A 56,129-nucleotide genomic window follows, 5' to 3' on the forward strand; every position below is an offset into this window, starting at 1 on the left:
AACACGGCTTGATCGGCGATGCCCAATGGGACAGCTTCTGCCGCAAGCGCGACGCGGTGGAGGCGGAGAAGGCGCGCCTGAAGGCCACCTGGCTGCATCCGGCGCGGCTGAGCGACGCCGCCGCGCTGCAAGCGTTGCTGGGCAAAGCGATCGAGCGCGAATACAGCCTGTACGACTTGCTGAAGCGGCCCAACGTCGCCTATGCCGATTTGATGGCGCTGCCGGAGGCCGGCGGCGCGGTGGCGGACGAGGCGGTTGCCGAGCAGGTGGAAATTCAGGTCAAATACCAAGGCTATATCAACCGCCAGAACGAAGAACTGGCGCGCCGCGACAACCTTGAGGACGTGCGCCTGCCGGCCGACATCGACTACGGTCTGGTCAAGGGCCTGTCCAAGGAAGTGCAGCAGAAACTGAACCAGCAACGCCCGGAAACCCTGGGGCAGGCTTCGCGCATCCAGGGCATTACCCCGGCGGCGGTTGCTCTTTTGATGGTCCACCTGAAACGCGGCTTTGCCGACGCAACGAAAACCGCATGACACATAACGCAGAACTACAACAAGGCCTGTCGCAGCTGAAACTGGAACTGAGCGACGCGCAAATCGATTTGCTGGACCGCTATCTGGCGCTGCTGGCCAAGTGGAACCAGACCTACAACCTGACCGCGGTGCGCGAGGAAAAGCGCATGGTCAGCTACCACCTGCTGGACAGCCTGAGCCTGGTGCCGCATCTGGACGGCGGCAGCCGCCTGCTGGACGTCGGCTCCGGCGGCGGCATGCCCGGCATCCCGGCGGCGATCGCCCGCCCGGATCTGCAAGTAGTGCTGCTGGATTCCAACCATAAGAAAACCACCTTCCTGCGTCAGGTGGCGGTGGAACTGGGTCTGCCCAATGTGCAGGTGATGACCGAGCGGGTGGAGGCTTACCAGCCGGAGCAGAAGTTCGACCGCATCACCAGCCGGGCGTTTTCCGAGCTGGCCGAGTTCGTCAAGCTGACCCGCCATCTGCTGGCGGATCACGGTCAATATGTAGCAATGAAGGGTGTCTATCCTTACGAGGAAATCGCCTTGTTGCCGCAGGGTACGGTGGTTTCCGAAGTATTGCCGGTGACAGTGCCGGGCCTGGATGCCGAACGGCACCTGGTGAGAATGCGCCTGGAAGGGGTGGGTGCGCAATGAATTCAAGGGTGATCGCGGTCGCCAACCAGAAGGGCGGGGTCGGCAAGACCACGACTGTGGTGAATCTGGCGGCGGGCCTGGCTGAACTGGGCCGCCGCGTGCTGATTGTCGATCTCGACCCGCAGGGCAATGCCACCATGGGTAGCGGCATCGCCAAGCAATCCCTGAAACTGTCCGGCTACGACGTGCTGCTGGGCGAGTCCTCGGTGGAAGAGGCGCGCCAGCCGGCGAAGGAGGGCGGTTACGATGTGCTGCCCGCCAATCGCGATCTGGGCGGCGCGGAACTGGAACTGGTCAACGAACTGGCGCGCGAGGCGCGGCTGAAGAACGCGCTGCAGGCGGTGGAGGAACAGTACGACTACGTGCTGATAGACTGCCCGCCGTCGTTGAACCTGCTGACCCTGAACGGATTGGTGGCGGCGCATAGCGTGTTGATCCCGATGGTGTGCGAGTACTACGCGCTGGAGGGCCTGTCCGATCTGGTGGCGACCTTGCGCAAGGTGCGGGTGGCGGTGAACCCCAAGATCGAGATCATGGGCCTGCTGCGCACCATGTTCGACGCGCGCAACAATCTGTCGCAGCAGGTGTCCGAACAACTGGCCCGCCATTTCGGCGCCAAGGTGTTCGACACCGTGATTCCGCGCAATGTGCGGCTGGCGGAAGCGCCCAGCCATGGCCTGCCCGGCCTGGTCTACGATCGCGCCTCGCGCGGTGCCCAAGCCTACCTCGCGCTGGCGCAAGAGCTGGCCGATCGGCTCGAGCCCGCAACCACAACCCCTTCCGTCTAAGCATTATGGCCAAATTAAAAGGATTGGGGCGCGGCCTGGACGCGCTCCTGTCCACTGCTGAGACAGTGGACGACAGACTCACTTCCCTACCCATAGACAGCATCCGCCCCGGCAAATACCAGCCGCGCAGCTTCATGGACGAGGGCGCGCTGGACGAACTGGCCGCGTCCATTCGCTCCCAGGGCGTGATTCAGCCGCTGGTGGTGCGCGAAATCGGTTTTGGCGATTACGAACTGATCGCCGGCGAACGGCGCTGGCGCGCTTCGCGCAAGGCCGGTTTGTCCGAAGTGCCGGCGGTGATCAAGAGCGTGCCGGACGAAGCGGCGCTGGCGATGGCCTTGATCGAGAACATCCAGCGCCAGGAGCTGGACCCGATCGAGGAGGCCCAGGGCCTCAAGCGTCTGATCGACGAATTCGGTCTGACCCACGAAGCCGCCGCCGACGCGGTGGGCCGTTCCCGCAGCGCGGTCAGCAATCTATTGCGTTTGCTGGCCTTGCCGGAGCCGGTGCAGAGCATGTTGCACCAAGGGCGCTTGGAGATGGGGCATGCACGCGCCTTGCTGGCTCTGCCGGTGGTGGAGCAGCTGGGTCTGGCGCAGGAGGTGGGCGACAAAGGCCTGTCCGTGCGCGAGGTGGAGCGCAGGGTACAGCAGAAAGCTGTGGAAAAAACCACAGTTGCACCGCAGCAAAAACAGACAGACCCGGACGTGAGCCGGCTGGCGGAACAGGTGTCGGAACGCATCGGCGCGCGCGTCAGCATCCGTCACGCAAACCGCGGCAACGGCAGGCTGGTCATAGAATATGCAACGCTGGACGAGCTGGAAGGCTTGTTGGAAAAGCTGCAGAAAACTTCAAGCAAATGAGACTGTTGCAATGCAGCATGCCAATGACAGGCAAGTTGACGCAAATCAAGCGTGAAGCCTATAATTCGGCGGTTTTTTTGCTGGGTAAACATGGTTAATCCAGAAGTTAAGCGTATACTGCGCCTGCAGTGCACCCTGGTGGGGGTCGCGCTGCTGATCGGAATGGTTGCAGGGGGAGGAAACCTGGCCGTTCCGGTTTCTGTCTTGCTTGGCGGATTGTCGGCCTTGGTGCCGGCTCTGGTGTACGCCAGAATCGCCTACGCCAAGCGCCATGTCGCTCCCGCGGAACTGATGAAAGCGCATTTCAGGGCAGAGGCCGTCAAATACGTCCTCACCATCCTGATATTTGGTGCGACTTTGGTATTTTTCAAGGATTTATCGATAGTCGGTCTTTTTGGCGGATTTTTTGCCGCCGTATCCGGCTACTGGTTCGGGCTTTTAATCAAAAATTGAGAAAATGAGCGATGGCAAGCAACGCAACTGACTACATCAAGCACCACCTCACCTTCTGGAATTCGGATCCTTCCGCCGGCTTCTGGAGCCTGCACCTTGATACCTTCTCCATTTCGCTGGTTCTCGCCTTCATCTTCGCCGGCGTGTTCGCCGTCGTGGCGCGCAAGGCCAAGCTGGAGAATCCGGGCCGGCTGCAGCTGTTTGTGGAAAGCATCGTGGAGATGGTGGACAAGCAGGTGCGCGACGTATTCCACGGCCAGAGCAAGGTGATCGCTCCGCTGGCGCTGACCATTTTCTGCTGGATCTTCCTGATGAATTTCATGGACCTGCTGCCGGTGGATCTGCTGCCGACGCTGGCCCAGTGGGTGGGTTACACCTTCTTCGGCGCCGAGCCGCATCATGTTTACTTCCGCGTCGTGCCGTCCGCCGACGTCAACGCCACCTTCGCGATGTCCCTGTCCGTGATGTTCTGCATCATCGGCTTCTCCATCAGCGCCAAGGGCGTGGGCGGTTACACCAAGGAATTGTTCACCGCGCCGTTCCACGCGGAAGGCACCGTGGGCAAGATCCTGCTGGCCCCGGCCAACTTCCTGCTGCAGATGGTGGAACTGCTGGCCAAGCCGATTTCGCTGTCGCTGCGTTTGTTCGGCAACATGTACGCCGGCGAAATGATCTTCATCCTGATCGCGCTGCTGCCCTGGGGCCTGCAATGGCTGCTGGGCGCGCCGTGGGCGATCTTCCACATCCTGATCATCACCCTGCAGGCCTTCGTGTTCATGATGCTGACCATCGTGTACCTGAGCCTGGCGGTGGAAGCGCACTAATACCGGTTTCTTTGTTTTACCTTTGTTTCTTTAGCTTTTTTACCAACCATCCTTGATTAAGTCTTAGGAGATACACAATGGAAGCACTCGTTTCTCAGATCCAGTCCATGACCGTACTGGCCGCTGCCCTGATCATTGGCCTGGGCGCCATCGGTACTGCTCTGGGTTTTGCCATCCTGGGTGGCAAATTCCTCGAGTCCTCCGCCCGTCAACCGGAAATGATTCCGGTTCTGCAAACCAAACTGTTCATTCTGGCCGGTCTGCTGGACGCCATCTCCATGATCGGTGTTGGTATCGCCATGCTGTACACCTTCAATAACCCGTTCCTGTCCGCCGCCCTGGCCGCTCTGAAAGCCGGCGCTTAATTTTTAAGCGGAATTGGTTGTTGCAGTAATACTACTGGAGGAAAACAAGCGTGGAATTTAACGTAACACTACTGGGCCAGGCGATCACGTTCGCCATCCTGGTATGGTTCACCATGAAGTTTGTTTGGCCTCCGCTTACCAACATGATGGATGAGCGCGCCAAGCGCATCGCAGACGGCCTGGCCGCCGGCGAGCGCGGCAAGCAAGATCTGGAAGCCGCTGAGAAGCGCGTTGCGGACGAACTCCGCAAGGCCAAACAGCAAGCGACCGAAATCGTGATGGCCGCTGAAAAGCGCGCCAGCCAGATCGTGGACGAAGCCAAGGATGTCGCTCGCGTTGAAGGCGCGCGCATTGTGGCCGACGCCAAGTCTGAGATCGATCAGGAAGTCCTGCGCGCCAAGGAAACCCTGCGCGCGCAAGTGGCCGACCTGGCGGTTGCGGGCGCGGAGAAGATCCTGCGCAAAGAGATCGACTCGGCCAAGCACGCTGATCTGCTTGCCTCCATCAAAGCGGAGTTTTAATTAACTCATGGCAGAACTCATTACCGTAGCTAGGCCCTATGCCGAAGCGGTATACAGCCTCGCCACCGAGCAGCACGCCACCCAGCAATGGTCGGAATCGCTGTCGTGGCTGGCTGCCATGGTGAAGAACCCGGATTTGGAAGCCGTCATCACCAATCCGAAACATACCGCACAAGAGCTTGAGGCGCTGATGCTGGATGTTCTGGGCGCGCGTGGCAACGAAGACGTAAAACGTTTTCTGGCCGCGCTGATCGAGAACAACCGTTTGACGCTGCTGCCGCAAATCGCCGAACAGTTTGAAGTGTTCAAGGCGCAAGCGGAAGGCGTTGTGGATGCCGTGGTGGAAACGGCGTTTGCAATGAACGATGCACAGCAAGCCGAACTGACCGACACGCTTTCCAAGAAGTACGGCAAATCCGTACGGATTGATGTGCGTGACAACCCTGACCTGATCGGCGGGGTTCGTGTGTTGGTGGGCGACGATGTCATCGACGCTTCCGTGCGCGGCAAACTGCAAGCCATGGCAGTAAGCCTCAAGAATTAGGAGAGATCATGCAGTTGAACCCCTCTGAAATCAGCGATCTGATCAAGGCGAAGATTCAGAACCTGGCCGAAGGCGCAGAAACCCGTACCAAAGGTACCGTGATTTCCGTGACCGACGGCATCGTTCGTATCCACGGCCTGGCAGACGTGATGCAGGGTGAAATGCTCGAATTCCCGGGCAACACCTTCGGCCTCGCGATGAACCTGGAGCGCGACTCTGTCGGCGCCGTGGTTCTGGGCGAGTACGAGCACATCTCGGAAGGCGACGAAGTTACTTGTACCGGTCGCATTCTGGAAGTTCCGGTGGGTCCGGAACTGATTGGCCGCGTGGTCAATGCCCTGGGTCAGCCTATCGACGGCAAGGGCCCGGTTAACGCCAAGCTGTCCAGCCCGATCGAAAAGATCGCGCCGGGCGTGATTGCGCGTCAATCGGTATCCCAGCCGATGCAAACCGGCCTGAAAGCCATCGACTCGATGGTTCCGGTTGGCCGCGGTCAGCGCGAGCTGATCATCGGCGACCGCCAGACCGGCAAGACCGCGGTGGCGCTGGATGCGATCATCAACCAAAAAGGCACCGGCGTAGTGTGCATCTACGTGGCGATTGGTCAAAAGGCCTCCTCCATCGCCAACGTGGTGCGCAAGCTGGAAGAGCACGGCGCGCTGGGTCACACCATCGTGGTGGCCGCGACCGCTTCCGAAGCCGCCGCGCTGCAGTTCATCGCCCCGTACTCCGGCTGCGCGATGGGCGAATACTTCCGCGACATCGGCGAAGACGCGCTGATCGTGTACGACGACCTGTCCAAGCAAGCCGTCGCCTACCGTCAGATTTCGCTGCTGCTGCGCCGTCCGCCGGGCCGCGAAGCCTACCCTGGCGACGTGTTCTATCTGCACTCCCGTCTGCTGGAACGCGCTTCCCGCATCAATGAAGACGAAGTGGCCAAGCTGACCAATGGCGAAGTGAAAGGCAAGACCGGTTCCCTGACCGCGCTGCCTATCATCGAAACTCAGGCCGGCGACGTTTCCGCCTTCGTGCCGACCAACGTGATCTCGATCACTGACGGTCAGATCTTCCTGGAAACCGACCTCTTCAACGCAGGCATCCGCCCGGCCATCAACGCCGGTATCTCGGTATCCCGCGTTGGCGGCGCCGCGCAGACCAAGGTGATCAAGAAGCTGGGCGGCGGTATCCGTCTGGCCCTGGCCCAGTACCGTGAACTGGCTGCGTTCTCGCAGTTCGCTTCCGACCTGGACGAGGCTACCCGCAAGCAACTGCAACACGGCGAAGTGGTTACCGAGCTGATGAAGCAGAAGCAGTTCCTGCCGCTGGCCACCGCCGAAATGGCGCTGACCCTGTGGGCGGTGAACAAGGGCAGCTACGAAGACGTTCCGGTGAAGAAGGCCCTGGCTTTCGAAGCGGCGTTCCTCGCCTATGTGCGCGCGAACCATCACGATGTGTTGGCCGCGGTGAACGCTTCCGGCGATCTGTCCGGCGACAACGAGAAAATCCTGGCCAAGGCGATGGAATCGTTCAAGGCTGGCTTCAGCTACAACTGAGTCTTTTCGGTTAACGCAAACAGTTACTAGGAAAGGTTCAGGAATGGCAGTCGGCAAAGAGATTCTCACCAAGATCCGAAGCGTGCAAAACACGCAGAAGATCACTCGCGCAATGCAGATGGTGGCGACCTCCAAGATGCGCAAAACGCAAGAGCGTATGCGCGCTGCCCGTCCTTACGCCGAGAAGGTGCGCACAGTCATGGCGCACCTTGCTCAGGCGAACACGGATCTTGAGCACCCGCTGTTGCAAAGCCGCGACGTAGTCAAACGCGCCGGCATCATCCTGATGACCTCCGACAAGGGCCTGTGCGGCGGCTTGAACGTGAATACGCTCAAGCGCTTCTTCGCCCAAGTCAAGGATCTGCAGGACCAGGGCATCGAAGTGGATGTCTGCTGCCTGGGCCAGAAAGGCCTGGCGGCATGCCAGCGCGCGCGCCTCAACGTCGTGGCCAGCGCAACCCAGCTCGGCGATGTGCCGAAGATGGAAAAACTGATTGGCCCGCTTACGGTGCTGTTCAAGCAGTACGCCGAAGGCGAACTGGACGCGCTCTACATCGTTTACTCCCGTTTCATCAACACGATGAAGCAGGAGCCGGCGACTGAACAGCTGCTGCCGCTGACCTCGGAACACATGGTGGTGGAGCACTCGCACTCGTGGGATTACCTGTACGAGCCGAGCCCGCTTGCCGTGATGGAGTTCCTGGTCAAACGCTATATCGAGTCCGTGGTGTTCGAGGCGATGGCCGAGAACATGGCCTCCGAGCAAGCTGCCCGCATGGTGGCGATGAAATCCGCCACGGATAACGCCGGTAACACGATCAAGCAACTGCGACTTGTGTACAACAAGGCTCGTCAGGCTGCGATCACTACCGAGTTGTCTGAAATCGTGGCAGGCGCCGCAGCGGTGTAAGCCGTCGCAGACTGAAAAAGTTTAATGTTTAGGAACCGATAATGAGCCAAGGTAAAATCGTACAAATCATTGGCGCGGTGATCGACGTGGAGTTTCCGCGCGACGCCATGCCAAAGGTTTATGATGCCCTGAAGCTGGTTGATGCCGACCTGACGCTCGAAGTCCAGCAGCAGCTGGGCGACGGCGTGGCGCGCACCATCGCCATGGGTAGCTCTGACGGCCTGAAGCGTGGCATGAGCGTAGTCAACACCGGCGCACCGATTTCGGTGCCGGTGGGCAGCGCCACCCTGGGCCGCATCATGGATGTATTGGGCAACCCGGTGGACGAAGCCGGCGCGGTAGCGACCGATGTTCGCCGCGCCATCCATCAGCCCGCTCCGAAGTTTGACGAACTGTCCCCCGCCACCGACTTGCTGGAAACCGGCATCAAGGTGATCGACCTGCTGTGCCCGTTCGCCAAGGGCGGCAAAGTGGGCCTGTTCGGCGGCGCCGGCGTGGGCAAGACCGTGAACATGATGGAACTGATCAACAACATCGCCAAGGCACACTCCGGTTTGTCCGTGTTTGCCGGCGTTGGTGAGCGCACTCGTGAAGGTAACGACTTCTATCACGAGATGAAGGACTCCAACGTACTGGACAAAGTGGCGATGGTGTACGGCCAGATGAACGAGCCGCCGGGCAACCGTCTGCGCGTAGCGCTGACCGGTCTGACCATGGCCGAGCATTTCCGCGACGAGAAGGACGAAAGCGGCAAGGGCCGCGACGTGCTGTTCTTCGTGGACAACATCTACCGCTACACCCTGGCCGGTACCGAAGTATCCGCGCTGCTGGGCCGTATGCCTTCCGCCGTGGGCTATCAGCCGACGCTGGCGGAAGAAATGGGCCGTCTGCAAGAGCGCATTACTTCGACCCGCGATGGTTCGATTACTTCCATCCAGGCCGTATACGTGCCTGCGGATGACTTGACCGACCCGTCCCCGGCGACCACCTTCGCCCACTTGGACGCCACCGTGGTTCTGTCGCGCGACATCGCTTCGCTGGGTATCTACCCGGCGGTGGATCCGCTCGACTCCACCTCGCGTCAGCTGGATCCGCTGGTGGTGGGCGACGAGCACTACACGGTAGCCCGTGGCGTGCAGTCCACGCTGCAGCGTTACAAGGAACTGCGCGACATCATCGCGATTCTGGGTATGGACGAATTGTCCGAGGAAGACAAACTGGTCGTGGCTCGCGCCCGTAAGATCCAGCGCTTCCTGTCCCAGCCGTTCCACGTGGCTGAAGTATTTACCGGCTCGCCGGGCAAATACGTGCCGCTGCGCGAAACCATCAAGGGTTTCAAGGCCATTCTCGCTGGCGAGTACGACCATCTGCCGGAACAAGCGTTCTACATGGTTGGCTCCATTGAAGAAGCTGCCGAGAAAGCCAAGACCCTTAACTAAGGAGAGGGCTGATGTCCAAGATGCGTGTGGAAGTGGTCAGCACCGAGCAAATGATCTTCTCCGGCGAAGCTGAATTCGTGGTTGCGCCGGCTACCGAAGGCGAGATCGGTGTGTATCCCCAACACGTGCCGCTCCTGACCCGTATCAAGCCCGGCGTGCTGCGTCTGAAAGTGCCGGGCAGCAGCGAAGAAGTTCTGGTGGCAGTGTCTGGCGGCATGATGGAAGTGCAGCCCAGCCTGATCACCGTGCTGGCGGATACGGCGATTCGCGGCGAGGATCTCGACGAGGCCCGCGCCAATGAGGCAAAACGCGCTGCCGAGGACTCCCTCAAGCGCGCCACCGACGACCTCTCCACCGCGAAGGCGCACGCTGCTCTGGCAGTGGCCATCGCGGAGTTGAAGACGCTGGATTTCCTCAAGAAGCGCGCCCACTGATAAGAGATGTAATCGTGTATAGTAGGCTGCCACGCAAGTGGCAGCCTTTTTCCGTTTTTGACTCGTGAAAAACCATGGATAGTCTCAGCATCGTCATTCTCGCTGCCGGCAAAGGCAAGCGCATGTACTCCTCCAAACCCAAGGTATTGCACCCCATAGGCGGCGAACCGATGCTGGCGCGGGTGATCCGCACCGCGCGCGCGCTGAAGCCGGCGCGCCTGATCGTGGTGTACGGCCACGGCGGCGAACAAGTGCGGGCGGCGATACCGGACGCGGACCTGATCTGGGCCGAGCAGGCCGAGCAGCTGGGCACCGGCCACGCGCTGAAGATGGCTTTGCCGCATCTGCCTGCGGACGGCAAGACCATGGTGCTGTACGGCGATGTGCCGCTGACCAAGGCGGACACGCTGCGCCGCTTGTCCGACGCCGCCGGCGCCGGCATGGCGGTGCTGACCGATGTGCTGGACGACGCCAGCGGCTACGGCCGCATGGTGCGCGGCGCGGACGGCAAGCTGCAGGCCATCGTCGAACACAAGGACTGCACGCCGGAACAACTGGCGATCCGCGAAATCAACACCGGCATGATGGCGCTGCCCAATGCGCGGCTGGCCGGCTGGCTCGCCGCGCTCAACAACGGCAACGCCCAGGGCGAATACTATCTGACCGACGTGCTGGCCCTGGCGGTGGCGGACGGCGTGAGCGTGGACAGCGCCAGCGTCGACGCCAGCTGGGAAGCCGCCGGCGTCAACAACAAGGTGCAACTGGCCGAGCTGGAGCGCATCCTGCAGCGCAACCAGGCGCAGGCCTTGCTGGAAGCCGGCGTCACGCTGGCGGATCCGGCGCGCATCGACATCCGCGGCGAACTCAGCCATGGCATGGACGTGAGCATCGACGTTGGCTGCGTGTTCGAAGGCGCGGTGGAGTTGGGCGAGCAGGTGGAAATCGGCGCGCATTGCGTGTTGAAGAACGTCAAAGTGGCCGCCGGCACCAAGATCGCGCCGTTCTCGCATCTGGAAGACGCAGTGGTGGGCGAGGCGTGCCGGATCGGGCCTTACGCCCGTTTGCGCCCCGGCGCGCAACTGGCCGGCCATGTGCACATCGGCAACTTCGTCGAAGTGAAGAAGAGCGTGATCGGCGAAGGCTCCAAGGTCAATCATCTGAGCTATGTCGGCGACGCCGAGATCGGCAGCAAGGTGAATGTGGGCGCCGGCTCGGTGACCTGCAATTACGACGGCGTCAACAAGTTCAAGACCGTGATCGGCGACCATGTCTTCGTCGGTTCCGGCACCCTGATGGTGGCGCCGGTGACGCTGGAATCCTACAGCACCATAGGCGCCGGCTCGGTGATCAGCCGAACCGCGCCGGCCGGCGAACTGACGGTGGCGCGTGCGCGCCAGGTCACGGTGCCGGGCTGGAAGCGTCCGCAGAAAAAGAGCTGAGTCGCTCCTCAGGGCCGCCGGCGCGTCGCAACAGCGTGGCGGACGGCCTTTCTCCAAACAAGCGCTTGTAGTCGGTGGCGAACTGGCTCATATGCCAGAAACCCCAGGCCGCGGCGATGTCTTGCACGGTGTGGTGGCGGGAGTCCGGACTGAGTAGTTCGCGTTGCACCGCGTTCAGGCGCATGCTCTTGAGGTAGGCCAGCGGACACAGCCCCAGCGTGTTCTGAAAGATGTTCTGCAAGGTGCGCCGGCTGAGGTTGAGGTGCCGGCACAGATCCGCCACCACCAGCGCCTCGTCCGGCTGACTCATCACGAAATCACGCGCCTTGCGCACCAAGCGCCAGTGGCTGCGCAGGCTGCGTTGCTGCGCGGGCGCCGGCAAGGCGCTGGCCAGCAGCTCGGTCAGTCCGTCCAGCAATTCGTGGCGCATGAAGCGGTAGGCGGTGATGTCGGCCGGCCCCAGCCGGCTGCGCTCGGCTTCGATCAACAGCTGGCGCTGGCGCAGGATGAAGTCGCGCTTGCGCTCCGGGTCCAGCTGCAGCAGCGGCCGGTCTTGCAGCGACAAGGGCAATCCGCCGTCCAGGGTCAGCCTGGCGTGTTCGTCCAGTTCCTCTTGCGGCACCACCAGCCCCATGATGCGGAAATTGTCCGGCGTGGTCAGTTCAAAGTCCTCGCCGCCGGTGCTGATGGCGATGGCGCCATTGCCCATCTGGCCGCCGTCGCGAGCCGCGCCGGGCTGGTCGGGGCAGGGCAGGCCGAACCAGTAGGCGTCCGGCCAGACCACGCAGGACTGGCGCAGCGAACGGCTGGTGAACTCCTCGAAGCATTGCAGCTGATCCAGCCACAACTCCTTCACATGGCCGAAGAAAAGGCCTGGTAGCAACTGATCGTAAAGTTGCTGCCAGGCCGTGATCGCGCATGCCTGTTCAAAGCTGTTGCTGGTTTCGCGGTGCTTGACGCCGACCTCGGCGCCCAGCGGCGCCAGCGGCTCCCGAGGCGGAGGGCTGGCCGCGCGCAGTTGATGCAAGGGCCCTGATCCTGGACTGGGGTCTGACATGGTGTTTCCCTTTCGTATGCGGTGGCTGGCGGCGGTCTCTCCCGTGCCGCCTACAGCAAGCTGGCCAATAGCGCGGGGGCGGGGCGGGGAATGACGGTCTGCTGCACCAGCAATCCTTTCTCGCCGGCGCTCTGCGCGGCGACGTCGATGGCGCTGCTCACCGCGGCCACATCGCCGCTGAGGACGAAATAGCATTTGCCGCCGATGCCGAAGGCCAGGTGGATGCGGATCAGCGTCACCTCCGCGGTTTTGGCGGCCAGATCCGCCGCCGCGATGCAGGCGGCGACGCTATAGCTTTCCACCACCCCAACCGCCGCCGCGTGTTCCAGCCGGGTCACGCCGCTGATGGCGGGCAGCACGTCCGGATGCAGCCTGGCGATGGAGAAGTGGTCGACCAGCAGATGACCGGCGGCTTGCCGGCCCTGCGCCGCGGCCTGTTCGACCGAGGCAGCGTCGCCGCCCACCAGCACGATGAATTTGCCGGGGCAGATGGTCTTGGCCGCCAGCAGTTCCACATGGGCGGATTTGAGCATCGCGTCGGCGGCTTCAATGCCCCTGGCGATGCTGCTCAGTTCTATCAGGGCGATGGCGTGAGGCATGTGGGCTCCGAGGTTTGGATGACGATGGTTTCCGCGTTCAGCGCGACGACGACGCCGTCCACGCTGGCATGCAAGGCCGCGCCCAGCGCGCCCTGGGGCATGGCGGCGATCAACTGGCCCTCGCGCACCCGCTCTCCCATCGCGACGCAGGGCTGCGCCGCCGCGCCGATGTGCTGGCGCAGCGGCAGCACCACCTTCTCGGGACGGTACGCCAAGGCCTGGAACGGCGCCTTGTGGTTGAGCAAATCCAGGTCGAGACGGGTGATCAGGCGGGACACCGGCACCAGGCGATGGCGCGCCATCGGATCGGCCGGCCTCAGTTCGCCCTGGTAGCGCAATCCCTGGGCGCGCAACTCGGCCTTGAGCAGAAGGTTGACGCGCAGCGGCGAGATCTCCACCGGACAGGCGTAGGCCTCGCAGACGCCGCATTCCGAGCAGGTCAGCGCCGCCAGCACGGTGTCCGGGCGCGGGCCGGCGTGGCGGTAGTTGACCGCGCGCACGATCAGGTGCGGCGGCAGTTCGTGGCCGATCAGGTGGCGCGGACACAGCTCGGTGCACAGGCAGCACTGCTCGCACACCGTGCGCGCCATCGCCAGTTGCGCCGCGTCGCCGCGTTGACGGCGGCGGATCAGCAGGTGGTCGCGCGGCAAGGCCAGCAGGCCGCCGGTGGTCTTGGTCACCGGCAGGTCCAGCGAGGGCAGCAGCTTGCCCATCATCGGCCCGCCGTCGATGAAGGCGACATCGTCGCGGCTGGGGCCGCCGGCCAGCGCCAGCGCCTCGCGCAAGGGCGTGCCCAGCGGCAGGGTCAGCGTCAGCGGCCGCTTGACCAGGCCGTTGACGGTCAGGGTGCGGCGCGTGACCGGCCGTTCCTGGTCCACCGCCGCCGCCACATTGAGCAGGGTCTGCACATTGCTGACCACCACGCCCACGTCCAGCGGCAAGCCGGCCGGCGGCACGCGACGCCCGGTGGCGAGCCAGATGGTGATCACTTCGTCGCCGGCAGGATAGATGTCTTCCAGAATGTGCAGGCGCACGTCGGCGGGCAGCAGCGGCGTCAGCGCGGCGATGGCCTCGCGGTACTTGGCCTTGAGCGCGATCACGCCCTGGGTCGCGCCGGTGGCGGTCATGCCGTGGCGCAGGCCGCGCAGCAAGGCCGCCGCCTCGCGCGCCGCCAGTTGCTGGTCCACCTTGAGCAGCGGTTCGCACTCGGCGCCGTTGACGAGATAGGTGTCGGCCCGCGCCGCCAGCTTGACCGCGGCGGGAAAGCCCGCGCCGCCGGCGCCGACGACGCCGGCGGCGGCCACCCGCTGACGGATCAGGTCGGCGGTTGTCATGGCTTGCCTCCGGCGCGGAAATAACGGCCGCGGCGGCGCTGCAGCGTGCCGGCGCGGCATTGCGCCTGCAGCCAGCCGCGATTCAGGCCGACGAAGGGGAAGACGGTTTGCAGGTCGACCAGGCTCATGCCGCCCGGCTCCGCGGCGATGCGGGCCAGCACCGCCGCCTCGTCCAGGCCGGCCGCCGGCGCGGCCGCCGTCTCCGGCGGCCGCAGCATCGCGTCCACCAGCGTTTCGGTGTCCGGATCGGGGCGGCCGATCTCGCAGCGGCTGACCACTTCGCCCAGCCGCAGCGCCGCGGCGGCGCCGGCGTCCAGCGCCGCGCGGCAGGCGGCGAGGTCGCCCTCCACCACCAGCGAAATCATGCCCGGGTCGGTGCGCCATTGCCGCAACAGGCGCACGTTCGCGGACTTGAGCATGGCGTCCGCCGCCTCGATGGCGGTGGCCAGCCCTCTGACTTCCAGCAAGCCCAAGGCATTGATCATCTGCGGCCTCCGCTCACATCAGGGTGACGGGCTGGCGGCCCACGTCCAGCACCGCCTGGGTGAAGGCCTGGCAGGCGGCGCTGCAGGCGGCCTGGCTGCCGGTGAGGAAGGCGCCGGAGTAGTTGGTTTCCGACGGCGGCGGCACATAGCTGGCCAGTTGCACGTCGGCGGCCTTGAGCGCGGCGTCGATGCCGAAGGTGGCTTCCAGCGGCGGCGCGATCAGATAAGCCAGCGGTTCGCCCAGCCGCACGCCGGTCTGCGCGGACAGATAGGAGCCGCTGCGCGAGACCACGTGGGCGAGAAAGGCGGTGTCCTCGGCGTCGTTGGCCCAGCGGAAGGCGGGGCCGTCCGCGATGGTGGCCATCATCGAGTCCAGTCCGGCGCGTACTTCGGCCGGCGAGCCGCCGCCGAGTATGATCAGCACTTCGCCGGCGGTGGGCGAGGAGCTGTGCGCCGCGCCGGCGTACAACGAGCGGCCGAACACCACCTCCACCTGCGCCTGCTTGGTGGCCTCGTCGGCGGCGATATAGGCGACATCGTCGGAATCGGCGGTCAGCAGGCCCAGGCTGTTGATGTGGGCGGGCAGCTTGAGCGCGGCCTTGAAGTCGGATTGGGCCGAGGCGATCAGGCGCACGGCCTTGACGCTGGGTTTGATCAGATCCAGAACTGCCATGACAGTCTCCTTTAACGGTTCAGCGCCATGCCGGAAGCCTTCTTCTCCAGCATGCGTTTGGCGAGGTCCACGATGACGGCGGCGGCTTCCACCGGCGGCGTGCCGCCGCGGTGGATATTGGAGAGGCAGGTGCGGTCCGCCTCCACCGTGGCGGCGTTGGGCGCGTACACCATGTAGCAGGACAGACTTTCCGACTGGCCGAGGCCAGGGCGTTCGCCCACCAGCAGGATCACCACCTGCGCGCCCAGCGTTTCGCCCACCTGGTCTTCCACCTTGACCCGGCCGTAGCGGACGAAGAAGGGCGTGCCGACGTCGAGGCCGGCGCTTTCCAGCCCCTTGAGCAGCGGCGGCAGGATTTCGTCGAAGTTGGCGGTGACGGCGTCGGTGGACAGGCCGTCGGACACCACCACCTGCACCTGCGGCCGTTGCTTGCAGCGCGTTTTCAACAGCTGCAGCGAGGCCTCGTTCAGGCGGCGACCCATGTCGGGGCGGGTCAGGTACTGGTCTTTGTTGTCGATCTCGCTTTGCAGCTCCAGCAGGCCTTTTTCCTCCACCCATGGCTGCGGCACCTCCTTGAGCACGGTGTCCTTGGAGCGCGAGTGGTCGGCCAGGAAGCGCAGCAGCGCGGTGGTGCGCGGGCGCGGGCCGGCGCGGCCGGTGCAGACGCGGGCGGCGGTGTTGGCACGGAATTCGGCCAGCACTTCGGCGCGCTGAGGCGCCGCCACGCCCATCCACAGCCGGAAGGCTTCGCCGCCCAGGTCGGGCAGGGTTTCCTCGGTGCTGGCCGGGGCCGCTTTGGCGGCGTCGGGGACGGTGGCCGGCGCGGGCTGCGCCAGCTGGGTCATCACCGCGCGTACGATTTCGTCGATTTGCTGCTTGTCCATGGTTATGGGCTCCAAGTCAGAAGAAGAAGGACGCATCGCCCGCGCGGCGCGTCAGCCTGCCGTTTTCCATCAGTCCCATGGTTTCCAGCCAGGCCTCGAATTCCGGCGCCGGGCGCAGGCCCAGCAGCTGGCGGATGGTGGCGGTGTCATGGAAGGCCGTGGTCTGGTAATTCAGCATGATGTCGTCGCCCAGCGGCATGGCGATGATGAAGTTGCAGCCCGCCGTGGCCAGCAGGATGGCCAGGTTCTCGTTGGAGTTCTGGTTGGCGTCGGCGTGGTTGGTGTAGCAGCAGTCGCAACCCATCGAGATGCCGGAGAGCTTGCCCATGAAGTGGTCTTCCAGGCCGGCGCGGATGATCTGGCGGTCGTTGTACAGGTATTCCGGGCCGATGAAGCCGACCACGGTGTTGACGATGAAGGGGTCGTAGTGGCGGGCCAGGCCATAGTTGCGCGCCTCCATCGTCACCTGGTCCGCGCCGTTGTGGGCGCCGGCGGACAGCGCCGAACCCTGGCCGGTTTCGAAGTACAGATAATTGTCGCCGGCGATGCGGTTGTGCTGGCGGCCCACCTCGCGCGCCTCGTCCAGCAGCTCCAGCGTCACGCCGAATTCCTTCAGCCCTTTCTCGCTGCCGCAGATGCTCTGGAAGATCAGCCCACCGGGCGCGCCCTGGCGGATGGCTTCGATCTGGGTGGACATGTGCGCCAATACGCAACCCTGGGTGGGAATCCGGTATTTGTCGATGGCGTCGTAGATGGTGTCCAGGATGCGGCGCACGTTTTCCACGTTGTCGGTCACCGGGTTGACGCCTATCACCGCGTCGCCCATGCCGAAGGACAGCCCTTCGAACATCTGGGCGGCGATGCTTTTCACGTCGTCGCGGGTGTCGTTGGGTTGCAGGCGCGCGCTGAAGCGGCCGGGCAGGCCTATGGTGGTGTTGGCGCGCTTGATCACCGGCATTTTCTTGGCGCCGTAGATCAGGTCGGCGTTGGAGCAGAGCTTGGCCACCGCCGCCACCATTTCCGAGGTCATGCCCTTGCGCAGGAAGTCCAGCGCCTCGGCGTCGGCGTCGTCGCCCAGCACCGCCTCGCGCAGCTCGCCCACGCTCCAGTTGCGGATGCGGGCGTAGGCGGCTTCGTTGAGGTCGTCCTGGATCACCCGGGTGACGCAGTCCTCCTCATAGGGAATGACCGGGTTTTCGCGCAGGTCGGCCAGCGTCAACTCGGACAGTACCTGCTTGGCGGCCACGCGCTCTTGCGCGCTTTGCGCGGCCACGCCGGCCAGCATGTCGCCGGAGCGCGGCTCGTTGGCCTTGGCCAGTACGTCCTTGACGTCGCGGAACTGATAGGTCTTGCCGAATAAATGCGTCTTCAGTTTCATGATCAAACCCCTTTGGATGTTGGGAAGGCCAGCGATTTGACGGTAACGGGCACGATGTCGCCGCCGAACAGCGGCGCGCCGATGTCGATGTAGTCGCCGGCGCGGGTGGCCACTTCGTCGATGACCGCCAGCTCGCGGCCGGCCAGCGCCGGCTGCAACAGCATGCCCAGCGCCTTGCCCAGATCGCTGCGGGACAAGGCCAGCAAGGGGCGCTGTTGCGGAAAACGGCGGGAGAATTCGGCCAACTCGCCGGCGCAGGCGTCTATCGCCCGGTAGGCGATGGGCAGGTCGTCCGGCAGCGCCAGCGCGTACAGGTCTTGCGCCGGGTCCAGGTCCAGCCGGCGCACCGCGCGCTCCAGGCTGTCCGTCAGGCCGCCGGGACTGAAATCGGCCCAGCCGAGATCGGGATGAGCCACCGGGATGTTGCGCAGCGGCAGGCGCAGGCCGCGCAGCCAGATGGTGCTGCCGGACAGCGACAGCGTGTACGCGCCGGCGCCTATTACCGTGGCGCGCACGGTTTGCGCCGCGGCGCGCAGCGGCTGCGCGCCGAGGCCGGGGTGGGCGGCGATGGCGCGCGCCAGCAGGGGGCCGATGTCGCCGAAGGCGTAGGGATTGGCCGGCGGGCTGCGGTAGCACTCGCCGACGCCGCCGGACAGCAGCACCGCGTCGAACGGCCGGCCGGCCTGCAGCGCGTCGGTCATCAACAATTGGCGCGCCAGCGCCGAAGGGCGGCCCAGCAGCACCTCCCACAGCAGTTCGGCCATGCGTTCGGCCACGCGCGCGTGTTCGGCCGGGCCCAGCGCGGCGGCGTCGAAGCCGGCGCCGAACAGCTCGACGCAGATGGCGCGGGCCGGCGCGTGCAGGCGGCGGGTCTGGCCGTCGGCGCCGGCCTCCAGCAAGCGGCCGCCCACGTTCAGGCAGGCGCTGTCCAGCAGCCGGCCGGCTTCGAACACCGCGTAGTTGGCGGTGCCGCCGCCGATGTCGATATTGGCGACGCGGCTGGTTTCGCGCTCGGACAGTTCGGCCGCGCCCGAGCCGTAGCCGGCGATGGCCGACTCCAGATGCGGGCCGGCGGTGGCCACCACGAAGTCGCCCAGGGATTCGGACAGGCGCAGCACCGTGTCGCGGGCGTTGCGCGCCTTGGAGGTTTCGCCGGTGACGATGATGGCCCCGGACTCCACCTCTGCCGGGGCGAGTCCAGCCGCCTGGTATTGCGCGCGGATGAAGGCCATCAGCTCGTCTTCGCGCACGCGGCCGTCGTCGTCCAGCGGCGTAAAGGCCACCGGGCTCTGGTAGACGATGTCGCGGCGCGAGAATTCATAGCGCGGCACTTGCGACACCCCGGCGCGGTTGACCAGCTCCAGCAGCGAGAAGATCACCTGGGTGGTGGTGGTGCCGATGTCTATGCCCACGCTGTGTATCTGGCGGCGGTTCATCGCGCGCCTCAGCCTTGCTGCGCCGACAGTGCGGCGCGGAGGGGGGCGTCGGCCGGCTTGGGCGCCAGTTTCATCGCCAGCAGCACCGCGCTGAAGCCGCCCACCAGCTTGCCGACTATCATCGGGAAAATCATGCTGGAGACGTTGGCGGCGGTGAAGCCGAGGTGGTCGCCGAAGGTGAAGGCGGCGGACACGGCGAAGGCCACGTTGATCACCTTGCCGCGGTCGTCCATCTTGCTCATCAGGCCGAACATCGGGATGGAGTTGGCCAGCGTGGCCACCATGCCGGCGGCGGCGCTGTTGTTCATGCCCAGCAGTCCGCCCACCTTCATCAGCGGCCGTTCAAACCAGCGCGTCAGCATGAACACCATCGGATAGGCGCCCAGCAGCACGCAGGCGATGAAGCCTATCACCTCGATGGCGCGCATCGTCGCGCCCGGCGCGTCGCCCTTGACCATGAAGATGGGGTCCATGCCCGGCACCAGGCTGAGGCCCAGCGTGGCTTGCAGCACCGCCAGCGCCAGGCCGGCGGTGATCAGCACCACCAGGCACTTGGCGAAGATCTGGAAGCCGGAAATCATCTTCTCCGGGCACAGCTTGAGGCCGATGGCCAGCAGCACCGCCACGGCGATCACCGGAATCATATTGATCAGGATCATGCTCAGGCTGAAGTCCACCGGCTGGCCGTCCACGGTGACGCTGCTGACCATGGCCACCGCGCCGCCGGCGATGCAGCCCAGCGGGATGGTGACCATGCCGGCCATCACCCCCAGCGCCAGGAAGCGGCGGTCTTCCTTGGCGATGATGCCCAGCGCCACCGGGATGTTGAACACGATGGTGGGGCCCATCATCGCGCCCAGGATCAGGCCGGCGTACAGCCAGGCGGCGGTGTCGCCGCCGGACAGCTGCTTGGCGAGGAAGAAACCGCCCATGTCGTTGGCCAGCAGGGTGGTGGCGAACATCGCCGGATTGGCGCCCACCGCCTCGTACAGCGGAATCACCACCGGCCCCAGCCAGTGGGCCAGCACCGGCGCCAGCGCGATCACGCCGACCATGGCCAGGCCCAGCGCGCCCATGGCCAGAAAGCCTTCTTCGAACTGGGCGCCGGAACCCTCGATCTGGCGGCCGACGCGGCTTAGTCCCACTTTGGCCAGCACGGCCTCCGAGCCGCCGAATTGCGCCAGCATTCTGTCCAGCGCCGCGACGACCATGAAGGTCATCATGATCCACATGATGATTTCATTGATACCCATTGCTCTTGCTCCTGTGACGGTGGGCGGTGCCCGATTGCGGATTCAGCAGGCCGGCGCCTGGCGTTGCCAGGCGTGGCGGTAAATGTCGATGATTTGCTCGCGGCTGGCGTCGCGCGGATTGCCGGCGAGGCAGGCGTCGTCGAGCGCGGCGTCGGCCAGCGCGGCGAAGTGTTCGGGTTCGACGCCCGGCAAGCGCAGGCTGCCGGGCAGGCCGATGTCGACGATCAGCCGCGCCACCGCCGCGATCAGCCCGTCGGCGTCCAGGGTTTCGCCGCAGAGCGCGTGGGCCAGTTCGCGGTAGCGGGGCGCGCACACCAGGCGGTTGAAGCGCAGCACCGAGGGCAGCAGCACCGCGTTGGCGACGCCGTGCGGAATGTGGTAGCGCGCGCCTATCTGGTGGGCCATCGCGTGCACCAGTCCCAGGCCGGCGTTGGAAAAGGCCATGCCGGCGAGGTAGGAGCCCAGCATCATGTCCTGGCGGGCGGTGAGCTGGTGTCCCTGGCCGACGGCGATGGGCAGCGCGCGGCCTATCAGGGTGATGGCGCGGTGCGCCAGCGCCTGGGTCAGCGGGTTGGCGCCGCGCGCCAGATAGGCCTCGATGGCGTGGGTCAGCGCGTCTATGCCGGTGGCCGCGGTCAACGGCGCGGGCACGGCCAGGGTCAGGCAGGCGTCCAGCACCGCCAGGTCCGGGAGCAGCGCCGCTTGCGCGATGGCCTGTTTGACGCCGCTGGCGCTGTCGGTGATCACCGTGATGTTGGTGGCTTCCGAGCCGGTGCCGGCGGTGGTGGGCGCCAGCAGCAGCGGCATCCGGCCATTGGGCAGCGCGGCGGCGGCGGCCAGATCGGCCACCCGCATGCCGGGGTGGGCGGCCAGCGCGGCGATGGCCTTGGCGGTATCCAGCACCGAACCGCCGCCGAAGGCGATGATGGCGTCGCAGGCCGCGGCGGCCAGCTGGCGCGCCGCCGCCTCCACCGTGTCGCTGTCCGGTTCGCCGCCGGGGTAGCGGTAGGTTTCGGCGGCCACGCCGTGCCGCTGCAGCGAGCGGAACAGATTGTCGGCCAGCCCCTGTTCCAGCAGGAAGCCGTCGATGGCGATGAAGACGCGGCGATAGCCGCGCTCGGCCGCGGACTGGCCCAGCCGGGCGATGGCGCCGGCACCGATGAAGGTGGCCGGCGGCACCGCGAAGGTTTGCACCTCGCGGGCGTTGAACAGATCGATGGCGTGATAGAGCGCCTGGCCCAGATCAGCGGCTGGCATGGTTGGCTCCTTGCGCGGCCAGCGCGTGGTGGGCGATGGCGAGCGGGGTCAGGTAGAGGGGATGCTCGGGCAGGTGGACGCGGTGGGCGGGAAATTCGCGCCGGAACAGCTCGCGCACCCCCGGCAGCGAGCAGGAGCCGCCGGACAGATAGAGGTCGCCGTCGGGCAGGCGCGTCAGATGGCGGCGCACGATGTCGCACATCTTCTCGAACACCGGCCGCACCACCGGCCAGACCTCCGCGCCGCGCTCGCGCTTCAGGATCTCCGCCTCGGCCAGCGGCAGGCCGCTGTGGCCCGCCAGCGCCAGCGACACGTGATGACCGCCGGTGGCCTCGTCGGCGCTATGGCTGACCCGGCCGTTCTCGACGATGGCGATGCCGGTGGTGCCGCCGCCGATGTCCACCACGGCGGCGCGGCTGAGCCCCAGCAGCCCCACCACTGCCGAGGGTTCGTCGATGACGCCGCTGACTTCCAGCCCGGCCGCTTCCAGCACATTGATCGAGATGCGCGGGTCGGTGCCCGGCGGGTAGGAGGTGGCGGCGGCGGCGAAGCGATGTCCCAGCGCCTGCTCCAGCGCGTCCAGCTGGCGGCGGACGATGTCCACCGCGCCGAAGAAATTCCACACCACGCCGTCGCGCACCACATCGGCCCAATCCAGCCGCAGCGCCAGCGGTTCGCCGTCCGGCGCCATCGCCACCGACACCACGTCGCTGGTGCCCAGGTCTATGCCCAGGCGCATGCCGGCCACGGCCGCGCGGCGGGCCTCGCCGCGATGCAAGGCGCGCGCGGCGTTGAGCCGCTGCTGCAGCTGGTCGGGGGAGAGGGAAGGGGACGGCATGGCGCGGCTCCTCACACGATGCGGAAGTGGTCGACCAGCACGCAGCGGCGCAGACGCACGAAGCTGCGGGCCGAGGTGACGCCTTCGCCGGTGGGGGTGGAGATGGTCATCGTGGTCCAGCCCTCGCCGCCGAAGCCCAGGCCGGCCAGGCAGGGGCCGTTCTTGACGAAGATGCTGGTGTTGATGGCGTTGGCCATCCGGTCCAGATTGTCCAGATTGCGCGAGTGCATGGCCGCGGTGTGGCGGCAGCCGCCTTCCAGCCGCACCGCCAGGTCTATGGCCTGGTCCGCGTTGGCGACGCGCAGCACCGGCAAGAGCGGCATCATCAGCTCGGTGACCGCGAAGGGATGATCGGCCGGCGTTTCCACGAACAGCAGGCGGGTGTCGTCCGGCACTTGCAGGCCGATGGCGGCGGCGATCTTCGCCGCGTCGCGGCCCACCCAGTCGCGGCTGACCGCGCCGCGGCCATGCTCGTCCACCTTGGTGAGCAGGATGGGCAACAGTTGGGCGGCTTCGTCGGCGGTCAGCTCCACCGCGCGGTGTTTTTCCATCTCCACCTTCAAGTCGTCGCAGATCGCGTCCACCGCGATCAGCGCCTTCTCGTCGGCGCAGATGATGTTGTTGTCGAAGGAGGCGCCCCAGACGATGTCGCGCGCGGCGCGGGCGATGTCGGCGGTCTCGTCCACCACCACCGGCGGATTGCCGGCGCCGGCGGCGATCAGCCGCTTGTCGGTGACCTTGCGCGCGGCGTCCACCACCGCTTCGCCGCCGGTGACCACCAGCAAATGGATGCCGGGGTAGCGGAACAGGCGCTGCGCGGTTTCGATGTCGGGCTTGGCCACCGTGGTCAGCAGATCGGCCGGGCCGCCGGCGGCGACGATGGCCTGGTTCAGCAGCGTGATCGCGCGTTGCGAGGTCTTTCTGGCCGCCGGATGCGGCGCGAACACCACGCTGTTGCCGGCGGCTATCATGCTGATGGCGTTGTTGATGACGGTGGCCGCCGGATTGGTGGACGGGGTCACCGAGGCGATCACGCCCCAGGCCGCGTTTTCTATCAGCGTCAGGCCCCGGTCGCCGGTCAGCACCTGCGCTTGCAGGCATTCGACGCCGGGGGTGTGCCGCGCCTGCGCCAGGTTCTTGGCGATCTTGTCGTCCACCCGGCCCATGCCGGTTTCGGCGACGGCCAGCTCGGCCAGCTCGCGGGCGTGGGCCTCGCCCGCCGCGCGGATGGCGGCGATGACGCGTTCGCGCAGCGCCACGCTGGCCAGCGCCGTCTGCGCTTGCTTCGCCGCCGCCACCGCCTGGTCCAGCTCGGCGAAAACGCCGGCCGGCAGCGCGCTTTCGGCCGCCGCGCCGTTTGCCGGCGCCGCTTGTCCGATCGACGCCAGCACCGCCTTCACCACTTGTTCGATATCGCTTGCCTTGAGTTCCACAACCCACTCCTTCTGAAACTGGAATTGCCAAGTGCTCCGGCGCGCCGGATCACTTGTGGAAAACCACCCGCTGCCGGCGCACCACCTCGTCGACGATGCCGACCACGGCCAGGTCCACCGGCGCGTCCTCGTCCTGCATCCGCCGCGCCGAGCTGCCGGCCACCAGCAGCACCCATTCGCCGTCGCCGGCGCCCAGGCTGTCGGCCGCCACCTGGGCGTCGCCGCTGGGCTGGCCGTCCGCCGTCAGCATCTCCACCAGCAGCAGGCGGTCTTTCTGCAAGCCGCCGTGTTTGACGGTGGACACCACTTGTCCCACCACGATGCCCAATTTCATGTGTCTGGCTCCCGTGTCCCGCCTGGCGGCGGGCAAAACCTCCCCCTGTCGCGCGCGGGCGACATGCGGTTTGCGGGGGGAGAAGCGGCCGGTCGGCTTGGCGTCAGCCGCCGGCCAGGATCAGCTGATGCTCAGTCCAGGTTCTTGTCGGCCGACATCTTGATCGGAAACACTTCTTCCAGATCGGCGTGCGGGCGCGGGATCACATGCACCGACACCAGTTCGCCGATGCGCTGCGCGGCGGCCGCGCCGGCGTCGGTGGCGGCCTTGCAGGCGGCCACGTCGCCGCGCACCATCGCGGTCACCAGGCCGCCGCCGATCTGCTTGACGCCGACCAGCTTGACCCGGGCCGCCTTGACCATGGCGTCCGACGCTTCGATCAGGGCCACCATGCCGCGGGTTTCAATCATGCCAAGAGCTTCCATTTGCACACTCCTTGAGGGGTTGGGGGTTCAACACGAATATCTGTTTGTCTCTAACGGGAACGCGGAGCGTTCTCGGCTTGCCTGCCCCGGCTCGCCTGTTCTAAGGCGAGGCTCCCTTGCCGGGCAAGGGCGGGGGCGTTCCATGCCGGGGCCGCGCCATGAAGCGCGCTGTCGGCGGCCGTGAGGAGCGCGGCGCGCCGGCCCCGGATCTCCTCGGCGCCGCTGACGCGGCTCATCTTCATCGCCAGCAGGCTGACGTTGACCATGTCTTCCACGCTGCAGCCGCGCGACAAATCGTGCAGCGGGCGGGCCAGGCCCTGCACCATCGGGCCCAGCGCCTGGTAGCCGGCCAGCCGCTGCGCGATCTTGTAGCCGATGTTGCCGGCCTCCAGCGACGGGAAGACCAGCACATTGGCGCGCCCGGCCAGCGGGCTGTCCGGCGCCTTGCCGGCGGCCACGTCCGGCACCATCGCCGCGTCGAATTGCAGTTCGCCGTCCAGGATCAGCTCCGGCCTGCGTCCGCGCGCCAGTGCGACGGCGGCGCGCACTTTTTCCGCGTCAGGGTGGCGGGCGCTGCCGTGGCTGGAAAAGGACAGCATGGCCACGCGCGGTTCCCGGCCGGTGACCTGGCGGTAGCTGTCCGCGCTGGCCAGCGCGATGTCGGCCAGTTGCTCGGCCGTGGGCTGCGGCACCACGCCGCAGTCGGCGAAGCCCAGCGGCTCGTCGCCGTCTGCCGGCAGCATGAAAAAGATGGACGACACCGTGCGATTGCCGGGCGCGAGGCCTATCACCTTGAGCGCGGCGCGCAGCACGTCCGAGGTGGAGGAGTGATTGCCGGCGATGCACAGGTCGGCGTCGCCGGCCGCCAGCATGGCCGCGCCAAACCACAGCGGCCGCCGCAGCGAGGCGAGCAGCGCGTCCGCGCCTTCCTTGGGCTGGCGCGCGGCCAGCGCCGCCTGGTAGGCGGGCAAGCGCGGCGAGACCGCCGGATCGTGGACGGCGAAGCCGGTGAGCGGCAGGCCGTGAAGGTGGCAAAAATGGCGCAGCTCGAAAGGATTGGCCAGCAGGATGGGCCGCGCCAGGCCGGCCAGCGCCAACTGGTGCGCGGCGCGCACGCAGCGCGGGTCCAGGCTGTCGGGGAACACGATGCGGGCCGGATGCTCGCGCGCGTCGAGGCGGCATTGATGGATCAAGGTCATCGCGTTTCTCCCAGCCCGGGCAGCGGCTGGCCACGCTTGGCCAGCAAGGCCAGCAGCATCAGCACGTACACCGCGCTGCTCAGCCGGTTGAGCCCCTGCAAAATGTCCGGCCTGCTCAGTTGGAAGTCCGCGCCCAGGTACAGGCCGGCGGCCATGGTTTCGCACTCGCGTATCGCGGCGCGCAGCAGATTGAGCCGCGCCACTTCCGCGCCGTGCTCGACGGCGGGCACGATGTGGTCGTGGCCGAGCAGGGCCAGCGGCCGGTGCGATAGCGCGTGCAGGCGCGCCTCGTCGGCCTCGCCCATGGCGATGGGCGGCATGGGCTCGCCGCTGACTTCGGCGCGCAAGGCGTTGCCCAGCGCCGAGCGGATGTCGGTCAGGCAGCGCGCCAGCGCCGCGGGCGCCTGGCGCTCTTCCCATTCGGCCTGCAGCCACACCGCCTGGGCGATGGCGCTGTCCAGCTTGCCGCGCAGGGCGATGCGCGGATGGTTCTTGGGCACCAGGGTGTTGGCGTCCAGATGGGTCAGCGCCTCGGTCTTGCGCGCCACCGGTTGGCGGCACAGCAGGCAGCGGCACTCCGGCCGTTGTTCCTTGTTGCCGGTCAGCGCGTGCACCGCATGGCGTTCGCCGTCGGCGCCGGCGTCGAAGACGCTGCCTTGCGGGTCCAGATAACGGACGACGACCGCGCGGCTTTTCAGCAGCTCCTCGGCCGATGGCGTCAGCCTGGCGTCGCGCGGCAGGTGGATCTCGGTGTGCCGGGCCAGCGAGTAGCGGGAGCGCAGCCAATCTTCGGTGATGAAATTGCCCATGGCGGCCTCAGCAGCTTTGCCAGTTGGCCGGATAGGCCACGTACAGGAAACGGACCCGGCTCGGGGTGCCGAACTCGATGCTGGAGCCCTTGGGAATGAACACCACGTCGCCGGCCTTGGCCACCGTGGTCTGCTCGCCGCGGCGGACGTGCAGCTCGCCTTCCAGCACCAGGTCCACCTCGTCGTAATTGAGCGTCCACGGGAAGAAGGCCTGTTCCCACTGCATGAAGCCGGCAGCCATCGAGCTGCCGTCCGCGGCGGTGATCACGTCGGCGATGCCCACCTGCTGGCCGGGGCCGGCGCCGTCGAATACGCCCATGCGCACATCCTGGGCGCGGACGCATTTGATGGCGGGCCCGCTGTCGGCCGCGCCCTGAAGCTCGGCGGCGGCCTTGCGCACCAGTTGCTCCACCAGCTCGGGCGCCACCGAGCCCGGCGGCAGCCGCGACAAGACCTGGGCGCGGATTTCGGCCAGCGCGTCGGCCTCGCTCGCCGGCGCTGCCGGGGTTTCGGCTACGAGCGCGGGGCTTGCGGCCGGCGCGGCGTCGCCGCCCTCGCTCAGGGCTAGGCCCAGGCGTTCCGCCACCACTCGCGCTTCCGGGGTGACGATGTGTTCGCGCGGGCTGACGCAAAGCGCGTGTTCTCCGGCGGCATGGGCCGCGCGCACGGTTTCGGCACTGATCAGCTTTTTCATCTTGCTACTCGCCTCATGCTGTTTGCCGCGACGAGGCGGCGGATTCAGGATTCAGCCCCAGCCGGGCCTTGAGTTCGGCCACGCTGTCCGGCCGCAGGCCGCACACGCGCAGGATGTCGCCGCCAAAGCCGCGTTCGCGCAGCATGGCCTCCACCGCGTCGGGCCGGGCGTCGGGCAGATCGGTCTTGCTGATCACCACCGCCACGCGCCGGTGGCCATGCACGTCCAGCAGGCCGGGCGGCAGCCGGCATTCCAGATCGTTGGCGGGGTGAACGTAGATCAGCAGTTCGCACTCGGCGGTGCTGTTGATCAGCGCGTGGAACAGCCGCGGATGGCTGAAGAATTCGCCCGGGGTGTCGATGCAGCCTTGCGCGTCGTATTCCAGCGCCTGGGTTTTGCGCACCGCGCCGCCGCCGCCCAGGGCGTGGAACAGCGTGGATTTGCCGGCCTCGACCGGTCCCAGCAGCGCGTATCGGATGGGGGGATGCATGGCGGACCTCAGGAACGCGTCAGTTGGCACACGGCATAGCCCAGCAGCCGTTGCAGGCCGGCTATGGTCTGGTGCAGCGCTTCCTCCACCGCGCCGCAGCTGCCGGTAATCACCAGCGCGCCGGAAAAGCGGTCCAGGAAGCCGATTTCGATGGCGGCGGCCTTGCAGGCCAGATCGCCGGCTATCATCGCGGTTTCGCCGGGCGTCAGCGTCATGATGCCGATGGCCTCGGCCTGAGCCACGCCGATCTTGCGCGACAGCTCTTCGGTGGGATGGGAGATCAGATGCGCCAGCGTCACCTGCTTGCCGGGCACGAACTCCTGAATGATGCGTTCCTTTTCCATAACGTCACCATGGTTTTTCGGGTTGAGACGATGCTAGTCCAGACTGATCGATGGGCAGTATCAAAAATCGGAAAATCTTGAGGGGGGCGGGCTTGGGTCAAACGTTTGGCGAGCCAGCGTGGAAAAGGGCATGGAGAAAGCCCTACGGCTCCGGCGCCGGAACGCCAGGCGAGGGGAAGCGACTGCGAGGGGGAATGGTGCTACGAATGCGGATCGGAGCCGCGCGACAAAGGCGCGGCTCCGATGAGCGGATGAGCTACCCCGCCGCCAGCGACCAGACGGCCAGCCCGCCCAGCGCGGCCACGCCGGCGGCGAGGGCGGCGTCCAACCTGCTGGAAAACGCCGGCAGCCCGCGTTCGCGCCGCGCGCGCAGGTAGAATGGCAAGCCCAGCGCGTAGAGAATCATCGACAGCAGCAGGAATTTCATCCCGCCGGCGTAGATCAGCCAGGCGCCGTAGACCGTGCCCAGCAGGGTCAGCGCCAGCAGGCCGGCCTGTTTCGCCGGCGCGGAGCAGGCCAGCTTCAGGCTGAACGCCGCGCACAGCAGATAGGGGATCAGCGCCATCGCGGACGCCAGCTGGATCAGCAGATTGTAGCCGGCGTTGTTCAGGTGGTTGATGATCAGGAACAGCGAGATCAGCCCATTGGTCAGCCACAGCGCGTTGGCGGGCGCGCCCCTGGCGTTGAGTTTGCCGAAGCAGGCGGGCGCGGTGTGGCCTTCGCCGCGGGCGGCCAGGTAGAGCATTTCGGACGAAATCAGCGTCCAGGCCAGCAAGGCGCCGGCCACCGACAGGATCAGTCCGATATTGATCAGCGCGCCGCCCCACGGTCCCACCGCCTTTTCCAGCACCGCCGCCATCGACGGGTTCTTCATCGCTGCCAGTTCCGCCTGCGGCAACACCCCCAGCGACAGCACCGACACGCAGACCAGCAGCAGCATGGTGATGCCGAAGCCCAGCACCGTGGCCAGGCTGACCGTGCGCATGCTCTTGGCGCGGCTGGCGTAGACCGTCGCGCATTCAATGCCCAGGAATACCCACACCGTGTACAGCATGGTGTTCTTCACTTGTTGGCCGACGCCGCCCAGCGAGGCGCCGCCCCAGAAATCCAGGCGGAAGGTCTGGACCTTGAACGCCAGCGCCACGCACAGCACGAACAGGACGATGGGCACGATCTTGGCGATGGTGACGATCACGTTCAGCAGGCTGGCGGACTGCACGCCGCGCAGCACGAAGCCGTGCAGCGTCCACAGCAACAGCAGGCCGCACAGCAGCGCCGGCAGCGTGCTGCCGTCGCCGAAGAAGCCCAGCGCCCGGAACGAGCCCAGCGCGCTGAACATCACCACCAGATAGCCGACGTTGCCCACCCACACCGAGATCCAGTAGCCCCAGGCGGCGTTGAAGCCCAGGTAGTCGCCAAAGCCGTTGCGGGCGTAGCCGTAGACCCCGTCGCCGATGTCCGGCCGGTTGATGGACAGCCATTGGAAAATGCGCGTCAGCGCCAGCATGCCGACGAAGGTGATGACCCAGGCGATCAGGATGGCGCCGGCGCCGGCGCCCTCCGCCATGTTTTGCGGCAAGCTGAAGATGCCGCTGCCGACGATGGCCCCCACCACCAGCGCGGTGAGCGGCACCACCCCCAGTTTCTTGTCTGCGGCTTGTGTCATCCTTGTTCTCCTCCGGGGACGGGGCGCGCGGACGCGCCCCGGGTTTCACGCGTTCAATGCCTTCAGAAACGCAGCGACATGCAACTGACGCCGCCGTCCACCTTGCGGTATTCGGAGGTGTCTACCTCGATCACCTCATAGCCCAGCGCGGCGATGCGGTCGCGGGTGCGCGGGTAGCCGGAGGGCATGATGACCTTGCCGTTCACCCAGATGCAGTTGGCGGCGTAGGACTCTTCTTCCGGGATGGCGATGATGTTGAATTTCTGGAACTCCGGCTTGGTGATGAACTCGCCGGCGGCCAGCAGATTGTTGTTCTCCAGATAGGCGAGGCCGGTCTTTAGGTGCAGCACTTCCTCCAGCCGCACCACCGAACCGCTCATGCCGTGCTTTTCCAGAATGGCGATCAACTGGCGCGCGCCTTCCGCGTTGGTGCGGGCGGATTCGCCGATATAGAAATGGCTGCCCACCATCATCACGTCGCCGGCGTCCAGCGTGCCGGGAGCCTGGATGCGCTCGACATGCTGATAGAAGCGGCGCAGCACCGGCTCCATCAGGCTGGCCTCGTCGCGGCGGCTGTCCGCGCCCGGCCGGGTGACGATGGCGCAGTGCGGAGTGCACAGCGCTGGGTCTTCCACGAACACCGAGTCCGGAAAGTCCTCGGCCGGCGGCAGGATGGTGATGTCCACGCCGCAAGTCTGCAGCGCGCGGATATAGGCGTTGTGCTGTTCCAGCGCCTTTTCATAGTCGGGCTTGCCCAGATTGCTGGAGGAAATGCCGTTGACCAGTCCGCGGCAAGGGGTGCGGGCGATGATGTGCTTGAACATTGCGATCTCCTGATGGCTAGTTGCGGGGTACTGCCTCGTTAAGGGCAACTACCGTGCCAGCCGGGCGGGGCGCGCGACGGTTTTGTTTGACCACGCTCAAACTTTCGGTCCGGTTTTGTGTGGCTCTCGGCCGAGACCGCGCGGATTCCGCGGGGTTTTTCACCGGAAATGGCGCGGCCTTGCATTTGGCTTCGTCAATTCGCCATTTATCGCCGCCGTGCTGACGCGACAAATGGTGATATTTGGCGCAGCATGTCGAGAATTGGCGAATTCGCCATGGCGGATGGCGTCTATGCCCGCGCGCGGAGCCGGGCGGAGAGGAGAGCGAGGCGTGAGCGAGGAACTGAACTGGCTGGTGGCCTGCCTGCGGCCGGTGTTGGACACGCTGGACCGGCCGGCCACCGTGGTCGACGCCGACGGCCGTTTCGTCTACTACAACCCGGCCAGCGCGCGCATGGACGGCGTGGACGCCGACGAGGTGATCGGCAAGCATGTGCTGGAGCAAAACCCCTGGCTCACGCGCGAGGACAGCACCCTGCTGCAGTGTCTGGACCGCGGCGCGCGCTTCACCGACGTTTGCCAGTCCTATATCGGCCCGGACGGGCAGGCCATCCCCTATCTGCACACCGCCGTGCCGCTGACGGGGCGCGGCGGCACTTTGCTGGGCGCGATCGAGATCGGTCGCCAGCTGCGGCATATGCCCAATCATCGCGGTGAGGACGCGGACGTGCCCCGCATCGCCACCGCCGACCCGCAGATGCGCCAGCAGATCGCCTGGCTAGACGCCTTCGCCACCAGCGAGCTGCCGATTTTGATCTACGGCGAAACCGGCACCGGCAAGGAACTGTTCGCCCGCCGCGCGCACGCGCTGAGCCCGCGCGGCAGCCGGCCGCTGTTCACCGTCAACTGCGCGGCCATTCCCGACACCCTGCTGGAAAGCACGCTGTTCGGCACCGTCCGCGGCGCGTTCACCGGCGCGGAAAACCGCAAGGGGCTGCTGACCCAGGCCGACGGCGGCACGCTGTTCCTGGACGAGCTCAACTCCATGCCCATCCAGTTGCAGGGCAAGCTGCTGCGCGTGCTGCAGGACGGCAGCTATCAGCCGTTGGGCAGCCATCAATCGCTGCTGGCCAATGTGAGGCTGATCGCGGCGTTGAACCAGGAACCGCTGGCCGCGGTGGAGCAGGGGCGCTTGCGCGAAGACCTGTACTACCGGCTCAACGTCGGCTACGTGCATATCCCGGCGCTGCGCGACAGGCGCGACGACGTGCCGCTGCTGGCCCGCGAGCTGCTGGCCCGCCACGCGCCGGAGCTCAAGCCACAGGTGACGCAGCTAGGGCCGGAGGCCGAGGCCGTGCTGCTGGCGCAGGACTGGCGCGGCAATGTGCGCGAGCTGGAAAACATCCTGCGCCGCAGCCTGCTGCTGCACGACGGCGGCGCGCGGCTGGAACGCATCGCCCTGCACGCCGGCGTCCAGGCCGCGCCGCGCGCGGACGGCGGCCTGCGCGGCCAGTTGCGCGAGCGCGAGGCCGAACAGATCCGGGCCGCCTTGGCCGAACAGCGGGGCAATGTGTCCGCCGCCGCCCGGCAACTGGGGCTGGCGCGCAGTACCCTGGTGTCGCGGCTGCGGCGGCTGGGGCTGGCTTGAGTCGCTGGACGCGGCATATCGGCACGCAAGGCGGGGCTTTAGGCGTCCGCTTGCAAGGCGGAAATTGCGCTGCTATCATCGCAAAACTTTCGAAACGAAACTTGTGATGACCAAACGAAATACTCAGCAACGCCGTCACGCCATCGCCGCCCTGGTGCAGGAACGCGGCGAAGTCAGCGTGGACGAGCTGACCAAGCGTTTCTCCACCTCCGAAGTGACCATACGCAAGGACCTGGCCCTGCTGGAAACCGGCGGACTGTTGCTGCGCCGCTACGGCGGCGCGGTGTCCTTGCCGTCGGAGATGGTGGTCGAGGAAGACGCGGAGCAGGTTTCAAAACGAAAGATCGCCATCGCCCGCGCCGCCGCCGAGCGCCTCCGCGACCACAATCGCGTGATCATAGACAGCGGCACCACCACCAGCGCGATGATTCCGCTGCTGGGCAATAAGCGCGGCCTGGTGGTGATGACCAACTCCCTGAACGTGGCCGGCGCGCTGCGCGAGCTGGAGAACGAGCCGACGCTGCTGATGACCGGCGGCACCTGGGACCCGCATTCCGAATCCTTCCAGGGCCAGGTGGCGGAGCAGGTGCTGCGTTCCTATGATTTTGATCAGCTGTTCATCGGCGCCGACGGCATAGACCTTGAGCGCGGCACCACCACCTTCAACGAACTGGTGGGCTTGTCGCGGGTGATGGCCGAAGTGGCGCGCGAAGTCATCGTGATGGTGGAGTCGGAAAAGATAGGCCGGCGCATCCCCAACCTGGAATTGCCGTGGGAGCGCATCCATACCCTGGTGACCGACGACGCCTTGTCGGCGGAGGCCAGAACCCAAATTCAGGCGAAGGGCATTGCGCTGATCTGCGCGTCCTCGCCCACTGATAGTCCAAGGAGAAAGTAATGTGCGGCATTGTCGGCGCCATCGCGGCGCGTAATGTGGTTCCGGTGTTGGTGGACGGCCTGAAGCGGCTGGAATATCGCGGCTACGACTCCGCCGGCGTGGCGGTGTTGGCCGGCGACGCCATCCGTCGCGTGCGCCGCGTCGGCCGCGTCGCGGAGATGGAAAACGCCGCCGCGGAAGAAAGCCTGCAAGGGCAGGTGGGCATCGGCCACACCCGCTGGGCCACCCATGGCGGCGTCACCGAGCCCAACGCCCACCCGCATGTGTCCTTCGGCAAGATCGCCGTGGTGCACAACGGCATCATTGAAAACCACGAAGAGCAGCGCGAGCGCCTGAAAGGCCTGGGCTACGCCTTCGAATCGCAGACCGACACTGAAGTCATCGCCCACCTGGTGCATCACTACTACCAGGCCGGCGACAGCCTGTTCGACGCCGTCAAGCGCGCCAGCCGCGAGCTGACCGGCGCTTACGCCATCGGCGTGATCGCGGTGGACCGCCCGGACGAACTGGTGTGCGCGCGCATGGGCTGCCCGCTGCTGGTGGGTCTGGGAGACGGCGAGAACTTCATCGCCTCCGACGTTTCCGCCATCGTATCCGCCACCCGCCGCGTGATCTTTCTGGAAGAGGGCGACATCGGCCGGTTGACCCGCGACGGCGTGGAACTGCTGGACAAGGACGACCAGCCGGCGCAACGCCCGGTGCACGTGTCCGACGTGTCGCTGGCCTCGCTGGAGCTGGGGCCGTACAGCCACTTCATGCAGAAGGAAATCCACGAGCAGCCGAAGGCGCTGTCCGACACCATAGACGCGGTGCAGGACTATGGCTTCAATCCCGAGCTGTTCGGCGAGCGCGCCGGCGAAGTGCTGCCGCAGCTGGAAGGCGTCAAGATCCTGGCCTGCGGCACCAGCTACTACGCCGGCCTGACCGCCAAATACTGGATCGAGACCATAGCCGGCGTGCAGTGCGACGTGGAAATCGCCAGCGAATACCGCTACCGCGACGCCTGGGCCAACCCCAACTACCTGGTGACCACCATCTCCCAATCCGGCGAGACGCTGGACACCATGGAAGCGCTGAAATACGCCAAGGAGCTGGGCCACCGCTACGCGCTGTCTATCTGCAATGTGCGCGAATCCGCGATTCCGCGCGCCAGCGAACTGGTGTTCTTCACCCGCGCCGGCGCCGAGATCGGCGTGGCCTCCACCAAGGCCTTCACCACCCAGCTGGTGGGCCTGTTCGCGCTGGCCGTGACCCTGGGCAAGATGCGTGGCAAGGTCAGCGCCGCCGACGAGGCGCGCTACCTGGACGAACTGCGCCACCTGCCGGGCAGCGTGCAGCACGCGTTGAACCTGGAGCCGCAGATCAAGGCCTGGGCCGACAAGTTCGCCGCCAAGGACAATGCGCTGTTCCTGGGCCGCGGCCTGCATTTCCCCATCGCGCTGGAAGGCGCGCTCAAGCTGAAGGAAATCTCCTACATCCACGCCGAAGCCTACCCGGCCGGCGAGCTCAAGCACGGCCCGCTGGCGCTGGTGGACGAGGACATGCCGGTGGTGGTGATCGCCCCCAACGACACGCTGCTGGAAAAGGTGAAATCCAATATGCAGGAAGTGCGCGCGCGCGGCGGCGAGCTGTTCGTGTTCGCCGATCTGGACAGCCATTTCAGCGAATCCGACGGCGTGCACGTGATCCGCACCCCGCGCCATGTCGGCGTGCTCAGCCCGGTGGTGCACGCCATCCCGGTGCAGATGCTGGCCTACCACGTGGCGCTGGCGCGCGGCACCGACGTCGACAAGCCGCGCAATCTGGCCAAGAGCGTGACGGTGGAGTGAGGCTTGCGCCAGGCGTTGACTAGTGATCAGAAGGAATAAAGCCTGTCACGACGACATGATGGTTCGTCACGAGTGGCGTTAAACAAAGAGGCCCGGTAGGGCCTCTTTTCGTTTGAGATGGCTTGGTTTTGAGATGCGCAAGAACCTGATATGGCTCGTGGGGGCAGATCAGGATGTGAGTCCAGGTTTTTGGACTGCTCTGGAGGTGTAGGCGGCGCACACCGCAAACCTCACGCACGCCGGTGAAAATTCATTTTTTCAAGGAACGAAAACGCACGCTGCACGAAGTGGTTGAACTGTTCGGCATCGCGCCTCAGTCCGGCCTGCTGGCCTCCAATGAGACATAGGTGTGCGGCCAGGCCCATCATCTCGGCTTCACCAGGGAAGAGCGCCAATCGGCGAGAGGTTTCAATCGCAAACGCCAGACGCTTTGCATCGACGCGCTGCTGGAACTCTGCCACCAGTGGGTCGTGCAAGGACCATGCACGGATCGCCACTTCGCATCCGGCTCTTTTCTTTGCCGCGATGCTCAGATAGCGCTTCAGGGTCTCGCCCACGCCACGACTGTTGGCCGCGTCGCAGAGCATGCGATCCGCATGCTCGTCTTCCCATGTGGTCAACAGCGTTCGGACGAAGTCTTCCCGATTGCGGAAGTGGTGATAGAACGATCCCCGTGTCACGTTCAGCCGACGCGCGAGGCTCTCTGCAGAAATTCCTCCATAACCAACTTTGTCGAGGGTGTCGAAGCCCGCTTCGACCCAGTCGTGTCTATTCAGTGTGCGCATCGGCGTGCTCCATACAGGCTGTGTATGTCATGGGGAAAATTTGTACGATGAATTTTTTAGCATGTTATGTCATTTGCTTAATTCGTGGTGCTAATTCTCATGGAGATCATCGTGAAAGATATTGTTCTCGTGGCATTCGACCAGTTCACCGACATTGACCTCTTTTTGATGTGGGACATTCTGGGGCGCAACACTGGAGACTGGCGCGTTCGGATTGTCGGCGCGCATCAGGGCTTGTCCTCCGCGCACGGATTGACCGTGTGTCCACACGGGCCGCTATCGGATGCCAATCAAGCCGACGCGGTCTTGTTCGTGAGCGGCCGTCAAGGCGTACCGGCAGCACTCGCCAGCCCTGATTTCCTGCCGTCTTTCAAGCTGGATCCGGCACGACAGCATATCGGGTCGATCTGTGGCGGGGCCTATATTCTCGAGCGGCTCGGACTGGTTCCGGATGGCCGGGTCACGACGCATCCTGATGCAAAAGACGGCTTGCTCGAGCTCGGGCTGCAGGTGCTTGAACAGCCGCTTTTGTGTCGGGGCAAGGTTGCCACAGCCGGTGGGTGCCTTGCTGCGCTATATCTGGCTGGATGGCTGGTGGAGTCGATGTTCGATGCGGACAAGCGCCGCGAGACATTGCGGCCACTACTGCCCGCCGGGCAGCGGGAGATCTACGAGGACCTGATCGGGTTCAGTATCCGGCAGGGCATGGAACTAGCGGAGGAGGGCTTAGTTGATGAGCAATGACCATAAAGCTTATGCGATACCGGTGCCCTCCGACAGCATCCTGGCGCCGCTGTATAGGAGCGCGGACCTGTTGGATGCTTATGCGGTTCAGTTGCCGGCGGGAGCCAGCGACGATCTTGAAATATTGGCGCGCGCTGGATTTGAGCGGCAGGCATGGTGGATTCGCGCGCTAACGCGGGTACGGGACATGATTATGGCGCCAGTCGGCGTCAAATCGTCTCGTGCAGTCGGTCTTGCTGCGGCGGCGCGGGGGCCGGTGATCGGTTTCTTTCCATTACTGTCGAAGAGCGCCGGGGAACTGGTGATGGGCGAGGACGATCGGCATCTCGATTTCCGACTCTCGATCCAGCAGCGCGTTGGCGCGGCAGGCGGCAGGGAACTCGTCGTGGTGTCTGTTGTGCATTGCCATAACTTACTGGGGCGGACGTACCTCGCGGCAATCACGCCATTTCACCGTGTAATCGCTAGGACTAGTCTGGAGCAGGCCGCACGACGTGCTGTCTGAACGCAATGTGGACGGCCCCGGCTTCGATAGGCCGGGTGAAGGAGGGCGGTGTCTGAAATCTGCGGTGAGCCAGCCATCGTCCATCCACTTGCCATGGCGCTGGTTTGGCGGACGAAAGTCCCCTTCGATTCCCATCCTTGCGAATCATCAAACCAAGCCAACTCAAATGAAAAGAGGCCCTTTCAGGCCTCTTTTCATTGCAAGCTGGTTTGCTGCCACTTTGGATTTATGCAACCCCGAGCCATTAAAATACAAAAAGCCCCGTGAGGGGCTTTTTCATTGCAGCGCTAATGCTTAGAGCGGCTGAATCGCGGTTGCTGCCGGGCCTTTTTGGCCCATTGCACGGGTGTAGCTTACTTTTTGACCTTCACTCAGAGACTTGAAGCCATCCGCGCGAATTTCGGAGAAGTGGGCGAACAGATCGTCGCCGCCATTGTCCGGGGTGATAAAGCCAAAGCCTTTTGCGTCATTGAAAAATTTAACGGTACCAGTTTCCATAATGCACTCCATGTGTCAGTTAAGGACAATAAAATTATCGTATGGCATGATAATCAAGGAATAGATAAGGAAACAAAGAAGACCAACTTGATGGGCAACGAGGTATCGATAGATATGACGCTTGAAAATCCTGCGCCGTTATTTTTAAAGGAAAATGGCACCGCTGTCAATAGCGGTTTTTAAAATTTCCCGCAAGATTGCCGGAAAAACGCCCATAAGAGCCGCTCACAACACCTCATGGAGAACCCGAGCCAAGGCGTGCCGACGCAGGCGGCGGCAGTGGTACGGCAAGGAGGCGCAAGGCGGGATCAGGGGTCTTGTTAAATGCTCATGCACCACTCGTGCATTCCGCTTCCCCGCTCGTTTTCGCCTTGTCTCGCCCTTTCCCGGTCGTACTGGAAGTGCGCACTCAAACTGAAGGAAATCCCCTGCATCCACGCCGAAGCCTACCTGGCCGGCGAGCTCAAGCACGGCCCGGTGGCGCACGCGGTCCTGGTGCAGATGCTGGCCTACCACGTGGCTCTGGCGCGCGGCACCGACGTAGGCAAGCCGCGTAACCTGGCCAAGAGCGTGACGGTGGAGTGAGGCGGTGCTTGGCGCGGACTAGTGATCGGAAAGAATAAAGCCCGTCACGACGAAGACATGATGGTTTGTCACTAGCCGCGCTAAATAAAGAGGCCCGGTAGGGGTTCTTTTCGTTTGAGATTGCTTGGTTTGATGATGTGCAAGGGAAGGATCGTAGGGGTTGAGTCGCTCCTCCTCTCCTACGCAAAACGGCCACCGCTACAAAAGAGGTGGCCGTTGTTCTTGGGGCAAGGTTCGGTGCCGCGGTCAGACTCCAGCGCCAGAAGCCTCCGCTTTAGCGCGCAAGGCCTCGTACAGCTGTGCAGGCCCCAGCAAGGTATCCTTCAGCCCGTCGCGCACCCGTTCTGAATCTAGCGCCTGGGTGCTCATCAATGTATGCGCTTCCAGCGCGTCCATGATGGCGTTGAGCAGCGCCTGGGACAGGTCTGGGGAGTTGGCGAATTGTTCCTTGCTGTTGTTGACCGCCTGCTGCACGAGGATGTCGTTCTCTAGCAGCTTGCCCTTGAGTACGCCGTTGACGTAGACCAACTGGTCGTCGTCGGTCAGCTCGCCCTCGAACAGGCCGTTCACCTTCTGGATGATTTCTTCCAGCAGCGCCTTTTGCTTGTCCTGCACCGCGCCGCTACCCGCGCCATCCATTGGCGGTAGCTTGGGCGTCTCGCCGTGGTTCAGGTTCAGTGCTTGCCGGCCGAGGTTCCTCAGCGTGTGATGGGTCAACACCACCTTGGACAGGTCCACCGTGTCACGCTCGCGGCCAAAGTCGAGCAGCGGTATCAGCCGCTTGTAGAACAGGAAGCGCTTCTCGATGTCAGTGTTGCCGTAGTCGAAGATTTGCGACAGGAAGGCATACAGGCGGTTGAACGTGCCCATGTCGTTCTTGAACAGCAACAGTGCGGCCATCGCGTCCTTGGCCGCCTGGATGGCTTGGTCGTCCTTTTGGCTCTCTGCCAGTGCCTTCTCCGCTTGTGCGGCCTTGTAGCGCTTCAACAATCGGTCGGCAACCGGCGCGATGGCAGCGTTGAGCTGTGCCTGGGTGCCCGTCGGGTTCATTTCCACCTTGGCGACGCGGTCCACCTCGAAGTCGTCGTAATGGCCGGCGGCATCCAGCTTGGCGCGCAGGTCATAGACGATGTGCGGGTCGGAGGTGGCTTCCAACTCGGCGGTTTCGTAGTAGGTCTTGAACGCGGCCAGGATGTCGGGGGCATCGTTGACGAAATCGAGGACATAGGTGGTGTCCTTGCCGGGATGGGCCCGGTTCAAGCGCGACAGCGTCTGCACCGCCTGGATGCCGCCCAGCATCTTGTCCACGTACATCCCGCACAGCAGGGGCTGGTCGAAGCCGGTCTGGAACTTGTTGGCGACCAAGAGCAGGTGGTAGTTAGTTTCGGCGAACGCTTCGCGGATATCGCGGCCCTTCAGGCCGGGGTTGAGATCCCGGCTGGTCTCGCTGACCGGGGCGGGGAAGGACTCCTGGTCGTCCACCTCGCCGGAAAACGCCACCAGTACGCCGAGCGGATAGTTCTGCTTCTCGATATAGGCGCGGATGGCCTTTTGCCAGCGCACCGCTTCCTTGCGGCTGGCCACCACCACCATTGCCTTGGCCTTGCCTTCCAGCAAGGGCTGCACATTCTCGCGGTAGTGCTCGACCACCACCTTGACCTTCTGGGCGATGTTATAGGGATGCAGGCGCACCCACTGCATGATGCCCTTCATCGCCTCGCTCTTTTCCACCTGCTGCTCGTCGTACTCCTGGCCATTGTTGGCTAGCCGGAACGCCAGCTTGTACGGGGTGTAATTCTTCAGCACATCAAGAATGAAGCCTTCCTCAATGGCTTGGCGCATCGAGTAGACATGGAAGGCCTGAGGCTTGCCGTCGTCGCCGGGGCGGCCGAACAACTCCAGGGTCTTTTGCTTGGGCGTGGCGGTGAACGCGACATAGGTCAGGCCGTCGCTGCCGGCGCGCGCGGCCATTTGCACCGCCAGCAGGTCTTCGGTGCCGATTTCGCCGCCGTCCTGCAGTGTGGCCAGTTCCTCCGCCGACAGCAGTTGCTTGAGTTTGGCGGCGGCTTCGCCGGTCTGCGAACTGTGCGCCTCGTCGGCAATCACCGCAAAGTGCTTGCCCTCGGTGGCAGACAGTTCCTGCACCGCCTTCAGCGCGAACGGGAAGGTCTGGATGGTGCAGACGATAATCTTCTTGCCATTCTTCAAGGCCTGCGACAGCTGCGCGCTCTTGCTACCGTTTTCGTTGGTGATGCTCTCCACTACCCCGGTGGTGCGCTCGAAGTCGAAGATCGCTTCCTGCAGTTGAGCGTCCAGCACCGTGCGGTCGGACACAACCAGCACGCTGTCAAACAGCTTGGCGTGGTTGGCGTCGTGCAGGTCGGCCAGAAAGTGCGCGGTCCAGGCAATCGAGTTGGTCTTGCCGGAGCCGGCCGAGTGCTGAATCAGGTAACGCTGGCCAGCGCCGTTGGCCAACACGTCGGCCACCAGTTGGCGGGCAGCGTCGAGCTGGTGATAGCGCGGGAAGATGACGCTGGCGAGCCGCTTCTTGTCGTCGCGCTTGCCAATCAGGTAGCGGCCCAGAATCTCCAGCCAGCTATCACGCGCCAATACTTCTTCCCACAGATAGGCCGTGGCGTAGCCGTCCGGATTGACTGGGTTGCCGGCCGCGCCGTGGTTACCGCGGTTGAACGGCAGGAAGCGTGTCGCGGTGCCTGCCAGCCGGGTTGTCATCATCACCTCGGACTGGCTCGCCGCGAAATGCACCAGCGCGCCACCGGGGAAGGCCAGCAGCGGCTCGACTTGGCCGCCCTTGGGGGCTGGGTCGCGATCGAAGCGGTACTGGTCCACCGCATCGCCAACGCTCTGGGTGAAGTCGGATTTCAGCTCCAGCGTCGCCACCGCGATGCCATTGACGAATAGCACCAAGTCGATGGCCTCATGGGCATTGTTGAGCGAGTGATGCACCTGACGCACCACGCGCAGCCGGTTGGCGGCGTAATGCTGCTGAATCACCGGGTTGATGGCCAGCGCCGGCTTGAACTGTACCAGGGTCAAGGGCTTGCTCAGGCCCAGCATCTCCACGCCGCGGCGCAGCACCTCCAGCGTGCCGCGCTCGTTCAGGCTCTTGCGCACCCGCTCGGCCAGCCTTTTTCCCAGCTCCGCGCCGTGGGTCTTGGCGAGGCGCTGGTAGCTGTTGGGCTGGGTCTCCTCGACCCAGGCCAACAGGTCGGGCAGGTATAGCGCCTGCTGGCGGTCGTAGTGGGCGGCATCGCCGTTTGCGTACAGCCAGCCATGGGCTGCCAGGTGCTCACAGATGGCGGTTTCGAAGTGAACTTCTCGATGCAGTTCCATGCTAGACCTCTGAACAGCCAGTCACTGGCTGGCTTCCGGGTAGGTTGTCCTGCCAGGCCGCATAGGTAATTGAAGTGCCCTTGAGGCGCCAGGTATTCCTGCCATTGTCTGCGCGGCCGAGTACCGTAGCAGAGGCAGCACTTGGGCTCTTGAAGTTGGTGTCCTTGGTAAAGACGAAATGCGAGCCATCCTCAGACAGTTTCAGTGCACCTGTGCTGCACAGTTCTTCGCGCAGTTGCTGATAGGTGTGAGGTTGCCCCGTCCACTCGAGCTTTGCTTGAGAGTTGGCGAGCACGGTGAATGAATCGCCGTTTTCCTCAGCCACGGCAGCAAGGCCATGCCGCGCATTTTCGAGCTCAAACATCGCAATATTACCAACGACTCCCAGCTCGGCTAGCATGGCCTCCGCAAGGTCGGCCTTGCTCTTACGGTCTTGCAGGCGCCAATGCGTTTCGAGCGTCTTCAGCATCGTTGCCTGCCGCTCCTGCATTATCTCGGCCGTCCAATCCGAGTGCTGGAGTACCTGGGTGGTGAGAGCAAAGCTGCTGGTGCCGCCCTTGGTGAAGTAGCTCGACTTCTTCCACGTAAAGTCGCGGTTGCTGGCCGAACTGTTCTTCTTACGGCTCAACAGAGCCAAGTTGCCGAGGCGATGGACCCAGTGCTGGTGGGCTGCCGTATCCGGCACCCATGTTAACCACTGACTGTTAGGTGCCGGCTGCTGTGGCATGACATGCTCGACAGTCACCACCTCATGCTGATAACTGGCGCTGCCATCGGACATCAAATGGTCTAGCCGGAGCAACAGTAAGGCGAGCGCGCGAGACGAGTGCGTCTCGTAGAGCGGGCCACTCAGAGTCACATAGGTCTGGTGCTGTTCTTCGGGAGAGAGTTGCAGTGGCGACGAGGCGACAGACAGGTCGCTACCTGCCTCGATGGCCCTGGTCAGCGCGGAGAAGCGCTCGATGCGTTCATTAACGCCGGCCTTGCGCGCCAACATCGAATAGCCCAGCCGCTCCAGGTCTCGGAAGAAGCTCAGCACCGCCTCGGGCTGATGCCGGAAACGCACAAAGAAGGTCAAGGCGGGCGGCACCCAGTCCTTGAATTCCAGTCGGTTCAGCCAGCGCAAATGCTCATTGACCTGTTCGGCGTGTCGCTGGCTAGCGTAATCGGCGTCACGCAGTTCGCTGAAAGCCTGTGCCATGGGCAGCAGGATTTCGTCTACGAAGTTACGTGGCTGCTGTGCTGGCACCACATGCTCCTTGAACTCCTTGAGCAGCGTGCCTTGAGGCTTGGCCTTGCGGTAGACCATGCGGATGTGGCTGAACAGGTCGCCGAACTCATCCCTTCCCAGCTCTTCTTCCTCGTCTTCCCACTTCTTGGTGTAGTCGTCGCGCAGTGCAGGCTCGATGCCGCCGATGATTTCGGCCTTGAGGATGTCGGTGGCGCTGAGGTCTAGGCCCCGGCTGTTGAGCACGCCGAAGATGCGGTAGGCCGAATCCAGGTCGGGCGTGGCTACCGTCACTAGGTAGCAGCGCGTGATGACGAACTGCACCAGTCGTACCAGTTCGAACTGTTGCAGCTTGGCCAGCCCATCCATGAATACCTGGGCATTGGCACGCAACCGGGACTGCGCATCGGGCAGCGGCGTATTGAGCTGCACTAGAGTCTGCAGGCCATCCTCGTGCTGTACGTATTGGCGGAAGAAGTCACGGTCCCGTTCGCGCAGAGAGAGGCGGTAGCGAGCCTGCGTGGCGGAGACGACATCACCATGCTCGTAGATGCGCTTGGTTACGCCGGTCTGTACGGCCGCATCCTGCACCGAGGCTCGGATAGCCGAGAGTAGCAAGGTCAGCGTGGTCAGGCGCTGTTGCCCATCGACCACCGTCGCTTCCTGTGTCGCCTCGCCCTTGATGAGGACGATGCTGCCGAGGAAATAAGGGGCCGCTTCGCTGAGCTGAGCGGGTGCGGCGGCCAGTGCGCCCAGCAGGTCATCCAGCAACTCCTGAGCCTGTTCGCGCCCCCAAGCATAGGGACGCTGATAGCCGGGAATCGTGAAGACGTAGTCGTCGCTGAAGATTTTGGCGAGCGACTGTTCCTTTGCGGTGAGGGTGTGGCTCATTTGTTTTCCCTAGTTCTCTTGTTTCCTATGCCTGACGGACATCGATTTGGCCGGTGACAGCGGCGGTAATCAGTGCGCTGCGGCGTTCTTTCAGCAGTTCGATGGCGCGGGTGGCTGCATCAGCTAGTGCACCAATCTTTGCCTCCTCCTGCCGAATGAAATCCAAAATTTGTAGTTGCTCGTCAAGCGGGGGCAGGGCAACTTCAAGTTCTCCGATGGAGGTCATATTCAGGCCTTCCATGGTTGTACCCTGCGCGGCCAAGGAGAAGTAGTCTTGACTGGTAGGGCTATTCAGAAACGCCTGTAAATACCGGGGGTGAATCAGATGCTTCAGGACACGATATAAGACTAAGCGCGGGTTAATGATTCCAGGCTCTACATTCATTGGAACCACTGCCGCTCTCCCGATGGTACCCATCACGCTTATCAGCACATCATCCGGGGCCACTTGATAGCGCGTCATCTCGGTAAACTTCTCCTCCGATATGTAGTAGTCGCCAACAGAAAAATCGTTGGGGATGACCTGCTGCTGACCGTAGACGCGATAGCCGGACGCGACGTACATCGACTTAGTTAGCGATGAGCCATATGGGCCAGCAATACTCTCCCGAACCAGGAGCTTCATCCGCTTAACGCCCCAATGCGCCGGCACCTTCCCCAGCCACTCCACCCCTGAATCTTTCATCGGCGCATCAGGATTCAAGCCCTTGGTCACGGCGTGCGAGATGGTGGCCTGGCGCTTTTCGGCCAGCAGGGCCAGCAGTTTTTCCTGCTCGGCAAGCAGCGTGTCAACCTTGCTGGTTTCGCGGTCGAGGAAGGCGGCGATGGCGGATTGTTCGGCGCTGCCGGGCAGCGCCAACATAATGTTTCGCATCTCAGAATAATTGGTGCTCCAGAGGTCTGCGACGATGCCTTTACCGTATCGATAGAACTCCTCTTGAAAGGGAACGCTTCGCAGCAAGTGGTGCACGAACTCGATGTCGATGTTCTCTACAGGCCGAAGTACCGTGTTAATCAGTGATACGGACCCCTCTAGCCTTGACGCACCAGAAGACCCCTTTCTGTCCGAACGGCTGTTGATAACGAAATCCCCTGAGCAGACCTTTTTTCGGTTATCTCCGTCGTCAGTCTTGGCGGCAGTGTCTAGCTGAGGTACGACGCCCAACTTGGTTACTGACAGGGCTGGAAAATCCTTGTCGCTCACCTTCTCTCGGCGTTCCTCGAAGTGGAAGCCGAGTCGGCGCACACTCCAGTGTGTAGGGACTTCTCCCAACCACTCCACCCCGCTGTCCTTGTATTGCATATAACGCGGCAAGCTCATTCCGCCAACTCCCCAAGCATCGCCATGATGTTGGCCGACACCGCCTTCAGCTCTTCGTCGATGTCGTGCAGGCTGCGCGGCGGCTCGAACACGTAGAAGTGGCGGTTGAATGGGATTTCGTAGCCGACCTTGCTCTTGTCGTGGTCTATCCACGCATCGGGAGAGTGCGGCAGCACCTCGCGCTCGAAGTAGGCCTGGATGTCTTCGCGTAGCGGCACGTTTTCAGTGTCGCGCAGCGCACTGTCCGGCTGCGGTTTGCCCTTCTGCTTGCCCTTCTGGCCCAGCACCACATTGCCGGCCTCATCGCGCAGCGGGCGTTCGACAGTAATCGTGGTGTAGCCGAATTCCTCGTTGCGGAACACGCGTGAGATGGGTACAACCTTGACCTTGCCGCCTTCCGGCGCGGCTGGGGCTTGTTCGCCGCTCAGCAGTACCGCTTGTTCCATTTCCTTGCCGTCCGCGTCCAGCACCGTGGCCAGCTCGGCCTCGGCAAAGTCGCCAAACAGGCGGGTGACGGTGGCGATGTGTTTGTCGCTCATTTCCTTGCGCTTGCTACCGAGCGACTTGCGCATCTTCCGCCAGAAGCTGGACGCGTCGATGAGCTGCACCCAGCCTTTGCGGTCGTCGGTTTTCTTGTTGGACAGAATCCACACATAGGTGCTGATGCCAGTGTTGTAGAACATGTCGGTCGGCAGGCCGATGATGGCTTCCACCAGGTCGTTCTCCAACACATAGCGACGGATTTCGCTTTCGCCGGAGCCGGCGCCGCCGGTAAATAGCGGCGAGCCATTCAAAACGATGCCGAAGCGGCTGCCGCCATCGACGGCAGGGCGCATCTTGGCAATCAGATGCAGCAGAAACAGCATCGAGCCATCACTTACCCTTGGCAGGCCGGGGCCGAAGCGGCCGTCGAAGCCTTTGTCGGCGGCTTCCTTGCGCACTTCCTTCTCGACCTTCTTCCATTCCACGCCGAACGGCGGGTTGGACAGCATGTAGTCGAACTTGCGGCTAGCGTGGCCGTCGTCGGACAGGGTGTTGCCGACCACGATATTGCCGACGTCCTGCCCCTTGATGAGCATGTCGGCTTTACAGATGGCATAGGACTCATCGTTCAGCTCCTGGCCGAACATGGTCAGGCGGGCATCCGGGTTGTGTTCCAGCAGGTATTCGCCCGCTACCGACAACATCCCGCCGGTGCCGGCGGTCGGGTCGTAGATGGTGCGCACCACCGCGTTGCCGGGGGTGAGTACGTCGTCGTCCTCGATGAACAGCAGGTTCACCATCAGCCGAATTACTTCGCGCGGGGTGAAGTGTTCCCCGGCGGTTTCATTGGAGATTTCCGCGAACTTGCGAATCAGCTCCTCGAACACCAGGCCCATCTGGGCGTTGTCCACCGCTGCTGGGTGCAGGTCGATATTGGCGAACTTTTCCGCGACCAGATAGAGCAGGCCGGCCTTGGCCAGCCGTTCAATCTGGGTGTAGAAGTCGAAGCGCTCGAAGATGTCGCGTGCAGCCGGCGAGAACGCCTGGATATAGGCGTACAGGTTCTGGCGGATGTGGTCCTGGTCGCCCAAGAGCTTCACCAGGTCGAGCGGCGAGGTGTTGTAGAAGCTCTGGCCGGCCTTGCGGGTCAAGAACGGGTCTGGGTTCAGCCCCTGCTGGGTCTTGGCTTCGAATTCGGCGAGCACGGCGGGCTTGGTTGCTTCCAGCACGCAGTCGAGGCGGCGCAGCACGGTGAACGGCAGGATGACCTTACCGTACTCGGATTGTTTGTAATCGCCGCGCAGCAGGTCGGCAACGGACCAGATGAAGGAGGAGAGGGCTTGGTGATTCATTATTTTGTCTTTTCCTGCGAGGCAAACCTGGTGAACAGCACCATAGGCTCTGGCCTCGAGAGAGGTTTATTGCATATTTCATGCGATTTTACGCGGTAGCACTACGGGCGGGAAGGTTGAGAGGGGAGAGAGGCTAGGCCACCTGGCTTGCCGACGGATAGTGGCGGGTGTGGAGCCGGATGAGACTGAGTGTCTTCCTGCGCACCCCAACGTGCGCAATGAGGCGAGGCTGCTCCCCATCGTCCGTGGTGGTGCAGATCCGGACCACAGCTATAATCCCCCTCCGTGGCGAAACAGATCTGAACACGGGATAAGCGATGCAAGTATCGGCCTTGGAACGGCAACTGAATTTTCTGAGAGAGATAGACCGCTTGAAGTCGGTGCTGCGGCAATCGCCGTTGCTGGACCAGAGCCGCCGGGAGAACTCGGCCGAGCATTCCTGGCATCTGGCGATGTACGCCTTGCTGCTGGGCGATTACGCCTGCGGTCCGGTCAACACCGAGCGGGTGATCAAGATGCTGCTGCTGCACGATGTGGTGGAGGTGGATGCCGGCGATTTCCCCATCCACGGCCAGTCCGCGCCTGGGGCGCAGGCGGAAGTAGAAGCGAGGGCGGCGGAGCGTTTGTTTGGCTTGCTGCCGCCGGAGCAGGGCGCTGAGCTGCTGGCTTTGTGGCGGGAGTTCGAACTCGCGGAAAGCGCGGACGCCTGTTTCGCCAAGGCGCTGGACCGCTTCCAGCCTTTGCTGATCAATGTCTTCACCGGCGGCGGGACTTGGACGCAGAACGATGTTTCGCTGGAGCAGGTGCTGTCCCGTTACGGCCCGGTGATCCAGAAAGGCGCGCCGCAGCTTTGGCTTGTGTGCGAGCAGTGGGTGCGCCGGCATTTTGCGAAGCAACCTGAACAGCCAATTTAACGCCATTCCTAGCCCAAGCGCTGGCTTGAATCCGCCGCGCGCTGCGTGCCAGGCGCGGCTATTCCGGTCTGGCCGGATGCCGCTGGCTTGACGCTCTCCCGCTGCTCCCCAACAATAGCCCCCGCGCCGCAGCAATCGCGGCGCTCGGGATTGGTCTCCCGAATATGAATCATTGCCGCGGATGTGCTGTCTCCACAGCGCATCCGTTGCCATTGCTTTGCCTATTCGGGCGGGCTGTGGCAAGTGGCGCCCTGATGGGCGCGCCGGCTTCCGCAATGATTCACCGGTAGACCAACTCTTGTCATGTGCCCGCCCTGCCGCTTTGCGGCATGGCCCTTCTGCTCAGGAGGTTGCAAATGGTAAAGCTTGTCCGTCCGGTGCTAGGCATCGAACTTTCTCCGTCCGCTACTGAAACCCAAGACATCCGTCTGGACTCCGCCTCTCCACTCCCACCGCTAGGTCCACGCTCGCGCTACCGCTTTGCCGGCCCCCACGCCAAAGACCTCAGCCTGCCCTTTATCCGCCGCATCGCAGGCCGCACTTATCCGCATTACTGGCAGCCGGCCGAGGCCAAGGACGAGTTCGAAGCCTGCGCCTTGGGCCGTCAGTACGCCGCCCATCTGGCGCAGATGCTGAAACTCAACCGCCAGCACTCGGCGCGCGGGCTGCTGTTCCGCATCGCCAGCGACATGGATTTCCGCGACCGCGGCCACCGCCGCAGCATGTGCAAGAGCTTCTTCAACTATCTGGAGTTGTTGTTGAACCTGGGGGTGCAACAGGTCGACCTGGCGCAACACGTGGAGGCGGTGCAACGCTTCCATCTCAGCCTGGACGAGTTGGAAACCTTGCAGCGGAAGCCACGGCGGAAGAAGAGGAGCTAAGCCGGGGAGGGGCAGCCGGCCCGGTAGGGCTGGCTGTTGGAAGCGGCTTAAGGTCCGCCGCGCGGCGGCGGGATGGATAGAAAGGGGCGTTGAAAACGAGCTCAACATGCTCATGTACCACGAATACATTCCGCCTTCTCAGCCGCTTTCGCCTTGTCTCGCCCTTGCTCGCGAGACTTTGAACAGGCTCTAAGCCTCCAGCTGGAAGGTCGAGTCCGAGGCCGGACCGCGTTCGTGTTCCAGCAGCCATTGCTTGCGCGCCAGGCCGCCGCCGTAACCGGTCAGCGCGCTATCCTTGCCCAGCACGCGGTGGCAGGGAACGATGATGGCGATGCGGTTGGCGCCGTTGGCGGCGGCCACCGCGCGCACCGCGCTGGGCCGGCCTATCCGTTCCGCCAGGCTCTGATAGCTGTGGGTGCTGCCGTAGTCCAGCGTCCGCAGGCTTTGCCAGACGCTGCGCTGGAATGCGCTGCCCGGCGTTTCCAGCGCCACGTCGAACTGTTGCCGGCTACCGGCGAAGTATTCGCCAATTTCCCGCTCAACCTGGCGGGTGTGCGCGTTCTCCCCGGCGATGATCCGCGCCTTGAGCAGGCGCTGCAGGTCTTTGAACTCGGTTTCCAGTATGCGCCGGTCGGCGAACTCAAGCAGACAGATGCCCTGTTCCGTCGCGCAGGCCAGCATCGGCCCCAGCGGCGTGGTGAAGCGGTGCAGCAGAATGAGGCGCGCAGGGTCGCTGGGGGCGCTGCCGGTCAGTTTCTTGTAGGTGTAGGCAAAGCCGCTGAGCGAGTCGTAGCCGCTGTCGAATGCAACCTGGGTGGCGCTGCGGCCCCCCTTCAGCTCCTGCAGCGCGGCATTGATCCGCAGCATGCGCTGGAAAGCGTGGAAGCTCATGCCGTGGTGCTGAACAAACCAGCGGCGCAGCGGTTCCGGGCGGATGCCGTTTTGCCTGAGCCAGCCGTCCGTGATCCGGCTTTGGGGATCGGCGCGCAGCCAGGCCATGACTTGGGCCACCGCCGGCGGCGCCGCGTGCGCGTTTTCGGTGGGCCGGCAGATTTTGCAAGGGCGGAAGCCCGCGTCCAGCGCCGATTTGAAGCTGGAGTGAAACTCGACGTTCTCCCGTTTCGGCTTGCGCGCGCGGCAGCTGGCGATGCAGAACACGCCGGTGGTGCGGACGCCGACGAAGAAAATACCGTTGTATTCCTCGGCGCGCTCCAGCAGCGCCCGGTAATAGCCGTCGGCCTGGGCCGTGTCAGTGATCAGCATGGGTGAAGACAGCCTGGAAGGATTGTTGGGTGCGGATATTTTGCAGCATGTTCCGCAAGTTCCGCTGCAATTGCTCGTGGACGGCATTGCCCATGGAGATCCGTTTGACGCCCAGCCGCGCCAGAGCGGCGAAGTCCGGCAAGGCCGGCATGCACATCACATTCAAGGGCAGCGGCACCGCCTCGGCAATGGCGCGGATGTCTTCTTCCTGAACCACGCCAGGCACGAACAGCCCGTCCGCGCCGCGCTCGGCGTACAAGCGCCCGCGGGCGATGGCCTGGGCCCGCACGTCGGGCGCGCCCAGCAGGAAGACATCAGTGCGGATGTTGAGAAACAGCGCGGCGCCCGCTTGTGTCATGCCGGCGCGCACCGCGGCCAGCGTGGCGGCGAAGTCCTCCGCGGGCAGCAGGCGGCGCTGGCCTTGCCGCACCACGCTGTCTTCCAGATTGACGCCGGCCACGCCAAGCGCGGCCAAGTCGAGCAGGTTGGCGACGATGCGGGCGGGACTGTCGCCGTAGCCGGCCTCCATGTCCACGCTCAGCGGCAGCCGGGAGGCGGCGCGCAGCCGGACGATCAGTTGTCGCAGTTGGTCGAAGCCGACGCCTTCTCCGTCCTCGCAGCCCAGCATGGCGGCGATTGCCGCGCTTGAGGTGCCGATGGCGGCATAGCCGGCCTGTTCGGCGAGGCGGGCGCTGTCCGCGTCCCAGACATTGGCCATCAACAGCGGCTCGGCTTGATGGTGCAGGGCGGTGAAGTTCATGGATGTCTCCGGTTTGAAAGCGCACAGCTTAGGGTTTGGCTAGCGGCGGCGACAACCGAAAAACCGACGAGTATTTTGGCGATGGCGAGGATGAAAAGGCCGCAATGCGTGATTTGAGAGTGCTCTCATAGAATTTGACTGGCGGCTTTTTGATAATGACAGGCCAGATACAGCTGTTGGTTGTATTTGCAGCTTTTATTTTCTGAGTTGTCATTGAGAGCGAAATTATGAATAAAGTCGTGCTGCCTGCTTTGCTGGCTGCGGTATTCAGCGTTGGCGCCCATGCCGCCGACGCTATTCCCGGTTCCACCCGCGCCTCCGCTGAATGGGACGTGACCGCGGACAAGGATAGCTCGCACGCTATCGAAATCACCGCTAAAAAACCGAATGTGCATTTTGTGTACAGCCCGATTTCCAAAACCATCGAATCCAAAAACCTGGATTTCGATATCCGCATGCTGAATTCGGATGAATACACCATCAGCGGCTATAAGGTGAAAGCCTCCTCGGTGCAGCATCAGCTGAGCCATACCGCCTCCATCGGGAAAATGGATTTTGATCTCAGCGTGACGGACCATGCCGGCAAGCAGGTGAAACTGTCGGCCGAACCGAAGGATCTGGACGGCCTGTCCGGTTTTGGCGAGTTCGCGAAAGTGGCGGCCATGGCCGGCGAGAATAGCGGCACTTCGCAATTGAAAGCGGAGTTCATTAGCGGCAAGGACGCCAACGGCGCCATCGTGACCGAGGCCTCCAAACTCAGCGATGGCCAGTATGTCGGCAAATTCGATCTGATTCTGGATGCCTCCTGGCAGAAAACGGTAACAGGCGACACGGGGAATAACTAAGCCTCCCCGCGTTGATTCCAGACGGCAGTGCCAAGAAAAGGGAGCCCAGCTCCCTTTTTATTTTAAGGAGTTCGGGCTTATGCCATGGTGGTTCAGGTTTTACGCTTGGTTTGGTTTGCTGCTGCCGGCATGGGCCGGGGCGATCCAGGTTTCCGACATGACGTCGGCGATTCCGTCCAATAAGGCGGAGGTCAGCATCCATGTCAGAAACACCGAGCAGCGGGCGTCCTTGTTGTCGGTGAGCGTGACGCAGGTGGATTCGCCGTATGAGGGCGCGCATGAGGTGAATACCGACGGCGCCAGCCTGCAATTCACCCCGGCGCGGGTCTTGCTGGCGGCGGGGCAGGATCAGGCGGTGCGTTTCATTTACAGCGGCCCCAAGGATGAGCGGGAGCGCTATTACAAGGTGACCTGGAAAAACGCGCTGCTGGGCTTGGCGGACGGGGGCGCGGATTCCGAGAAAAACGGTGATGTCGAGTTTTTGACCGGCATCCGCACCAATCTGCTGGTGTTGCCCAAGCGGCAGCGCTTCGCTTACGCCTATCGGCCGGGCCATCTGGAAAACCGGGGCAATGTTTCGTTTCAGGCGATCGCCTACGGGCCGTGCCGGGAACAAGGGCTGGGCGAGGTGTGCAAGGAGCGTTACTGGATTGGGCCGGGCTATGCGGTGAATTTCAAGACGATAGACAGCAGCCGCAACCAGGACAAGGTGATGTTGCAACGGGACGGAAAATTCTTTGACGCGGAAAAAGACGCGCCGCTTGGCGACGCATGACGGCGGCGATGAATGCAGGGCGTTTGGGTGGAGCGGCATGAAGTTGGCGCGGTGTATCGGTCTTAAAAACGGGATGGTTTTTTTAAGTGCGCTGTTGTTGGCGGAGACAGCGGGCGCGGCGGCGGCGGATGCCGAGCGGCGGCCGCTGGCGCAGCCAGTGCAGTTAAACAAGCTTGCCTTGTCGGCGGAGATCAAGGACCTGTTGCGCGAAGGCGTGTCCATGCCGCTGGTGGCGCGTTCGGCGCTGCAAGCCTCGGACGAGGGCGTGGTGTCGGCGTCGCTGACGGTGAGGCTGCAGGCGGACGGCTCGATGCGGCTGGAGAAGGTCGCCCCCTTGGCCGGCCAGCGGAAAAGCGTGTTGAGCCCGGCCGCGCTGCAGGCCTTGCGGCAGGCGACGGGGCAGGCGTTTGCGCCGGACGGCGAGTTGAGCCTCGGCGCCGGCGAGCGCCTGCAACTGGACATGATGGCGATGCGGGTGGATCTGTTTCTGGACCCGGCCGGCTTTGCCGCCGACAACGCCCATTTACGGGAGTCCGTGCTGCAGGCCCCATCGGCGGGCGGACTGTCCAGCGTGCTCAAGTACGCGTTCAACGGCTATAGCTCGCGCAATCAGGGCCGCGGCCACTCTTCCGGCTATCTCACTTTCGACGACACCACGTCCTTGGGCGTCGACCATCTCAATGTGATGGGCTCCGCCTATCTCGACGACGCGGCGGCGGATCAGTCCGTGACGCTGGACCGCATCATGTATGAGCGCGATATCGACGGCAAACGGCTGGCGCTGGGCATGGTGGACGGCTGGAATCTGCAAAGCCTGGGCAATGTGTCCACGCTGAACGGCAGCCGGATGTACGGTTTTTCCTACGGCAACGTCAGCCAGACGCTGAAGCTGGACGCCAGCCAGTCCTTGAATCCCATCGATGTGTATCTGCCGGCCACCGGCGAGGTGCGGGTCAAGCGCGAAGGCCGCTTGCTGAGCACGCAGCGGCTGGGCATGGGCAATCACCGCTTGGACACCTCGGTTTTGCAGGCCGGCGTTTACGATGTGGAAGTCGAGGTCTTGGTGGCCGGCCAGGTGCAGAGCCGCCGCGTGTATCGGGTCAACAAACCGATGGGCGGCTCCAGCCTGCGCGACGGCCTGAACTGGCAGCTGTGGGGCGGCGCCGGCGAGGCGATGTCCCGCTACGGCGATAACGGTAGGCCAATGGATGAGGGCAGCGCTTACCGGCCTTTGTTTGGTCTGTCGGTGGGCGCGCTCTGGCGTCAGCTGGACTGGAACCTGACCCTGTATCAAAACGACAAGACCACGGTGCAGGAAGGCTTCGCCTCCTGGCAGTTGTCCGACGCGGTCCGCGCCAGCCTGCAAAACTTGCTGGCCAGCGACGGCACCCGGCGGCGGGTGGGCACGCTCAATCTGGCCTTGCCCCATGGCGTTGGCAGCCTGTGGCTGACCGGCGAGCGCGGGGCCAAGGGCCGGCGGCTGAATTTCTACGCTCGGGATTACGATTCCATGGGCGCCAATGTCAATTTGCGCGGCTGGGGCATCGACGCCGGCTCGCTCAATCTCAGCTACGACCGGGACCGCGACAGCGGCTACCGATACCGGCGCGTCGATTATTCGCGGCAGGTGTACAACGGCAAATGGGGTGGCGCTCAGCTGCAACTGGGCGCCAGCCGCAACCTCAACGGCCAGACGGCCGATCAGCAGTATTACGCGATGCTGACCTTCAACCTGGCGATGGACGGCAATTTCAGCGTGGGCATGTCGCACCGGGACGGCGGCGACACCCTGGACCTGTCGGCCAGCAAATCGTTTGAAAACAGCGTGATCGACGATGTGGGCGTCAATGCCAGCATCAGCCGCGAGGGGGGCGAGGGCCGGTCTTCCAGTTTCGGCGCCTACGCCGGCTTCAACGGCCGTTACGGCCAGGGCAATGTTGCCGTGGATGCCGACGGCGGCAGCCGCAGCGCCAGCGTCAATCTGCAGGGCGGCCTGGCCTGGGGCGGCGGCGCCATCGCCGCCGGCGGCGGGCAGGAGGAGGCCGGCGTCGTCGTCGACGTGCCCGAGACCCCGGACGGCGCGCTGGAGGCGGTGTTGAACGAGCAGGCTTACAGCTTGCGCCAGGGCCGCAATTGGATCGCGGTGCCGGCCTACAACACTTACCACTTCTATGTGCGCGACGCGGAAAGCGGCCAGGCCAGCTACGAGGTGTCCGATACCGACCACGAATACACGCTCTACCCGGGCAATGTGGTGCGGGTGACGCCCAAGGTGAAACAGATGGTGACGGTGTTCGGTCAGCTGACCAGCGCCGACGGCGCCCCGCTGCGCCATGTGATGGTGCGCAACCACATTGGCCAGGCCCAGACCGACGAACTGGGCAACTTCGCCATCGACGTGGACCAGCGTCACCCGGAGGTCAGCGTCGAGCCCGACGCGGCGGAGCGCTTCCGGGTTCAGCTGGATCTGGCGGACGCCGGCGCCACGGCCTGGCTGGGCAAGATTGTTTACGGCCGGGACGCGAGCCGGGTCTATGCGCCGCTGCGCGACGACGAAGGTTGAACCGGCATGCGCAATCCCCTCATCACCCCCTCCCAGCAGGACAGACGGACTGAAATGAAATACTGGATCTCAACCCTGATATTGATGGCCGGCATCGGCGCGGGGCTGGCGCAGACGGCGCCGGCCGGCGCTTTGCAGGCCGTGCCCTTGCCCGCGCCCGGCATGCGGCCGGAGCAGATTCCGGCGCGGCCGGTCCCGGTCCCTGCGCCGGCCCGGCAGGAGTGGCGCAGCCAGCAGGATCTGATCCTGATTGAAGACCGGCTGGCCGGCACCCAGTACCTGAGCACCTTGGGCAGCAGCGGCGGCATCCTGCCCGGCAGCCAGGCCCAGGCCATCTTCGGCGCGCGCGCGCCGCGGGGCGGCGCCAAGAAAGTGGCCATCTGGTACACGCACAAGCCGGACGCCCAGGTGCGGGACATCAGCCAGTTGCAGCCGCTGCAAGCGTTTCGCGGCATGGCGGACGCGCGCGGCGCGGCGGTGGGCCTGAGCGGCGACGGCTTCAAGCCGACGCAGGGCCGGCAGGTCAACCCGGTGCTGAGCGAGCTGGCCTTCGACACCATCGCCAAGGCGGCGCCCGGCGCGTCGCGCGAGTTGTCCTTCGTGGAGACGCTGGCCGGCGGCGGCGAGCGCCGCTTCGTCACCCAGCTCAGCAAGCGCGCCCATCTGATTCTCAACCCCGCGCCGGCCAATAGCTGTCGCGACGCCACGGTGGACGGCGTCGCCGGCAAGCTGTGCGTGTTGCGCACCATTTCCGGCCAAAGCAATGCCAGCAGCGGCGGCGATTTGATGTTTACCGTGCGCGCCAAGATGATGGCGACGCCGAACGCCCGCTTCCGGGTGGGCGGCGAATGGCGTCATATCAACGACAGCGTGCCGATCGCCGCTTTCGCCCGCGCCAAGGCGGTGGAGGTGTTTTTTGTGCCGCCGCCGGCGGAGCAACTGCAGGCCTTTGTCGCCGCCCATCCCAAGATCCGGCTGAATACCTTGGTGGAAGCCGGTTTTTACTCGCGCTCGCGCTTGTTCAACGGCGATCGCTTCAATCTGCAATTGCCGACGATGGGCGGCGGCAGGCCGCAAGTCCAGCAGCGCTATTCGCGCTTGGGCCTGTTGCTGATCGACGATCAGCCCAGCGGCCGCCAGTACGTGAGCAGCGTCAACGGCAGCCAGGACCAAGCCATTTACGGCGAGCGGCATCCGCAGGACGGCAGCCGCGCCGCCGCCTGGTATCTGGAAAACGGCGCGAGACCGCCCTTGTTCGCGCTGCAGCAGCTGGGCCATGCCAGCCCCG

At 64.3% G+C, this 56,129-nt stretch carries 54 protein-coding genes and 1 pseudogene (2 of these 55 cut by a window edge); 26 read left to right on the plus strand and 29 right to left on the minus strand.

Features of this window, described 5'->3' with window-relative positions; genetic code table 11:
* From mnmG to glmU, 14 genes are all read left to right on the plus strand, one after another.
* On the plus strand, positions 1-536 hold the end of the coding sequence (gene mnmG, locus VK98_RS05150; protein ID WP_048413011.1) for a tRNA uridine-5-carboxymethylaminomethyl(34) synthesis enzyme MnmG. The gene continues 1,360 nt to the left of window position 1, outside the view; the window shows 536 of its 1,896 coding nt (coding positions 1,361-1,896); its start codon lies beyond the left edge, outside the window; its stop codon occupies positions 534-536.
* The gene (rsmG, locus tag VK98_RS05155) at positions 533-1,174 is read left to right on the plus strand and encodes a 16S rRNA (guanine(527)-N(7))-methyltransferase RsmG (RefSeq protein WP_048413012.1); all 642 of its coding nucleotides are present in this window, start codon (positions 533-535) and stop codon (positions 1,172-1,174) included. Before mnmG ends, rsmG begins: the two co-directional genes overlap by 4 nt.
* Positions 1,171-1,962 (plus strand): ParA family protein, encoded by a 792-nt coding sequence (locus VK98_RS05160; RefSeq protein ID WP_048413013.1) that lies wholly within the window; start codon positions 1,171-1,173, stop codon positions 1,960-1,962. Before rsmG ends, VK98_RS05160 begins: the two co-directional genes overlap by 4 nt.
* Before the next feature lie 5 nt (positions 1,963-1,967).
* A complete protein-coding gene (locus VK98_RS05165) occupies positions 1,968-2,825 on the plus strand; it encodes a ParB/RepB/Spo0J family partition protein (protein WP_048413014.1) in 858 nt (285 codons plus the stop codon).
* A 90-nt stretch (positions 2,826-2,915) separates the two neighbouring features.
* Complete coding sequence (locus VK98_RS05170; RefSeq protein WP_048413015.1) at positions 2,916-3,278, plus strand: ATP synthase subunit I; 363 nt, start codon at positions 2,916-2,918, stop codon at positions 3,276-3,278.
* Positions 3,279-3,289: 11 nt separating this feature from the next.
* Positions 3,290-4,102: a F0F1 ATP synthase subunit A gene (atpB, locus tag VK98_RS05175; RefSeq protein WP_048413016.1), complete on the plus strand. Its 813-nt coding sequence runs from the start codon at positions 3,290-3,292 to the stop codon at positions 4,100-4,102.
* Positions 4,103-4,179: 77 nt separating this feature from the next.
* Positions 4,180-4,467, plus strand: a complete 288-nt coding sequence (gene atpE / locus VK98_RS05180) for a F0F1 ATP synthase subunit C (protein WP_019101091.1) — start codon at positions 4,180-4,182, stop codon at positions 4,465-4,467.
* 50 nt (positions 4,468-4,517) lie between these two features.
* On the plus strand, positions 4,518-4,988 hold the full coding sequence (locus VK98_RS05185) for a F0F1 ATP synthase subunit B (RefSeq protein WP_048413017.1): 471 nt from the start codon (positions 4,518-4,520) through the stop codon (positions 4,986-4,988).
* 7 nt (positions 4,989-4,995) lie between these two features.
* Positions 4,996-5,532, plus strand: a complete 537-nt coding sequence (locus tag VK98_RS05190) for a F0F1 ATP synthase subunit delta (protein WP_043589588.1) — start codon at positions 4,996-4,998, stop codon at positions 5,530-5,532.
* Between the two features lie 8 nt (positions 5,533-5,540).
* Positions 5,541-7,085 (plus strand): F0F1 ATP synthase subunit alpha, encoded by a 1,545-nt coding sequence (atpA, locus tag VK98_RS05195; RefSeq protein ID WP_048410021.1) that lies wholly within the window; start codon positions 5,541-5,543, stop codon positions 7,083-7,085.
* Between the two features lie 43 nt (positions 7,086-7,128).
* The gene (gene atpG, locus VK98_RS05200; RefSeq protein ID WP_048413018.1) at positions 7,129-7,995 is read left to right on the plus strand and encodes a F0F1 ATP synthase subunit gamma; all 867 of its coding nucleotides are present in this window, start codon (positions 7,129-7,131) and stop codon (positions 7,993-7,995) included.
* A gap of 41 nt (positions 7,996-8,036) precedes the next feature.
* On the plus strand, positions 8,037-9,434 hold the full coding sequence (gene atpD, locus VK98_RS05205) for a F0F1 ATP synthase subunit beta (RefSeq protein WP_019103741.1): 1,398 nt from the start codon (positions 8,037-8,039) through the stop codon (positions 9,432-9,434).
* A gap of 11 nt (positions 9,435-9,445) precedes the next feature.
* Positions 9,446-9,868 (plus strand): F0F1 ATP synthase subunit epsilon, encoded by a 423-nt coding sequence (locus VK98_RS05210; RefSeq protein WP_048413019.1) that lies wholly within the window; start codon positions 9,446-9,448, stop codon positions 9,866-9,868.
* A 74-nt stretch (positions 9,869-9,942) separates the two neighbouring features.
* Positions 9,943-11,307, plus strand: a complete 1,365-nt coding sequence (glmU, locus tag VK98_RS05215; RefSeq protein ID WP_048413020.1) for a bifunctional UDP-N-acetylglucosamine diphosphorylase/glucosamine-1-phosphate N-acetyltransferase GlmU — start codon at positions 9,943-9,945, stop codon at positions 11,305-11,307.
* Here glmU and VK98_RS05220 read toward each other — a convergent pair.
* The 21 genes from VK98_RS05220 to ddaH all read right to left on the minus strand — a co-directional run bounded on the left by VK98_RS05220 (position 11,267) and on the right by ddaH (position 30,719).
* Positions 11,267-12,334 carry a helix-turn-helix domain-containing protein gene (locus tag VK98_RS05220; RefSeq protein ID WP_053077233.1) on the minus strand — a complete coding sequence of 356 codons (1,068 nt, stop codon included), beginning with the start codon at positions 12,332-12,334 and terminating at the stop codon, positions 11,267-11,269. The two genes, glmU and VK98_RS05220, sit on opposite strands and share 41 nt — an antisense overlap.
* Before the next feature lie 80 nt (positions 12,335-12,414).
* Entirely contained in the window at positions 12,415-12,963 is a 549-nt protein-coding gene (locus tag VK98_RS05225; protein WP_048413022.1) for a BMC domain-containing protein, read from the minus strand.
* Complete coding sequence (locus tag VK98_RS05230) at positions 12,942-14,297, minus strand: 4Fe-4S dicluster domain-containing protein (protein ID WP_048413023.1); 1,356 nt, start codon at positions 14,295-14,297, stop codon at positions 12,942-12,944. Before VK98_RS05230 ends, VK98_RS05225 begins: the two co-directional genes overlap by 22 nt.
* Complete coding sequence (locus VK98_RS05235; RefSeq protein ID WP_048413024.1) at positions 14,294-14,782, minus strand: BMC domain-containing protein; 489 nt, start codon at positions 14,780-14,782, stop codon at positions 14,294-14,296. The genes VK98_RS05230 and VK98_RS05235 overlap by 4 nt, the downstream gene beginning before the upstream one ends.
* A gap of 13 nt (positions 14,783-14,795) precedes the next feature.
* Positions 14,796-15,455, minus strand: coding sequence for an ethanolamine utilization microcompartment protein EutL (gene eutL, locus VK98_RS05240; RefSeq protein WP_048413025.1), 660 nt, complete (start codon positions 15,453-15,455; stop codon positions 14,796-14,798).
* An 11-nt stretch (positions 15,456-15,466) separates the two neighbouring features.
* Positions 15,467-16,339 carry an ethanolamine ammonia-lyase subunit EutC gene (gene eutC / locus VK98_RS05245; protein WP_048413026.1) on the minus strand — a complete coding sequence of 291 codons (873 nt, stop codon included), beginning with the start codon at positions 16,337-16,339 and terminating at the stop codon, positions 15,467-15,469.
* Between the two features lie 16 nt (positions 16,340-16,355).
* Entirely contained in the window at positions 16,356-17,717 is a 1,362-nt protein-coding gene (locus VK98_RS05250; RefSeq protein WP_048413027.1) for an ethanolamine ammonia-lyase subunit EutB, read from the minus strand.
* Between the two features lie 2 nt (positions 17,718-17,719).
* On the minus strand, positions 17,720-19,153 hold the full coding sequence (locus VK98_RS05255; protein ID WP_048413028.1) for an ethanolamine ammonia-lyase reactivating factor EutA: 1,434 nt from the start codon (positions 19,151-19,153) through the stop codon (positions 17,720-17,722).
* Positions 19,154-19,161: 8 nt separating this feature from the next.
* The gene (eutH, locus tag VK98_RS05260; RefSeq protein WP_048413029.1) at positions 19,162-20,406 is read right to left on the minus strand and encodes an ethanolamine utilization protein EutH; all 1,245 of its coding nucleotides are present in this window, start codon (positions 20,404-20,406) and stop codon (positions 19,162-19,164) included.
* 42 nt (positions 20,407-20,448) lie between these two features.
* Positions 20,449-21,663, minus strand: coding sequence for an iron-containing alcohol dehydrogenase family protein (locus tag VK98_RS05265; protein ID WP_048413030.1), 1,215 nt, complete (start codon positions 21,661-21,663; stop codon positions 20,449-20,451).
* The gene (gene eutJ, locus VK98_RS05270) at positions 21,650-22,501 is read right to left on the minus strand and encodes an ethanolamine utilization protein EutJ (RefSeq protein WP_048413031.1); all 852 of its coding nucleotides are present in this window, start codon (positions 22,499-22,501) and stop codon (positions 21,650-21,652) included. Before eutJ ends, VK98_RS05265 begins: the two co-directional genes overlap by 14 nt.
* 11 nt (positions 22,502-22,512) lie before the next feature.
* Positions 22,513-23,934, minus strand: a complete 1,422-nt coding sequence (locus tag VK98_RS05275; RefSeq protein WP_048413032.1) for an aldehyde dehydrogenase family protein — start codon at positions 23,932-23,934, stop codon at positions 22,513-22,515.
* 49 nt (positions 23,935-23,983) lie between these two features.
* Entirely contained in the window at positions 23,984-24,268 is a 285-nt protein-coding gene (gene eutN / locus VK98_RS05280) for an ethanolamine utilization microcompartment protein EutN (protein ID WP_048413033.1), read from the minus strand.
* A gap of 131 nt (positions 24,269-24,399) precedes the next feature.
* On the minus strand, positions 24,400-24,693 hold the full coding sequence (gene eutM, locus VK98_RS05285) for an ethanolamine utilization microcompartment protein EutM (protein ID WP_048410037.1): 294 nt from the start codon (positions 24,691-24,693) through the stop codon (positions 24,400-24,402).
* Positions 24,694-24,743: 50 nt separating this feature from the next.
* Positions 24,744-25,892, minus strand: a complete 1,149-nt coding sequence (pta, locus tag VK98_RS05290) for a phosphate acetyltransferase (protein WP_082158761.1) — start codon at positions 25,890-25,892, stop codon at positions 24,744-24,746.
* Complete coding sequence (gene eutT / locus VK98_RS05295; RefSeq protein WP_048413034.1) at positions 25,889-26,701, minus strand: ethanolamine utilization cob(I)yrinic acid a,c-diamide adenosyltransferase EutT; 813 nt, start codon at positions 26,699-26,701, stop codon at positions 25,889-25,891. Before eutT ends, pta begins: the two co-directional genes overlap by 4 nt.
* Positions 26,702-26,708: 7 nt before the next feature.
* Complete coding sequence (gene eutQ / locus VK98_RS05300; protein WP_048413035.1) at positions 26,709-27,395, minus strand: ethanolamine utilization acetate kinase EutQ; 687 nt, start codon at positions 27,393-27,395, stop codon at positions 26,709-26,711.
* A gap of 13 nt (positions 27,396-27,408) precedes the next feature.
* A complete protein-coding gene (locus VK98_RS05305) occupies positions 27,409-27,885 on the minus strand; it encodes a EutP/PduV family microcompartment system protein (protein WP_048413036.1) in 477 nt (158 codons plus the stop codon).
* Between the two features lie 8 nt (positions 27,886-27,893).
* Positions 27,894-28,229: an ethanolamine utilization microcompartment protein EutS gene (gene eutS / locus VK98_RS05310; RefSeq protein WP_048410041.1), complete on the minus strand. Its 336-nt coding sequence runs from the start codon at positions 28,227-28,229 to the stop codon at positions 27,894-27,896.
* Positions 28,230-28,485: 256 nt separating this feature from the next.
* Positions 28,486-29,895 carry a basic amino acid/polyamine antiporter gene (locus VK98_RS05315; RefSeq protein WP_048413037.1) on the minus strand — a complete coding sequence of 470 codons (1,410 nt, stop codon included), beginning with the start codon at positions 29,893-29,895 and terminating at the stop codon, positions 28,486-28,488.
* 62 nt (positions 29,896-29,957) lie between these two features.
* On the minus strand, positions 29,958-30,719 hold the full coding sequence (gene ddaH / locus VK98_RS05320; RefSeq protein ID WP_048413038.1) for a dimethylargininase: 762 nt from the start codon (positions 30,717-30,719) through the stop codon (positions 29,958-29,960).
* Positions 30,720-31,050: 331 nt separating this feature from the next.
* Between ddaH and VK98_RS05325 the strand changes: the two genes are divergently transcribed.
* The 3 genes from VK98_RS05325 to glmS all read left to right on the plus strand — a co-directional run bounded on the left by VK98_RS05325 (position 31,051) and on the right by glmS (position 35,094).
* Complete coding sequence (locus VK98_RS05325) at positions 31,051-32,367, plus strand: sigma-54-dependent Fis family transcriptional regulator (RefSeq protein ID WP_231589207.1); 1,317 nt, start codon at positions 31,051-31,053, stop codon at positions 32,365-32,367.
* A gap of 106 nt (positions 32,368-32,473) precedes the next feature.
* A complete protein-coding gene (locus VK98_RS05330; RefSeq protein ID WP_048413207.1) occupies positions 32,474-33,265 on the plus strand; it encodes a DeoR/GlpR family DNA-binding transcription regulator in 792 nt (263 codons plus the stop codon).
* Entirely contained in the window at positions 33,265-35,094 is a 1,830-nt protein-coding gene (glmS, locus tag VK98_RS05335) for a glutamine--fructose-6-phosphate transaminase (isomerizing) (protein WP_048413040.1), read from the plus strand. The genes VK98_RS05330 and glmS overlap by 1 nt, the downstream gene beginning before the upstream one ends.
* Positions 35,095-35,324: 230 nt before the next feature.
* Here glmS and VK98_RS05340 read toward each other — a convergent pair whose 3' ends face one another.
* Positions 35,325-35,879, minus strand: a complete 555-nt coding sequence (locus VK98_RS05340; protein WP_048413041.1) for a TetR/AcrR family transcriptional regulator — start codon at positions 35,877-35,879, stop codon at positions 35,325-35,327.
* Positions 35,880-35,978: 99 nt separating this feature from the next.
* On the opposite strand from VK98_RS05340, the gene VK98_RS05345 reads away from it, so the two are divergent.
* Both VK98_RS05345 and VK98_RS05350 read left to right on the plus strand, forming a co-directional pair.
* The gene (locus VK98_RS05345) at positions 35,979-36,623 is read left to right on the plus strand and encodes a DJ-1/PfpI family protein (protein ID WP_048413208.1); all 645 of its coding nucleotides are present in this window, start codon (positions 35,979-35,981) and stop codon (positions 36,621-36,623) included.
* Positions 36,613-37,128 (plus strand): DUF2867 domain-containing protein, encoded by a 516-nt coding sequence (locus VK98_RS05350; protein ID WP_048413042.1) that lies wholly within the window; start codon positions 36,613-36,615, stop codon positions 37,126-37,128. Before VK98_RS05345 ends, VK98_RS05350 begins: the two co-directional genes overlap by 11 nt.
* A 294-nt stretch (positions 37,129-37,422) precedes the next feature.
* On the opposite strand, the gene VK98_RS05355 is transcribed toward VK98_RS05350, so the two are convergent.
* Positions 37,423-37,626: a cold-shock protein gene (locus VK98_RS05355; RefSeq protein ID WP_019102093.1), complete on the minus strand. Its 204-nt coding sequence runs from the start codon at positions 37,624-37,626 to the stop codon at positions 37,423-37,425.
* Positions 37,627-38,031: 405 nt separating this feature from the next.
* Between VK98_RS05355 and VK98_RS24480 the strand changes: the two are divergent.
* Positions 38,032-38,211, plus strand: a pseudogene (locus VK98_RS24480) (hypothetical protein); the annotation flags it as partial.
* A 246-nt stretch (positions 38,212-38,457) separates the two neighbouring features.
* Here the strand turns inward: VK98_RS24480 and VK98_RS05365 are convergent.
* From VK98_RS05365 to VK98_RS05380, 4 genes are read right to left on the minus strand one after another with little or no spacing between them, the layout of a single operon-like run.
* Positions 38,458-41,565: a type I restriction endonuclease subunit R gene (locus VK98_RS05365; protein WP_048413044.1), complete on the minus strand. Its 3,108-nt coding sequence runs from the start codon at positions 41,563-41,565 to the stop codon at positions 38,458-38,460.
* Position 41,566: 1 nt separating this feature from the next.
* Positions 41,567-43,684, minus strand: a complete 2,118-nt coding sequence (locus VK98_RS05370; RefSeq protein WP_048413045.1) for a DUF4357 domain-containing protein — start codon at positions 43,682-43,684, stop codon at positions 41,567-41,569.
* A 25-nt stretch (positions 43,685-43,709) separates the two neighbouring features.
* Positions 43,710-45,005: a restriction endonuclease subunit S gene (locus tag VK98_RS05375; RefSeq protein ID WP_048413046.1), complete on the minus strand. Its 1,296-nt coding sequence runs from the start codon at positions 45,003-45,005 to the stop codon at positions 43,710-43,712.
* Entirely contained in the window at positions 45,002-46,840 is a 1,839-nt protein-coding gene (locus VK98_RS05380) for a class I SAM-dependent DNA methyltransferase (RefSeq protein ID WP_048413047.1), read from the minus strand. Before VK98_RS05380 ends, VK98_RS05375 begins: the two co-directional genes overlap by 4 nt.
* A gap of 317 nt (positions 46,841-47,157) precedes the next feature.
* Here VK98_RS05380 and VK98_RS05385 point away from each other — a divergent pair, with 317 nt between their 5' ends.
* Both VK98_RS05385 and VK98_RS05390 read left to right on the plus strand, forming a co-directional pair.
* Positions 47,158-47,754, plus strand: coding sequence for an HD family hydrolase (locus VK98_RS05385; protein ID WP_048413048.1), 597 nt, complete (start codon positions 47,158-47,160; stop codon positions 47,752-47,754).
* A 356-nt stretch (positions 47,755-48,110) separates the two neighbouring features.
* The gene (locus VK98_RS05390; RefSeq protein ID WP_048413049.1) at positions 48,111-48,635 is read left to right on the plus strand and encodes a hypothetical protein; all 525 of its coding nucleotides are present in this window, start codon (positions 48,111-48,113) and stop codon (positions 48,633-48,635) included.
* Between the two features lie 189 nt (positions 48,636-48,824).
* Here the strand turns inward: VK98_RS05390 and VK98_RS05395 are convergent, their stop codons facing one another.
* Entirely contained in the window at positions 48,825-49,898 is a 1,074-nt protein-coding gene (locus VK98_RS05395) for a bifunctional transcriptional activator/DNA repair enzyme AdaA (protein ID WP_048413050.1), read from the minus strand.
* Positions 49,885-50,658 carry an isocitrate lyase/phosphoenolpyruvate mutase family protein gene (locus VK98_RS05400; protein WP_048413051.1) on the minus strand — a complete coding sequence of 258 codons (774 nt, stop codon included), beginning with the start codon at positions 50,656-50,658 and terminating at the stop codon, positions 49,885-49,887. The genes VK98_RS05395 and VK98_RS05400 overlap by 14 nt, the downstream gene beginning before the upstream one ends.
* A gap of 227 nt (positions 50,659-50,885) precedes the next feature.
* On the opposite strand from VK98_RS05400, the gene VK98_RS05405 reads away from it, so the two are divergent.
* The 4 genes from VK98_RS05405 to VK98_RS05420 form a co-directional block, all read left to right on the plus strand.
* Positions 50,886-51,503: a hypothetical protein gene (locus VK98_RS05405; protein ID WP_156187769.1), complete on the plus strand. Its 618-nt coding sequence runs from the start codon at positions 50,886-50,888 to the stop codon at positions 51,501-51,503.
* A gap of 79 nt (positions 51,504-51,582) precedes the next feature.
* A complete protein-coding gene (locus VK98_RS05410) occupies positions 51,583-52,278 on the plus strand; it encodes a fimbria/pilus periplasmic chaperone (protein WP_082158762.1) in 696 nt (231 codons plus the stop codon).
* A gap of 157 nt (positions 52,279-52,435) precedes the next feature.
* Positions 52,436-54,841, plus strand: a complete 2,406-nt coding sequence (locus VK98_RS05415; RefSeq protein ID WP_197082966.1) for a TcfC E-set like domain-containing protein — start codon at positions 52,436-52,438, stop codon at positions 54,839-54,841.
* Positions 54,842-54,847: 6 nt separating this feature from the next.
* Positions 54,848-56,129: the beginning of a hypothetical protein gene (locus VK98_RS05420; protein ID WP_197082967.1), read on the plus strand. The gene runs 3,467 nt beyond the window's last position; the window shows 1,282 of its 4,749 coding nt (coding positions 1-1,282); the start codon lies at positions 54,848-54,850; its stop codon lies off the right edge, out of view.

This window comes from Chromobacterium sp. LK11, from assembly GCF_001043705.1.
Taxonomy (GTDB): Bacteria; Pseudomonadota; Gammaproteobacteria; order Burkholderiales; family Chromobacteriaceae; genus Chromobacterium; species Chromobacterium alkanivorans.

Bases quoted from the DNA above. Each gene is read 5' to 3' on its own strand.
- rsmG (WP_048413012.1), top strand. From the start codon at position 533: ATGACACATAACGCAGAACTACAACAAGGCCTGTCGCAGCTGAAACTG.
- VK98_RS05160 (WP_048413013.1), top strand. From the start codon at position 1,171: ATGAATTCAAGGGTGATCGCGGTCGCCAACCAGAAGGGCGGGGTCGGC.
- VK98_RS05165 (WP_048413014.1), top strand. From the start codon at position 1,968: ATGGCCAAATTAAAAGGATTGGGGCGCGGCCTGGACGCGCTCCTGTCC.
- VK98_RS05170 (WP_048413015.1), top strand. From the start codon at position 2,916: ATGGTTAATCCAGAAGTTAAGCGTATACTGCGCCTGCAGTGCACCCTG.
- atpB (WP_048413016.1), top strand. From the start codon at position 3,290: ATGGCAAGCAACGCAACTGACTACATCAAGCACCACCTCACCTTCTGG.
- atpE (WP_019101091.1), top strand. From the start codon at position 4,180: ATGGAAGCACTCGTTTCTCAGATCCAGTCCATGACCGTACTGGCCGCT.
- VK98_RS05190 (WP_043589588.1), top strand. From the start codon at position 4,996: ATGGCAGAACTCATTACCGTAGCTAGGCCCTATGCCGAAGCGGTATAC.
- atpA (WP_048410021.1), top strand. From the start codon at position 5,541: ATGCAGTTGAACCCCTCTGAAATCAGCGATCTGATCAAGGCGAAGATT.
- atpG (WP_048413018.1), top strand. From the start codon at position 7,129: ATGGCAGTCGGCAAAGAGATTCTCACCAAGATCCGAAGCGTGCAAAAC.
- atpD (WP_019103741.1), top strand. From the start codon at position 8,037: ATGAGCCAAGGTAAAATCGTACAAATCATTGGCGCGGTGATCGACGTG.
- VK98_RS05210 (WP_048413019.1), top strand. From the start codon at position 9,446: ATGTCCAAGATGCGTGTGGAAGTGGTCAGCACCGAGCAAATGATCTTC.
- glmU (WP_048413020.1), top strand. From the start codon at position 9,943: ATGGATAGTCTCAGCATCGTCATTCTCGCTGCCGGCAAAGGCAAGCGC.
- VK98_RS05225 (WP_048413022.1), bottom strand. From the start codon at position 12,963: ATGCCTCACGCCATCGCCCTGATAGAACTGAGCAGCATCGCCAGGGGC.
- VK98_RS05230 (WP_048413023.1), bottom strand. From the start codon at position 14,297: ATGACAACCGCCGACCTGATCCGTCAGCGGGTGGCCGCCGCCGGCGTC.
- VK98_RS05235 (WP_048413024.1), bottom strand. From the start codon at position 14,782: ATGATCAATGCCTTGGGCTTGCTGGAAGTCAGAGGGCTGGCCACCGCC.
- eutL (WP_048413025.1), bottom strand. From the start codon at position 15,455: ATGGCAGTTCTGGATCTGATCAAACCCAGCGTCAAGGCCGTGCGCCTG.
- eutC (WP_048413026.1), bottom strand. From the start codon at position 16,339: ATGGACAAGCAGCAAATCGACGAAATCGTACGCGCGGTGATGACCCAG.
- VK98_RS05250 (WP_048413027.1), bottom strand. From the start codon at position 17,717: ATGAAACTGAAGACGCATTTATTCGGCAAGACCTATCAGTTCCGCGAC.
- VK98_RS05255 (WP_048413028.1), bottom strand. From the start codon at position 19,153: ATGAACCGCCGCCAGATACACAGCGTGGGCATAGACATCGGCACCACC.
- eutH (WP_048413029.1), bottom strand. From the start codon at position 20,406: ATGGGTATCAATGAAATCATCATGTGGATCATGATGACCTTCATGGTC.
- VK98_RS05265 (WP_048413030.1), bottom strand. From the start codon at position 21,663: ATGCCAGCCGCTGATCTGGGCCAGGCGCTCTATCACGCCATCGATCTG.
- eutJ (WP_048413031.1), bottom strand. From the start codon at position 22,501: ATGCCGTCCCCTTCCCTCTCCCCCGACCAGCTGCAGCAGCGGCTCAAC.
- eutN (WP_048413033.1), bottom strand. From the start codon at position 24,268: ATGAAATTGGGCATCGTGGTGGGACAAGTGGTGTCCACCGTCAAACAC.
- eutM (WP_048410037.1), bottom strand. From the start codon at position 24,693: ATGGAAGCTCTTGGCATGATTGAAACCCGCGGCATGGTGGCCCTGATC.
- pta (WP_082158761.1), bottom strand. From the start codon at position 25,892: ATGACCTTGATCCATCAATGCCGCCTCGACGCGCGCGAGCATCCGGCC.
- eutT (WP_048413034.1), bottom strand. From the start codon at position 26,701: ATGGGCAATTTCATCACCGAAGATTGGCTGCGCTCCCGCTACTCGCTG.
- eutQ (WP_048413035.1), bottom strand. From the start codon at position 27,395: ATGAAAAAGCTGATCAGTGCCGAAACCGTGCGCGCGGCCCATGCCGCC.
- VK98_RS05305 (WP_048413036.1), bottom strand. From the start codon at position 27,885: ATGCATCCCCCCATCCGATACGCGCTGCTGGGACCGGTCGAGGCCGGC.
- eutS (WP_048410041.1), bottom strand. From the start codon at position 28,229: ATGGAAAAGGAACGCATCATTCAGGAGTTCGTGCCCGGCAAGCAGGTG.
- VK98_RS05315 (WP_048413037.1), bottom strand. From the start codon at position 29,895: ATGACACAAGCCGCAGACAAGAAACTGGGGGTGGTGCCGCTCACCGCG.
- ddaH (WP_048413038.1), bottom strand. From the start codon at position 30,719: ATGTTCAAGCACATCATCGCCCGCACCCCTTGCCGCGGACTGGTCAAC.
- VK98_RS05330 (WP_048413207.1), top strand. From the start codon at position 32,474: ATGACCAAACGAAATACTCAGCAACGCCGTCACGCCATCGCCGCCCTG.
- glmS (WP_048413040.1), top strand. From the start codon at position 33,265: ATGTGCGGCATTGTCGGCGCCATCGCGGCGCGTAATGTGGTTCCGGTG.
- VK98_RS05340 (WP_048413041.1), bottom strand. From the start codon at position 35,879: ATGCGCACACTGAATAGACACGACTGGGTCGAAGCGGGCTTCGACACC.
- VK98_RS05345 (WP_048413208.1), top strand. From the start codon at position 35,979: ATGGAGATCATCGTGAAAGATATTGTTCTCGTGGCATTCGACCAGTTC.
- VK98_RS05350 (WP_048413042.1), top strand. From the start codon at position 36,613: ATGAGCAATGACCATAAAGCTTATGCGATACCGGTGCCCTCCGACAGC.
- VK98_RS05355 (WP_019102093.1), bottom strand. From the start codon at position 37,626: ATGGAAACTGGTACCGTTAAATTTTTCAATGACGCAAAAGGCTTTGGC.
- VK98_RS05365 (WP_048413044.1), bottom strand. From the start codon at position 41,565: ATGGAACTGCATCGAGAAGTTCACTTCGAAACCGCCATCTGTGAGCAC.
- VK98_RS05370 (WP_048413045.1), bottom strand. From the start codon at position 43,684: ATGAGCCACACCCTCACCGCAAAGGAACAGTCGCTCGCCAAAATCTTC.
- VK98_RS05375 (WP_048413046.1), bottom strand. From the start codon at position 45,005: ATGAGCTTGCCGCGTTATATGCAATACAAGGACAGCGGGGTGGAGTGG.
- VK98_RS05380 (WP_048413047.1), bottom strand. From the start codon at position 46,840: ATGAATCACCAAGCCCTCTCCTCCTTCATCTGGTCCGTTGCCGACCTG.
- VK98_RS05385 (WP_048413048.1), top strand. From the start codon at position 47,158: ATGCAAGTATCGGCCTTGGAACGGCAACTGAATTTTCTGAGAGAGATA.
- VK98_RS05390 (WP_048413049.1), top strand. From the start codon at position 48,111: ATGGTAAAGCTTGTCCGTCCGGTGCTAGGCATCGAACTTTCTCCGTCC.
- VK98_RS05395 (WP_048413050.1), bottom strand. From the start codon at position 49,898: ATGCTGATCACTGACACGGCCCAGGCCGACGGCTATTACCGGGCGCTG.
- VK98_RS05400 (WP_048413051.1), bottom strand. From the start codon at position 50,658: ATGAACTTCACCGCCCTGCACCATCAAGCCGAGCCGCTGTTGATGGCC.
- VK98_RS05405 (WP_156187769.1), top strand. From the start codon at position 50,886: ATGAATAAAGTCGTGCTGCCTGCTTTGCTGGCTGCGGTATTCAGCGTT.
- VK98_RS05410 (WP_082158762.1), top strand. From the start codon at position 51,583: ATGCCATGGTGGTTCAGGTTTTACGCTTGGTTTGGTTTGCTGCTGCCG.